Genomic DNA, 43797 nt, shown 5'->3' on the forward strand with positions numbered 1-43797 from the left:
GGGGCAGGACCGGCGGGAGTTGCGGGGCCTTCTCGGGCCTGCCCTGCAGAGCCGCCCGGATTACGGCGGCGAGACCCGGGACTGGTACTTGGAGCATGGCCTGGTGCTGACGTTCGACGCCGCCGACCGGCTGGTCTCACTGGTCGTTCATTACGCGATTCGCGGTGGTACCGCGTGGTTTCGCGGGGTGCAGCTTCTCGACCGGCCCTACGCCGAGGTGGTCGCCGAGCTCGAAGCGCAGGGCGTACGGGTGGAACCGGCCGAACTGGGCGGCCGGGTGCCGGACCACGGCTTCGCTCTTTATCTGAGGGGGCTGCAGAACCCGTCCATGCCGATCGCCGCTGTCGCCTTCACCGATCCCCTGGTCGCGGTCTGAGCTCCGCTCGTGCCCTTCGACCGGCTGAACGGCGCGGCTCAGGACGGAGCGCGGGTCATGAGCTGATAGCGGACGCCGTGGTCACGGGGATGTGGATAGAACTGGTCGACGGTTGTGAACCCCAGGCGTTCGTACAGGCGCCGGGCTCGATCGTTGCCGTCGACGACCCACAGCCTCACCCCGCGACCACCGCCGTGCTTGTCCGCCCAGGCGATCACCTCGCGTACGAGCTCGGCGGCGACCCCGGTGCCACGGGCGGCGGGCGAGACCCACATCCCGAACAGCTCGATCGCGCCCTCGACCTCTTCGGAGGCATACCCGCCGGCGACACCGACCGGCGTGCCGCCGGCGAACGCGACGACCTTGAGTCCCTGTGCCGGCTGCACCATGTCCCGCCATCTGGCCTCGTCATAGGCCTGCTCGCGCTCAAGGGTGGAGTAGAACGCCTCGGGCGCGTCACGGAGGGCGGTAAGGCGGACGTCACGCCACACCTGCCAGTCGTGCCGGGTGAGATGACGCATTTCGAACTGACGCATCCGGTCCTTCCCCTCACGTGCCGGGCGAGATCTGGACCTTATGCGCAGGTGACAGAGGTCGGCCAACGATTTTCGAGGTCACGGCGAGCCGTGTCGTCCACCCGCTGAGTCAAGGGAACGCCGTGAGCGCCGGGTGGTCGGCTAAAGCTGACGAATCTTTGTCGGATTCGGTTGATTCGGCTGGCTCGTGCGGCCCGATGAACCGTACTGTCGAATCGTGATCCGCGGGGTCCGTGCCGCCGCCGACCTCGGCGAATGCGCGTCCTGGCTCCGCCTCGTCCGGGGGGAAGAGCGATGGCCCGTGTCGCCGAGTTGATCACCTACCCCGTCAAGGGGTGTGCCGGCATCTCGATGACCGAGACCCTGGTCGCCGAGACCGGCCTTGCCCACGACCGCAGCTTCATGGTCGTCAGCGAGAAGGGCGTGTTCCGCAGCCAGCGGCGGGATCCGCGGCTCGCGCTCATTCGTCCGGAGGTCAGCGCGGATGGTGAGCGGCTCACGCTGACCGCGCCGGGCGCCGATGCGCTGGTCGTCGAGGTCGATCTGGTGGCTGCGAGACGCGACGTGGACCTGTTCGGCAGGCCGTTCAAGGGCATCGACCAGGGGCAGGCCGCAGCCGAGTGGCTGTCCGACGTGCTCGGTGTGGCCGGCAGGCTGGTGCGCGTGCCGCCGGAGCATGACCGGGTGACCGATGGGCGGATCCCCGGCAGGTGCGGCTACGCTGACAGCGGCTCGGTGCATCTGCTCTCACAGGCCACGTTGGATGCGCTGAACCGGCGGCTCGCCGAAGGGGGCGGCCGGCCTCTGCCGATGAGCCGCTTCCGTCCCAACATCGTGATCGACGGATGGGAGGAACCGCATCGGGAGGATCGGGCTCGCGATCTCGGCATCGGCAACGCCGAGTTGGGCTATGCCAAGCTCGCCATCCGATGCGCCGTGACCATGGTCGACCAGCGTCATGCCGTGAAGGCTGGTCCCGAACCACTGCGCACGCTCGCGACGTACCGCCGCGCGTCCGCGGGCGGTGTCGCGTTCGGCGTCAAGCTCTCCGTCACACAGCCCGGCAAGCTGACAGTGGGCGACGAGCTGAAGGTCGGTTCCTGGAGCGAGTCGGAGCTCTGACCGAGATCCGGCTCCTCGCCCCCGCTCAACCGGTGAGCACGCGTCTGAAGGCCAGGAGCGAGACCCCGGGCACGGGCGACCAGTCGCGATCGGGCATCCGGGTGAAGCCCTCGGCGGCGTACAGCCGCTGGGCGGCCGTCATCGCCGGTCGCGTCGACAGCACCACCTGACGCGCTCCACGCGCGACGGCCCGGTCGACGGCCGCGCGCACCAGGGTGCCGCCGACCCCGCGGCCCTGCGCCTGCGGTGCCACGGCGAGTCCTCGGATCTCGGCCTCATCGCCGCCACGGGCGACCTCGCTGGCCGGATGCCAGGATTCCACCATGATCGTCCCCAGAATCCGGGACTCCTCGACGGCGACCAGCACCTCGCCTTGGCCATCGGCACCGAGGACCCGCAGGGTGTCGGCGTAGAGCGGATTCTCGGCCAGCAGGTTCTGGGCCCGATACGCCTCCAGCCGCAGGTCACCGACCGCGCCCATCTCGCCGGCAGTGGCCTCACGTACGAACATGGCTGTATCCAACCAGCACCCGTCGATGCCTCGGCGCGCGGCCACCGGACGGGCCGGCCGGGCTCTTCGATCCGTACGGTCGTCACCGCTCGAAGCGGCTGCGGCGCAGCTCCGCCAGCCGGGCCGCGAGGTCGCGAGGCTGCTCGAAGTCGACGAGGGCGAGCCAGCCGAGCCGGTCGATCTCGGCGGGCACACGGGCGCCCAGGATGCCGCCGACCATGGCGGCGACCGTGTCGGTGTCGCCGCCGAGCGATACGGCCAGGGGCAGTGCGGCGGCGAGGTCGGGCGCGGTGCGCACGACGTGCACGATCGCGGCGACGGTCTCGGCGGCGTCGAGGGTGACGCCTGCGGTGGGCGATCGCCAGGTGCCGGTCAGGGCCTCGCGTACGGCGGGCAGGTCGGCGTGGTGGCCCGTGACCCATTCGACCTCGGCCGCCGCTGCGGCCAGTACGGCGTCGATGTCGCACCCTTCGATCGCACTGGAGCCCATGGCCGTCACCACGCACGCGGCACCGATCGCCTGTGGCGCCTGGTGGGTGCCGATCGCCAGCGCATGGGTCAGCTCGCGCCGCAGCGCGGGATCGGTGGCCGGGGTGGTCCAGCCGACCGGCAGCATGCGCATCGCGGCGCCGTTGGTGGACCGCTGCCCCGGGTCGGGCTCGGGCAGGGATCCGGTCTCGCGGTAGTGCGCGAGCGCACGCCTTGTGGTCGGCCCGATGCCCTTGATCTCGTCGGCGGCGCCGGCGAGCCGGCTCATGAACTGCTCCGCCGTCGGGTCGCCGCCGGTGTCGGCCAGCAGCTCGGCGACCAGCAGCATCTGCGCGGTGTCGTCTGAGGTCGCGCCACGCGGCCAGCCTCTGCGCGTTGCGGGCAGCTCGGGTACCTGCGCCGCATCGACGGCGCCTGGTTCGAGGCCCTCCCAAGGGACGCCGAGCGCGTCCCCCGCCGCGAACGCGCGCATCGCCGCGGCGATCCGAGCGGCCATCGGGAGGTGGACCTCTGGACTCTGTGGGCCGGAGCGGAGATCGTCGTGGGACACCGCCAGATCGTAGTGCGGAAGATCGAGATCCGTCAGCGACCCGACCCCGTGGTTGGCGGTAATACGAATTGGCGGGTACGGATGAGAGCCAATAACCTGCGCAGGCGGTTCGCCGGCGTCTGATGCCGGTGATCGCCACCCGTGTCATAGGAGGGCTGTTCGTGGCAGAGATCGCGGTCACCGGCGTCACCGGGAACCTCGGGCGCATCGTCATCGAGGATCTGTTCACCCGGGTCGGCCCCGCCCACCTGATCGCGGTCGCGCGTACGCCGGGCAAGGCCGCCGACCTGACCGAGCGCGGGCTCGAGGTACGGCACGGCGACTACGATGACGCCGGCTCACTGGACAGGGCGCTCGCCGGGGTGCGGACACTGCTCCTTGTATCGAGCCCCGACCTGGCTCCCGGCGTACGGGTCGCACAGCACCGAACCGTGATCGCCGCCGCCGCCAGGGCGGGTGTACGGCGCCTCGTCTACACCAGCGGCATCGGTGCCGGTGACGGCCAGGCCTTCGCAGGAGATCACACTGCCACCGAGCGGGCGCTCGGCGAGTCCGGGCTCAGCTACACGGTGTTGCGCAACGCCCTGTACTCCGAGGCCTTCATCGGTACGGCGCTGGCCCAGGCGAGCCGGACCGGTGAGGTCACCTCCGCCACTGAGGGCCGGACTCTCAACACCGCCAGGCTCCGCGATCTCGCGTTGGCGGCGAGCGCCGCGCTCACCGGCGCCGAACATGACAACGCCACCTACGAACTCCGCGGGCCGTCGTGGACCTACGCCGACCTCACCGAGACCCTGGCCGATGTCCTCGGCAGGCCCGTGGCCCACCGGGAGGTCACCGACGCCGAGGCCGGCTGGCTCGGCGCCGTGTTCCCACTGGTGCGCGCCGGCGCCCTCACCGGCACCGGCCCGGACCTGGAACGACTGCTCGGACGGCCGGCCACCGGCCTTCACGACACCGTCACCGCGCTCATCGAGCGACAGGCAGGCTGAGCCCCGCCAGACGGCCGTCACCGGGTGTGGGGGCGCCGGTTTTAGACCGACGCGTTCAGGCCGACGCGTTCAGGCCAGCCCGTTCAGGGCCACGAGCGCGAGGACCATGACGTCCAGCGAGATCATCGTGATCGGATCCCGCACCTTCAGCCGGCTGATGATCGCGCCGATCACGAGAGCGGCCAGGCCGAGAGAGCACGATGGTCACGTTGTTCATCGGCGTCCTTCAGTTGTCGACGGATTCATGAGCAGGCGGGCTCAGCGTGCCACATCCGAGAATGTCAGTGCCGCTCACTACGCTGTCGAAGACACCACATGTTGTACCCGGAGCTATTGAACAGCCCCACAGATTGTGGGCGTTATGGAGGCGAAGATGGCGGAGACGGCGATCCCACAGCAGCTGTCCCAGCGGCGCGACGGCCACACCACCTCCGTCACCATCGGCGGCGAACGCTTCCACCTGACCACCAACGGACGCGACGACGACGGCCTCGGCGAGGTGTCCATCCAGTGGGGCGAACACGAGACCGCCGGCGCCCACCTGATGGACGTCTACGCCGCCGCGCTGTCGCTCGGTCTGCGGCACGGTGTGCCGCTCACCGACCTCGTCGGCCACGGCATCGACCTGTACTTCGCACCGAACGGCCACACCGACGACCCCGAGATCCCTCGTGTCCGGTCCGTCGCCGATTGGATGGCCCGCCGCCTGGCCATCGACTGGCTTTCGCACGAGGAGCGCGCCGACCTGGGGATCTACACGCTCGATGAGCGTGTCGAGCAGGCCGCGGACTGGTTGACCGTGGAGGACGCCTCGGTTCCGGCCCCTCGGGCCGGGCTGCCGACGTGACCGCGTTCGCCGAAGACGCGCCCTCGGCCGGTACGCCTCAGGCCTCCGGGAACATGTAGTCGGTCGTGATGCGGTCGTCCTCGTCGAGGACCAGGAACTCCAGACCGCCGCCCGCCGCTTCGCCGCCGTCGATGGTCACCATCTCCCAGTTGAACTTGACGACGTCCTTCAGGCGCGCGGCGTCGCCCCGCGCCCGGCTCGGTCCAGAGCGCGATGTAGCGGCCGACCAGGTCGCGCGGGTCGGTGTTCGTCATGGTCTCTCCTCGGAGGGTGCGCTCAGGTCGCCTGCACATCGTGCGAGCCGGCACGTCGCGGAACAATCCCCGGAGGGAATCGCGGGTCTCGCCGAGGGGCGGCCATGGTCGGCCGGCCCGCCCTGGACGCCTCGGGCACGGTACAGCGCGCAGGACGTGCTCAGGACGTGCTCAGCCGGGCCTTCGGCTGTTGCGCGGCGAACTGCGCGGCGACCCTGTCGGCGGTGTGCCTCGCCCGCGGGCCGGTGGTGAGGAGGCCGAGGGCGAACACGGCGACGCCGCAGCCGCTCATGATCCACCAGGCCAGATGGCTGGCGGAGGCGAAGCCCGTGGCGAGTGGGCCGGTGATGCGCGAGGTGACCACCGATCCGAGGACGGCCACGCCGAGTGCGGCGCCGATCTGGCGGCTGGTGGACGCGGTCGCAGCCGCGACACCTGCCTGTGACCTGGGCATGCCCGACATAGCGGTGTTGGTGATCGGGGCGTTGAGCAGCCCGAATCCGATGCCGAAGATCACGTATATCCCGATCAGCAGCCCGATCGAGGTGTCATCGGTCATCCTCGCGAGGAGCGCCCCACTGACCGCGATGCCCGTACCGGCCCCCAGGAGCGACGGTCGCGCACCGCGGGCCGCGACGATCCGCCCCGACAGCGGGGCGAACAGGGCTGTCATGGCCGCCATCGGCAGGGTCAGCAACCCGGCGTCCAGGGGCGACAGCCGCCGGACCTCCTGCAAGTAGATCGAGTTGAGGAACACGAAACCGGCCAGCGCCGAGAACCCGATGATCGCGATCAGCACCGCTCCCGAGAAGGGCACGCTCGTGAAGAACCGGAGGTCGATCAGTGGTTCGGCACGCCGCCGTTCGTAGAACGCGATGCCGGCCAGGGCGCCGACGGCGACGATGAAGCATCCGGCGATCCGCGGCGACGCCCAACCCGCGGCCGGGCCCTCGATGATCCCGTACGTCAGGCCGCCCAGCAGGAGCATCACCAGCACCTGGCCGGCCGGGTCGATCCGGCGTGCCAGCGACGCCCGCGACTCCGGTACGTACAGCGCGACCAAGGCCACCGCGGCGATGCAGATGGGAACGTTGATCCAGAAGATCGACCGCCAGCCGATCGAGTGGACGAGCGCGCCCCCGATCACCGGGCCCAGCGCCATGCTCAGACCGACGACGCCGCCCCAGATCCCGATCGCCCGAGCCCGTTCCTTCGGGGCGGTGAAGGTGTTGGTGATGATCGACATGGCCACCGGATTCAGCATCGACCCGCCGATCGCCTGCACCGCCCGAAAGACGATCAGTAGCTCGATGTTCGGCGCCAGGCTGCACAGCAGTGAGCCCAGACCGAACAGCACCAGGCCGGTCTGAAAGACACGGCGCCGGCCGATCCGGTCGGCGGTCGACCCGGAGAGCATCAGCAGGCCCGCCACGACGAGCGTGTAGGCGTCGATCGTCCACTGCAGACCGGCCACCGACGCGTCCAGGTCGCGCCGGATCGACGGCAGCGCCAGGTTCACGATCGTGTTGTCCAGCCCGACGACGAACAGGCTGATGCAGCAGATCGTGAGTACGAGCAACCTGCGTCGGTGGCTTAGTTCGATCACGCAGCTCCCCAAAGCCGTAGTTAGCGGCCTTTTGCCACGTTATAACCGGCTTGCCGTAATCCATGGCCATGGTGGCGGTGAGCCCGCTCACTCAGGCCGGGACGGTCACCGGCCGCTGTCGGGCCGCGCCAATGACCCGCAGGGCCCACAGGACCTGCCGAAGGAACTCCCGGAGCCGGCGCTCGCGGTCCTCCTCGCCAGATTCCGCTTAGAAAGAGGGGAATGGCCCGGCCGAATGCGCGCCGGTCCAGGCCGTTGTCCCAGTCGTTTCCGATGTCCTTGGTGGACTCGTCCCAGATGGCCTTGACGGTATCGACAGGATTGGTGGTGACGAGACTGCCCCACCCTGCCCAGGTCTCGTTGAACCGCGCCTGCCCACAGCGGATATAGCCGTGCACGCCAGCTGATCCACCCCATCGACGACGCCGTTGTAGGCGTCGACACCGCGGCAGCATAATCAAATTCCAATTGACCGCGTAGGGCTTAAAGGCCCAAAATTGACGCATAACACGGAGTGATCAATGCCGGACTTTCGGTTACGGGAGCGAGCATCCCAATTGAAGACCGACTCATCTCCCGCCGGCTCCCACCCGTGGGAATGACGTGGGAGCCGGGATGTCCAGATCGAGATCCGGTGGGAACGCCGGCGGGGCGGGTGAGCCGACCGGATGGAAGGTCAGCGCCCGTACCCGAACTCGATGATGCGTCTGGCCGCCTGCGTGTACATCTCCTGGCCGCCGGGTACCAGCGTGCCGAGGCCGTCGACGTACCGGTTGTACATGGAGAAGGCCGCCGCGATCAGCACGGTGTCGTGAATCTCGACGTCGGTGGCGCCCTCGGCACGGGCCGCCGAGACGAGTTCGATAGTGACCTTGCGCCCGTCGTCGCGTACGACGGCGGCGATGCGCAGCAGCGCGCGCAGCTTCGCCGAGACGGGCGCGGAGTCGAGATCGCCGACCACCTGGTCGACCAGGGTCGGGTCGGAGTCGAGTTGCGCGGTGGCCGAGGCCGAGTGCGAGGCGTAGCAGAAGTCGCACTCGTTCAGCCCGGAGACATATGCGGCGATCAGCTCACGCTCGCCCGGGGTCAGCGAATGAGGCCCGCGCAGCAGCACCTCGGCCAGCTCCATGAGCGGCCTGGCGGTCTCAGGCCGGAATTTCAGCAGACCGGTGATGCCAGGATTCATCTGTTCGTTCACACCGAGGTTGATATGCGCCATGTCCCCATCCTTCCGTGAATCGCCAGCCGTCGGTCACGGTATCGCTCCGTGAATCGGAAGGCCCTAAGGCTTTCTCGCGACTCCGCAGAAGGTCATGACCTCGGCGGGCGTACCCCAGGGGTTGGGTTCGGGCCGCCAATGCGGGCAGGACACGACGCCGGGCTCGACCAGTTCCAGTCCGTCGAAGAACTTCGCGATCTCGCTCTGGCTGCGGCCCTTTATCGGGGTGGGGATCCCGCTGTCGTTGTAGGCGCGCACCGCCGTCCGCGTCGGCTCGGCGTCGATGCAGGCGTGCGCCAGCACCAGATGGCTGCCGGACGGCAGGGCGGCCAGTAGCCGCCGTACGATCTCGTAGGCCTCCTCGTCGTCGGTGACGAGATGCATGACGGCGAGCAGCATGAGCGCGACCGGTTCGGAGAAGTCCAACGTCCTGGCGGCGGCGTCCAGGATCTTCTCGGGGTCGCGCAGATCAGCGTCGAGGTAGTCGGTCGCACCCTCGGGCGTGCTCCTGAGCAGGGCGCGGGCATGGGCCAGCACCAGGGGATCGTTATCGACGTACACGACCCGTGACTCCGGGGCGACGCGCTGCGCCACTTCGTGGGTGTTGTCCATGGTGGGCAGCCCGGTGCCGATGTCGAGGTACTGGCGAATGCCCTCCTGCCCACCCACGTATCGCACGGCGCGGCTGAGGAACGCCCGGTCCGCGCGCGCGGAGTCGACGATCCCGGGCACCAGCGCCGCCACCTTGTCCCCGAGCATCCGATCGGCCTTGTAGCAGTCCTTGCCACCGAGCCAGTAGTTCCATACGCGCGCGGAGTGCGGTCTGCCGGTGTCGAGGCCGCGGATCGGCGAGGAGTCGGAAGGGTCGATGCCGTGGTGCTCCATGAAGAGCATCTTGCATGATCATTCGGGCTGCGCCGGCCAATGTGACGGGGGTCTCAACAAGGACTCAGCCTCGAGCCTGGGTTCGGGTGAGGGCGATCTCGGCGCGGACGACTTCGAGCAGCCGCCCGATCCAGTTGTGGCCGTGCTCCCCGTAGCGTTCCCAGTAGCGGGTCCCGACGCCGGTGAAGCAGATGAGCACGGCGTCGCCGGTCTCCAGAAGTCGGTCGGCGAGTTCGGGGTGCTGGGCGAATTTGGCCCGAAGAAGGTCGGCCATGACCGCCGGCCGAACGGCCGACCAGTCCTCGCGCCGGGGTGCGTCCTCGGCGAGCCGTTGAGCATCGTGGACACGGCCGGCCTCCCGGATGCGCGTCGCGAGATCGGCGTCGATGGTCGACCGCGCCCAGTAGGCGTGCATCGCCGTCGGATAGGTCAGCCCTTCGATGTCCACGGGGTGCGGGCTGGCGGGTGAGAGCCACTGCAACTCGTCGGCGTTGCCGAACATGACGGTGCGGCGTTCACCCGGCGGCCGTTCGGGGTCGTCCCAACGGCGCCGCACCTCGGGCGACCTTGCGCGCCTGTTCTCCTGTACGTACTCCCGGGCCCATGCGCGATCCTCCGCCGTCACCGGATCGGCGTCGCCGCCGTAAAGCGACTCCCCTTCGGGGGTCATCAGCGTCAGCAGGGGAATGTCCCGATTGTCCATGTCGCCGAGAAAGATGCGCAGATGCTCGGGTACGGCGTCGTACGCAGCACGCAGTGCGGTGCGGTTCCGTTCGGTGGGCTCGTCCACGAACGTCTCGGCCGCGGCGAGACAACGGTCCTCCGAGGTGGGCCGGTCGTTCAACCGCTCGATGTCGTCGGCTACCTCGGCGATCAGGTCGTCCGCTTCGACCCAGCCTCGGGGGCTGGTCATGGTCCAGCCGGCGACTCCGTGCGCGCTCGCGTCGGCGCCGTCCTCGAACTCGGTGGCGACCCAGCCGGAACGCACCTTGTGCGCGAACTCCTCGAAGGGCACCAGCCCCCAGCAGTCCACCATCCCGTCCGCGTAGATCTTCAGATCGGTGAAGAAGTAGCGGCCTCCGTTGCGGATGAACGCGTGCCGCCAGCAACCCTCGACCCGGACGCCGTCAACGTCCCGCCAGGTGCGATCCCACGATGCCATGCGGATCATTCTGACGAACTCGGGCAGGCGGCGGATGTGATCAACAAGGAACGGGGCGGCGCCTTAGTCTTGGGCGCCATGGCGACCGAAGCGGTGAGCGCTGATGACCGTGAACTCGACCGCGACACCTGCACGTGCTTTGACCCGGGCAGGGTGATCAGGCGACGGCGGGTGCGTTTCCACACCGAGCGCCAGGACACGACGGCCCCGGGCTGGCGGCACCTACTGGAACTGGTCGACGAGGCGGCCGCCGATGGCCGGGAGGTGTTCCGGCCGCTCCGGGACCTCAGCCCGAGTGAACGGCGGCAGATCGTCACGCTGCCGCCGTCCATCGCCAGGCTGACCGCGGTCAGGGAGCTCCATCTGTACGGCAGCAATCTCGTGCGGATCCCCCCGGAGATCGGCGCCATGACCGCCCTGGAGGAGTTCACCCCGTACACCTCGTATCGCCTGCACTGGTTCCCGTACGAGCTGACCAGGTGCACGAGGCTGAGGAGGAGCACCGTGAGCACCCGGGCGCTGTACGGCAACCACAAGATGAGGCCGCCGTTCCCTCGTCTTCAGCCCGCACGGGCCGCCGCCGCGATCCGCACGTGCAGCGTCTGCGATCGGCCCATGGAGGAAGCCAAGCTCCGCCAGGTGTGGATCTCACTGCGGGTCGCCGCCGATGTCCTGCCGCTCCTGGTCAACGCGTGCTCGGCGGCCTGCGTCGAGGCGCTACCGGATCCCGCGGAGGGCTACGTGCCGGTGCCGCACACGGGCGGCCGCAAAGTCCGTCAGCCTTCCGCCGATTGAGCCTCACCCGCCGGCTGAGGGGGACCGGGCCGCGACGGGCACTGAGAGGGCCACGATCACCGGCGGCACGAGGCAGTACGGGGGCCGTACGCTGGATCCGTGACTGACAACGAGCTCGGCTTGTTCCTGCGCGGCCGTCGCGAAGCCGTCACGCCCGCCGACGTGGGGCTTCCGAGCGGCACCCGCCGTCGTACGCCCGGTCTGCGCCGGGCCGAGCTGGCCACTCTCGCCGGGGTCAGCGTCGAATACCTGGCGCGGCTCGAACAGGGCCGCGACCGCCACCCGTCCGTTCAGGTCCTCGGCGCGCTCGCCGACGCGCTGCGGCTGTCTGCGGACGAACGCCTCTACCTGCGCCGCCTCTCCAAGGGGACCGGCGGCAATCTCCTCTGCCCGGGCGCCGCACCGCCGGCCCGCTCGGTGCGTCCCACCGTACGGGCGCTGCTCGACCGGCTGGAGCCGGCCCCCGCCATCCTGCTCAACCGGCTGAGCGATGTCCTCGCCTTCACCACGGGCTACGAGCGGCTCGCCGGGCCCAGCGGCCTCCTGGACGCCGATCCGCCCAATCTCATCCGGTTCGTGTTCACCGACCCCCGCGCGCGGGCGAGGTATCCGGACTGGGACCGCGTCGCCGACGAGCAGGTCGCCAGCCTCAGGAGCGAGGCCTACCGCGCCGACCCGCATGTCGCCGAGCTCGCCGACGAGCTCACCGTGACCGCGGGCGCACCGTTCACCGACCGGCTGCAGGCCGCTCCGCTCAGCGTCCCCCGACGCACAGGTGTCGAGCGGCTGCTGCATCCGGACGTGGGCGAGCTCCGGCTGGCCTACGAGACGCTCGGGGTCGGGCTGCCCGACGCCGACGAGCGGCGGCTCATCGTCTACCTTCCCGCCGACGAGGCGACGTCGGCCGCGCTCGACCACCTCAACGGGCGTCAACCCGGCGCGCTCCGCGCCGTGACCGGCTGACCGCGGGTGCTGCTGGAGATCGAACCCGACAACCACCCCAGCGCCGCGGTGGCTCGAGCCGCGGGCTTCGATCTCACGGACGCGCTGCCCGAGGTGGTGGAGGACAAGGGGCGGAGCTACGCCCTGCTCACCTGGGCGCATCACCGGGCGGTCGACGCGGGCCGGGCGCCAGGCTCTTTTCGTAGATGACGAAATCGCAGGGTGTCGCAAGGAGCGGTGCGAGCGCCGGATAGGTCTCTTCGATGGTTCCGGTACGCATGATCCGATAGCCGATGCGCGTGTACCAGCCCGCCAGGAACTCCTTCGACGGATGGGACCAGTTTCGCGGAACGAGCACTTCGAGCTGCATGGTGGAGAGCCCGTCCCGACGGCTCTGCCGCTCGGCGAAGCGGACCAGTTCCCGGCCGATGCCGGCGCCGCGGTGGCCGGAGTCGGCGGCCAGCATCCCGAACTCGCCCTTGCCGCCGTCAAGACGTTGGACGCGGACACAACCGACGATCCGCCCGTTCAGGCGGGCTACGGCGATCTGCCCGGCGCGGGTCAGGTCGGCGACCTCGTCCACCGTCGTACGGGCGGCGCCGTCGATCCACAGCCCGTCCTCGGCCACCGCGTAGACCTGGTTGATCAGGTCGGTGACCCGTTCCATGATCGTCACGTCGACGCTCGCGGTGACGGGCAACGGCTCGATCTCGATCGGCTGAACCGGCTGCGCGTCAGTTTCGGACATACAGGTACGTTACCGACCGGCATTCCCGGGGTGACGAAGGCCCACCGACCTGGCCGGCCGGCCTGCTCAGCCGGTCAGCCGCAGGGGGTACCGGCGCCTGAGAGGATCGGCGGATGCTGACCCTCAAGACGATGGTTCTGGGCGCCACGGACGTGCGGCGCGCCGTGGATTTCTGGGTTCGAGCGCTCGGGCGCGTTCAGTGCGGGGATCACCGAAGCGTGCGCGTAGAGGGGTATATCCCTGCTTGTACGTGAAAAGGGCGGATCACCGCCGAGAGCCGGAAAGCCGAGGGAGGAACCGCCATGCCGTCCACTGATCTGCCGCCGTCCGAGGACGCTCCACAGCACCTGCGGTCGCTGATCCGTCATTTCGTCGACCTGCGCGACGGAATCCACGGCGGCGAGACGAGCCGGCAGGGAAAGGAGGCCCGCTTCGCCGAGGCGGTCGAGCATCTGGACCCGTACGCGCGGCAGGCGCTCAGCGAGATGAACCGCACCCTGCTGCTGGACACCGGCACCGTGACCGCGACCGGGCTCGTCCGCGCGCCCGACGGAGGACTCGAAGCGGCGTGGACCCTCACCTGGGCCGAACAACGGGACGCCCAGGTCGAGCCGGTGACCATCAAGGCCTTCTACGGCAGGTCCTTCCACCACCCCCACCTCGGCGGCGGCACCGTGGGCGTGTGGCCCCTCAACGTGTTCAACGAGCAGGACGCCGCGGCGGAGCTGCCGACACTGAGGAGCATCGCGGCCGCCGATCTGCACAACCTCGTCTTCCAGCGCGACTACCGCATAGTCCCCGCCATCACGGCCGGAGCGACCTCATGACCTTCGCGGCGCGTGCCGCTCAGCCCCTGCAATCGCTGTAGTTGCCGTACTTGGCCTCGAAACCCCACAGAATGTAGAGATCGCGGGGCACCTTGGAGCACGGGGCCAGACCCGTGTCGCCCACGTAGGCCCAGGCGGCATCGCCTTCTTTGCGCCAGACATGGGGCCCGCCCTGCCGGCTCAGCTGATTGCCGGCGAACCCGGTGCTGCCGACCGCGTAGTAGGTACTGGGCTGGCTGTCGACACCCCAGACCACGCCATAACTGACGTCGAGGGGACCTACGACGTCGACGCGGCGCTCATTGGGGAAGGCGTACCGCTGGCTGGAGAAGTAGGCATCGGCGAGTTGCTTGCGGATGGCCGCTGTGAACGGGAGCCTGGCCGCCGGTCCCGACGGCAGGGCCGTGGCCCCACGCGGAGCGTCGGCTGAGACGTCGCGGATGCGGGGAGCGCCTTCGGCCCCGTTGCAGGCCGCGATGCCGAGGGCCGTCACCACGCACCCGAAGGCCAGGGCCGCTCTCGCGGACGGGGATCGCGCCGGGGATTTCATGCCCGCACGCCTCGCTGTCGTCATCTTGGCCGTCCGCGCATTGGCGCTCACGTCGGTTCCTCGGTGTGACTCACGTCGGTTCCTCTGTATGAAGGGTGCCGCAGTGTGCTCGGCAGAGGTCGGGTGTCCGCTCGCCCCCTCTCGGACATCGCACGTGCCTTTGTCCACCGAGAATGATTCCCACCCCGTACGGTGCGGATTCCCGGCGCGGGAGGGCTCGCGGCAGAATTGGGGAAACGCGTGCCACTGCCTGAGGGACCGGTGACCTCCGCCGTCGCCGGGTACGCGAAGTGCGTCCGGAGCCTGTTCAGCGGCCCCGGTCGGCGCCGGTCCAGAGCTGGTCGCGCAGGGCACGGCGCAGGATCTTGCCGACCGGGCTCTTCGGAATGGCGTCGACGAACTCCACGCGTTTGGGCACCTTGTAGCCGGCCAGCCGGGGGCGTACGTGGGCGGTGAGCTCCTCGGCCGTGACCTCGGCTCCGGGCCTGCGGTGCACGAACGCGACCACCGCCTCGACCCAGCGCTCGTCCGGGGCGCCGACCACCGCGCACTCGGCGACCGCGGGATGCGAGTGCAGCGCGTCCTCGACCTCACGGGGGTAGACGTTGTAACCGCCGCTGACGATCATGTCCGACGTACGGTCGACGAGATGCATGAAGCCGCGGTCGTCGAAGCGTGCGACGTCGCGGGTCCGTACCCACCCGTCACCGAGGAAGGTGGCCGCGTTCAGCTCGGGAGCGTTCAGGTAACCGGCCATCGTGAACGGCGCGCGCACCGCCACCTCACCCGGTGCGCCGGGCACGACGTCGGCACCGTGTTCGTCGATCAGCCGTAGCTCGACGTCGACGCCGGGCTGTCCGCAGGACCCGAGGGGCGCGTCGGCGCCGACATGGTCCTCGGGCGACAGCACGGAGATGCACAGCGGCGCCTCGGTCTGGCCGTAGTACTGCGTGAAGATCGGCCCCCAGGCGGCCATCGCCTCCTCGATGACCGGACGCGGCATCGGCGAGGCCCCGTAGACCACCGACCGCAGGGTGCCGACGTCGGCGGCCGCCCCGCCCGTCGCCAGCAGCATCTGCAGCATGGTCGGCACCAGGTTGACGTGCGTCACGCCGAGGCGGGGGATCGCCGCGAGGTAGGACTGCGGGTCGAAACCGTCGAGGATCGCGGCGCGCGCACCGCGCAGCCAGAACGGCAGCACGAACGTGCCGCTCGCGTGGATCAGCGGGGCGGCATGCAGCATGACGTCGTCGCGTGCCGGGCTCGTGAGGTTCGCCAGGATGTTGACGACGATCGCCGCGTAACTCGCCTGGGTGTGCTGCGCGGCCTTGAGCCTGCCGGTGGTGCCCGAGGTGTAGAGCGCGAGGATCACGTCATCGGGCCGTACGGGGAGATCGGGGTCCGTGGCCGACGCCCGATGCATCTCGGCCAGCAGATCGAGGTCGCCGGGCCGGCCGGCGCCCAGGCTCAGGGTGCGCAGCCCGTCCATCCGGTCGGCCAGTTCGCCGGCGCGTTCGGTCAGCCGGGATTCGTGCACCAGCGTGCGCACTCCCGCGTCGGCGAGCATGCGCTCATGCTCGGCCACCGACAGCCGGGTGTTCAGCGGCACCCGGCACACCCTGGCCTTGAGGCAGGCGAAGTCGAGCGGCACCGTCCACAGTCCGTTGCCGAGCAGCAGGCCGACCCGCTCTCCCGCCTCGATGCCCGCGCCGATCAGCACGTTGGCCAGGCGGTTGGCCGCCTGATCGGTCTCGCGGAAGGTCAGTGCCGCGTCGCCGTACCGGATGGCCACGCGGTCGCGGTGCCGGCGAGCCCCGGCCCTGACCATGTCCACCGTCAACATCAGGCCTCCTGAGAGTCATGCAGCCGCGTAACCATGCGGAGTCGATCAGTTCCAAGATCACTACTATCCCCAGTCGAAGGCATATTTTCCACAGGCTGTGGACAACGGCGTATGGGCGATCGGCCTGGAGGCCCGAGCCGACCGAGCCGCCGTTCCGCCGAGCCTCTCAGTTGGAGGGCCTTCTGAGCTGGACTGACGTCCCTGCGGCAGCAGGATCGCATTCCTCGGCATGGGCACGGCAGCGATCCGGCAGACCGGACGGTGATGATTCCGACCAGCGCCAGGGCCGATCCCGGTCAGGTGGTCACCTCTCAGTGATCTCTCGCCGGCCCCCGCTGTGCCCAGGGCGCGCACATACCTGACCCGCATGACGACGAACCCCGGCGCGACCGGAGGCCCCAAGGGGCCGAGGCGCCGGTGACGATAGAAAGGTGCAGTTCGACCATGTCGACCCACGATTCCAACGGGACCGCCACCCCCATGGCGCCCGCGTCCACTCCCACGGGCTCCGCGGGGTTCACCGGGCCCGGCGGACCCGCCGCCCGCCCCCACCGACGCGCCACCAGCGGTATGGCGATCGCGACGCTCATTCTCGGGGTCGCGGGATTCCTGGTGATCACGATCCCGGTGAGCCTGGTCCTCGGGGTGCTCTCCCTCGTGCGCACCGGACGCCAGGGTCAGAAGGGCAAGGGCCTGGCCACGACCGGCATGGTGCTGGCGGTCGCGTGGGCCGTGGGCCTCGCCGTCGTCGTCGCCAAGGCGGCCGATTCGCCGGAGCCCGCGCGAGACGCGAAGGGTCAGATCAGCGAGGCCACGCAGGCGGCGCCGGAGAAGCTCAAGGTCGGGGACTGCGTGGCGCAGATCAACGACACGGAGGTCTCTGACGTACGGGCGCAGCCGTGCAGCCGGCCGGGCAGCGGCAAGGTGTTCGCGATCTTCCAGCTCACCCATCGCGCGTGGCCGGGCGAGGCGGCCGCCAACAAGCGGGCCGGTGACGACTGCGTCAAGCGCTACGAGCGGTCACGCCAGCAGGCCAAAAAGCAGTCCGAGATCCAGTTCCTCCGTCCCACGGAGGCCAGCTGGCGGCTGGGCGACCGGAGGGTCGTGTGCCTGGTGGTCCCCAAGGCCTGACAGACGGGAGGCGGTGACGGCCGCCTCGTCATGACCCGGGGGCGGGCGGCGTCGGCTTGTGCCGGCGCCGCCCCTGTTTCACCCCCGCGTACGAGTGGACCCTGGACATCCAGGACCTGACGCCCCTCGTCCGCAAGATCCATAAATTGATCCGTGCCGGCGAAGCGGCCAAGGCCAAGGATCTGCTGCCGCGCGAACGCGTCTATCCCCTCGCCCTCGAACTCGCCAGGCGAGTCGGCGTGGACGTCTAGGACCGTCCGTGGCCCGGCGGCGTCCCGACCGGCCGTGCTCGGTGGCAGGGCGGCTACGTCGCCGCGCGCCGGGGTTGGAGGAGATCCCAGCGGTTGCCGTACAGGTCTTCGAACACGGCGACCTTCCCGTAGTCCTCCTCGCGCGGGGTCTCCAGGAACGCGACTCCCGCCGCGCGCATCCGGGCGTGATCGCGGTCGAAGTCCTCGGTGTAGAGGAACATGCCGACCCGGCCGCCGGTCTGCTCGCCCACCCGCGACTCTTGGTGAGGGGTCGCCGCCCGGGCCAGCAGCACCGCGGTCTCGCTCGCGCCGCGAGGAGCGACCACCACCCAGCGCTTGTGCTCGTCCAGGCGGGTGTCCTCGCGCAACTCGAAGCCGAGGGCGTCGACATAGAAGGAGATGGCCTCGTCATAGTCGCGTACGACGACGGTCACGAGTCCGAGGTACGGCATCCGCCGATTATGCCAAGGGCCATGGGGCGTGCCCTGTGGGGGATGCCGAGAGCGGCGACCGGGGGTGCTTCACTGGAACGCGAGAGTCCTTCCATGCAACAGGGAGAGATCCGTACATGACCGAAAAGACCTCGGTGGCAGTCCTCGGTACCGGCATCATGGGCGCGGCGATGGCCCGCAACCTCGTCATGGCCGGTCATGACGTCCGCGTCTGGAACCGCACCAGGGCCAAGGCCGAGCCGCTCGCGGGTGACGGCGCCCGGGTCGCCGGCACCCCGGCCGAGGCCGTCGACGGTGCCGACGTCGTCCTGACGATGCTGCACGACGGCCCCTCGGTCGGCGACGTGATGCGGGAGGCGGCTCCGGCATTGCGCCGCGGCGCCGTCTGGGCGCAGTGCTCCACCGTCGGGCTGGCGGCGCTCCCGGAGCTCGCGGCCTTCGCCGGCGAACACGGCCTCGTCTTCGTCGACGCGCCGGTGCTCGGCACCCGGCAGCCGGCGGAGAACGGGCAACTGCTGATCCTGGCCGCCGGCCCGGACGAGGCCCGCCCGGCCCTCGCCCCCGTCTTCGACGCGGTCGGCAGCCGTACGATCTGGGCCGGCGACGACGGCGCGGTGGGCGCGGCCACCCGCCTCAAACTCGTCGCCAACAGCTGGGTGCTCGCGATCACGAACGGCACCGCCGAGGCGCTGGCCCTCGCCAAGGGCCTCGACGTCGACCCGCGGGACTTCCTGGGCCTCATCGCCGGAGGCCCGCTCGACGTGGGGTATCTGCATGTGAAGGCGGCCGCGATCCTCGACGACGACCTCACCCCGAGCTTCTCGACCACCACGGCCGAAAAGGACGCCCGTCTGATCGTCGCGGCGGGGGAAGAGGCGGGCGTGCGGATGGACCTGGCCGCGGCGGGCGCCGAGCGCTTCCGCCGGGCGGTCGCTCAGGGCCACGGCGACGAGGACATGGCGGCCTCGTACTTCGCCAGTTTCGACGACTGATCGACCGCAGGTCCTCCGTCGCCACTTGACGTCTCTGGCTAACTAGATTAGCTTTTCGGCTATCTAGATGAACTTTTGCGCTATGGAGGCTGCGATGACTCTCTGCCGAGGTCGTCGTGGTCGTCCTGCCCCTCCTCAAGGAGAACGCCGTTGCCCAGAGCCGGGCTCTCACCCGACGCCGTCGTCGACATCGCCCTGCGGATCGTCGACGAAGGCGGCGCCGGGGCCCTGACCCTGGCCGCGGTGGCCGGCCGGGCCGGCGTGGCGACGCCCTCGCTCTACAAGCACGTACGCAACCTCACCGAACTGCGGGCACTGGTCTCGATACGGGTCATGGACGAGCTCGCCGCCCGGGCGAGCGAGGCCGCACTCGGCCGATCCGGCGACGATGCGTTGCGTGCCCTGATGCAGGCCTATCGCTCATACGTCGTGGATCATCCCGGTCGCTACTCGGCCATGATCCAGGAGGCCGATCCCGCGCTCGCCGAAGCCGGGCAGCGGCTGGTCGACATCGTTCTCGCCGCACTCCGGGCGTACGGGCTCGCGGGGGCGGACGCGATCCACGCGGCCCGTGGCCTCCGCTCGGCCGCGCACGGCTTCGCCGTTCTCGAGGCGGCCGGGGGCTTCGGGCTCCCCGAGAATCTCGATGCGAGCTATGACCTGCTCATTCACATGGTCATCTCGGGGCTGCGCACTCTCGCCTGAACCGTAGTGGCGGTGGTCAGGTGGCGCGCTTGCGGGCACGCCGCTTGACCTCTTCGGGCAGGGCGTCGGCGGCCAGCAGTCTCGGCAACAGGTCGGGCTCCAGGGTGAGCGCACGGAACACGAGCGAGACGGTCACGTCGTGCGACGGGCGGTCGATGACGGTGACCTCGTCCCCTTGCTGGATGTCGCCGGGTTCGATCACTCGGAGATAGGCCCCCGGCACGGCCCGCCGGGTGAATCGCTTGATCCACCCGGCCTGCTCCATCCAGCCCTGGAAGGTGCCGCACGGGATGCGCGGGTCCGCCACCTCGAGTACGACCTGTGCGCCGATCCGCCAGCGTTCGCCGATCAGAGCGCCGTTCACGTCGAGGCCCGAGGTGGTCAGGTTCTCGCCGAAGACGCCGTCCGGCAGGTCGCGTCCGAGTTCCGCCGCCCAGTTGTCCAGATCCTCACGCGCGTAGGCGTAGACGGCCTGGTCGGTGCCCCCGTGGTGCTTGACGTCATAGACCCGGTCGCCCGCCAGGCCGACCTCGCCGGTGCCCTTCGGCCCGGGTGCGCTCACCGCGACCGGCCCCGCGACCGGTCGCTTGTCGATACCGGTCGTGCCGGTGTCCTTCCACGGGTTGGTGCGCGGTCTGCCGATGTTCACCGAGATGAGAACTGCCATACCTGAACGGTAAGGCAGTGCCGGCACCGCGCCGCGACCTCATTTCGCTGCGACGGAGCCTGCTCAGCGGAGGCCGGCGAAGACGTCGTCCTCATGATCGGGGGCCGGGACCTTGCTGATGGCGCGGACGAAGGCCTCGGCACCGAACGCCCGGCGCAGGGCCTCGTCGGGCATCCGCAGGAAGAAGATGTTGTCGCCCTGGCTGGCGTGGGCCTCCAGCGCCTTGCGCTTGCGCTCGGTGTACGCGGCCACGTCCACCACCGTGGTGATCAGTTCGTCCGGGGTGCCGAAGTCCTCCGGCAGTTCCGAGACGTCGCCGAGATCGGCGCCGATGCTCCGCAGGTACTCGAACAGCTCTCTCATCGCCTTGCGGGGGACGGCGGTGTGGTAGAGCTTGCGCGGGATCCCGGTCGCCTCGGCGGCCGCGACGGCGATCCGGTGGGCCTGGATGTGGTCGGGGTGACCGTAGTTGCCGTTCTCGTCGTAGGTGACGACGACCTGGGGCCGGTATCGCTCCATCAGCGCGGCCAGCCGGGCGGCCGACTCGTCGATCGGGACGTTGTAGAAGGCCTCCGGCGCCTCGTTGGCGGCCCACCCGACCATCCCGGAGTCGCGGTAGCCGAGCAGTTCGAGATCGGTGATGCCCAGATGGGCCACGGAGGCACGGAGCTCATCGAGACGCAGGGCGCTCACCTGGCTCTCGTCGTGCCCGGGCTGACCCGGCTTGATCCCTCCTGGGGCGTCGCCCTGTTCGCCGTTGGTGCAGGTGACCAGTACGGTGCGGATCCCCTCGTCGGCGCAGCGGGCGAAGAGCCCGCCGGTTCCCAGCACTTCGTCGTCGGGGTGGGCGTGGACGGCCATCAGCGTGAGTTCAGGATCCATGGGCTCCAGGATGCCCGAGCGGGCGAGCACCCGAACCGCCTGTGCCGGCCCGAAACCGGATCCGCCGGGCCCGAGGGCGGGTCCGCCGGTTCGAAAGCGGGTCCGCCCGCTGGAACCCGATCCCTCGGTGACTCCGGCGCCTGTGGCGAGTCTCACGTCGCGATTAACATCGCGTTCATATAGGGGCAACAGATGTGAAATGTCCGATTGCCAGTCTCGGCGTGTCCGAAACCCCCGTCTACCTGCGAAGAGGGGCTGACGTTGACGTACAAGGCCGAGTACATCTGGATCGACGGTACGGAGCCGACCGCTCGCCTCCGTTCGAAGACCAAGATCCTGCCCGACGGCGCGGATCTTCCGGTGTGGGGTTTCGACGGGTCCAGCACCAACCAGGCTCCTGGGGGCGCGTCGGACTGTGTGCTGAAGCCGGTCTTCTCCTGCCCCGACCCGGTACGCGGCGGTGATGATCAGCTCGTCCTGTGCGAGGTGCTGACCACCGACATGGAGCCGCACCCGAGCAACACCCGGGCGCTGCTCAGCCCGATCGCCGAGCGGTTCGCCGCGCAGGAATCCTGGTTCGGGATCGAGCAGGAGTACACGTTCTTCGAGGACGGCCGGCCGCTCGGCTTCCCGTCCGGCGGCTTCCCCGCCCCGCAGGGCTTCTACTACTGCGGCGTCGGCGCCGACGAGGTCTTCGGACGCGAGATCGTCGAAGCGCATCTGGACGCCTGCCTCACGGCGGGTCTGGAGATCTCCGGCATCAACGCCGAGGTCATGCCGGGTCAGTGGGAGTTCCAGGTCGGCCCTGGTGGCCCGCTCGAGGTCGCCGACCACCTGTGGGTCGCGCGCTGGCTGCTCTACCGCATCGCCGAGGACTTCGGCGTCGGCGCCACGCTCAACCCCAAGCCGGTGGAGGGCGACTGGAACGGCGCCGGAGCGCACACCAACTTCTCCACCAAGGCGATGCGCGACGGCTACGAGCCGATCATCACCGCGTGCGAGGCGCTCGGGGAGCAGGCCCAAGAGCACGTCAAGGGCTATGGCGCGGGCATCGAGCACCGGCTCACCGGCCTGCACGAGACCGCCCCGTGGAGCGAGTACAGCTACGGCGTGTCCGACCGGGGCGCCTCGGTTCGCATCCCGTGGCAGGTCGAGGCCGACAAGAAGGGCTACATCGAGGACCGGCGTCCCAACGCCAACTGCGACCCGTACGTGGTCACCCGCCTGATCGTCGAGACCTGCTGCTCCGCGCTGGAGAAGGCCGGCCAGGTCTGACCGGCCCGAAGACCGCGGCATCGCCTTGCCGCCGGGTCGGCGATGTGGACGTACGTCCATGTCGCCGGCCCTTTGTCCTTCGGGCCCGTCATCAGAGCGATCGGCCGGCCGCGTCGCCGGACACGGCGGTGAGGTTGCCCACCGGGTCGAAGGCCGCGGCCACCACCGCACCGCTCGGATGCCGGCCGGCGATCTGATCCGGCGTCTCGTTGCTCGCCATGTTGAAGTGCCGGAACATGCCTCGTACGACGGCGCGCTGCTCCCTCGGCCAGACCTGGGCCGCCCTCGCCAGGAGCGCGGGCGCTGCGGCCGGGTCGAACTGCGCGACCGGCAGCTGCGGATCGTCGAGGTGGACGTACGTGGATCCCTTGCCGTCATTGATCCGGCACGACCAGATCCCCTGGCCGCCGAGGACGTACGCCGACGCGATGGCCAGCGTCGTCGCGGCGCCGTGGGGGTTCGGGAAACCGGCCAGGTCGAGATGACCCGTGGTCAGCTCGGGAATGCCCTGTCGTTCACCAAAGCGGTAGATCATCCGTACCGGCGCCACCGCGGGATGCTCCCAGTCGAAGCCCGGGTTGTCCCACATCCACAGCCAGGTCTGGCTCAGATGGGAGAAACTGCCGAGGCCCGTCACGCCGCCGATGACCAGTCCGTTCCCCGTCAGAGTGCGGGCGGTGAGGTCGAGGTTCCGGTGGTGCGTGCCGAGGAACGCGTTGACCAGGTCCTGTTGCTGGATGGCGCCCGCAGTGCAGTCCGCGGCGAATGCCTGGAAGATCGGGCTGAAATCGCTTGGTGCTGACATATCCGGTCAGCCTATGTTTCGTCGGTCGGCGGCGGGAGGCTCCGTGCCGGTTTCCACCCGCCGGTTCCTTCGGACATCGCCGTACGGCCACCCCGGCGATTCGGTCTCCATGGCGAGCACTTAGAGTCATGGAGAAACGCGGAGCGTAATCGAGAGGGCGGTGACCTGCGATGCCAGAGATGAGCATCGACATCCCGGCGTTGAAGCGGCGGATGGGCCGTGTGGGGGTGTGGACCTGGACGCTGGGCGCGGACTCGGTGGCCGCCGAACGTGAGGCCGCCGCCGAGATCGATGGCCTCGGCTATGGGACGTTGTGGATCGGGGAAAGCCCACGGGGCAAGGAGGCGCTGACTCACGCGGCGATTCTGCTGGGCACGACCCGGCGGCTGATGGTCGCGACCGGTATCGCCAATGTCTGGGCCCGTGACGCGACGGCGGCCGCGAACGGGGCGAACACCCTGGCGGAGGCGTTCGACGGACGTTTCGTGCTGGGCCTGGGCGTGAGCCACGCTCCTCTAGTGCAACCGAGAGGGCACGACTATGGCAAGCCACTGGATGTGATGCGCTCCTACCTCGACGCGATGGACGCGACGGAGTACGAAGGTCACGTGCCCGAGCCGCCGCCGCGGATGCTCGCCGCGCTGCGGACGAAGATGCTCGAACTCTCGGCCGAGCGTGCCGAGGGCGCGCACACCTATTTCGTCACTCCCCTGCACACCTCGCGCGCTCGTGCGGTCCTCGGGGACGGGCCGGTGCTGGCGCCGGAGCAGGCCTTCGTGCTCGAGACCGACCCGACGCGGGCACGTGAGGTCGCGCGTCGCTACATGTCGTTCTACCTGGTCCTGCCGAATTATCTGAACAACCTCAGGGAGCTCGGCTGGGAGGAGGACGATCTCGCCGACGGGGGCAGTGACGCGCTCGTCGACGCCATCGTGGTGTGGGGCGACGAGGACGCGGTCGCCGCTCGCGTCCGGGAGCACCATGAGGCCGGGGCCGACCACGTATGCGTCCAGCCGCTCGCCGACGACAACCGGCAGGTGGTGGACCACCTGCGCAGACTGGCCCCGGTGCTGGTCGGGAGCTGACTCGGCACCGGCTTGCCCGGAGACCGACCCGGCACGGCCGTGGCCGCAGAACCGATCCGGCACCGGCGTGTCAGGACAGCCGACCCGGCGCCGGCGTGCCCGCCGCCGCGACGCCTACCCGCCGAACGGCTGAACGCCGAGGATCTGGGCGTAGTGGTCCACGAACATGCTCTGGCCCTTCACCTGAGAGACCACCTCAGGAGGCAGGACCCCGGGCTGACCGGTGAACTGCCCCGCGCCGCCGACCGGGCCGAGCGGCACGATGATGCTGGGCGGCACCGGCTCGTATTCCGCGAGCACGTCGTCGCCCTCGATGAGCCTGCGGATGTTGGCGGCGGCGAGCTCGGCCTGGATGCCGGCCAACCTCGCCATGTTGCCGTCGATCGCGGCGATGTCTCCGACGGCGAACACCGTGTCCTGGTCGAACACGCGCAGGTCCGAGGTGACCTCCAGGTAGCCACCGGACGTGAGGGCGTCGGCGAGCTCCTCGTCCAGATAGTCGGTCACGGGGGTGATCCCGTGGCAGCGGAACCACAGGTCCGCGGTGAGGTCTCGGCCCGCCTCCGTCGTGACGGTGAAGGTCTGCAGGGTGCCCGGGGGCGTCGGCGGCGCGGCGCGCAGGGGGCTGCCCAGCGCGAACTCGACGCCGAGTTCGGTGAGCTGCCGACGCAGCTCGGTCCGCAGAGCGGGGTTGTAACCACCGGGCAGGATGTCGCTGGAGCCGTTCGTTATGGTGACCTGCTTGTCCGGCCAGACGGACAGGATCTCGCCGGCCAGCTCAAGGCCCACCGCTCCGGCGCCGAGCAGCAGCACCCGCGTGGCGTCGGTGAGCGCCTTGTGCGTCGACTGGTACCGCTCCCAGCTCTTTTCGGCGGCGTTCAGCTCGGTCTTGGCCGGGAACGGATAGCGCGAACCGGTGGCGAGCACGATGTAGTCCGCCGCAAGCTCCGCGCCCGACGCCAGCACGACCCGACTGGCCTCGACCCTGGCGGCACGGTCGCGTACGACCCTGCCGTTGGTCAGCAGGCGGTCGTAGGGCAGGAAGATGCGCGGCAGCCAGTCCGGGTCGACGAGCGCGCGCATCGCGGCGACGTTGTGCACGAAGGCGTCCTTCGGCTCGACCAGCACGACGTCGGCGATGTCGTCGAGCGACTTGGCGACGCTGATGCCGGCATAGCCGCCGCCGACGACCACGACGGTCGGGCGGGTGGAGCTCGGGAAACGGGGGGCGTCGGTCATGGAGGGCTCCAGATCTTGTGATCGCGTTGTTCAACGTACGGGTTTTGGTGATCCGTTACAGCCCGTTTGTGCGGTTCGAGGGGGGAGCTCTGTCATGGGTGGTACGTCCTGCGGTTCCTTGGAGCCTCTTCCGCACGGTGTCGGTTAGTGTTGGGGGGTGACCGTTGACGAGCGGAGCGGCAGGCGGCAGGCCACCGACCGCCTCGGCTTGGTCCTCGCCAAGTCCGGTCATATCGCGAGCGTGCGCATCCGCAAGGCGCTCGCGGTGACCGGCCTGAAACCGGGCCACGGCCACGTGCTGCTCTGGCTGTCGGACAGCGGCCCCATGAGCCAGCAGGCCCTCATCGAGGCGCTCGGTGTCGATCCCAGTGTGCTGGTCGCGATCCTCAACGATCTCGAACGCGACGGCATCGCCGTGCGGCGTCGCGACCCGGCGGATCGGCGGCGCCACATCGTCGAGATGTCCGAACGCGGTGCGGCACTGGTCGACGAGGTCGACGCCGCCCTCACCGCCGTCGAGCAGGAGTTGTTCGTCGATCTCGACGACGGCGAGATCGACCTGTTGCGCAGGCTCCTCGCCCGGGTGCGCGCGAATGCGGACGAGGACGCCTGCGCCGGCGAGGCGTGAACGCCCGCCGCGCCGACGAACTTGATTTTCACGCAGTGATTACTGAGATCGGCTAGAGTCCCGCACATGCATGAGGGACAAGAGGCCTGGGACGTTCTCGCCGGTGCGGGTTTCCTGCACGCGCTGCGCGACGCCCACGAGGCCGCGACCAGGATCGTGTTCGGCCGGCTGAGCCGGTCGGCGGGATTCAAGGACCGGTCCTTCGGCTACACCTCGTTCGACGTGCTGGAGTCACAGCTCGATCGCGTCTTCCAGGTCGGCGCCTTCGGCCCGGCCGGCGCCGATGACCCGCTGCAGGGGGCGGTCGTACGCGCCAACCTCAACGGCTCGCCGGGCTGGCGGTACGGGCAGTACCGTATTCTGCTCAAGCGCTACGACTTCGGCGCCGTCGACGGCATCCGGTGGGACCAGGCCAGCCCCACCAAGCAGGCCGTGTCCAAGCAGGACTATGCCGACGACCCGCAGCTCGCCCTCGATCTCGGCGACCACGACGCCCCCGTACTTCCCGGTCAGGCGCCCGCGCCGATCACTCTGGTGCTGGCGCACAGCGCGAGCGAGGAGCCCCTGGAGATGGAGCTCTACCTCGGCCGGCCGCGGTTCAACGCCGACGGCGGGTCGCCGTGGTGGTGGCGGCGCGTCCTGACCCGCGAGTCCCTCGGTGCCGACCCGCGCCCGGCGCGCGTCGAGCCGACGATGCCGATCTGGAGCGAGGACGAGGTCGACGTACCGCTGCGGCTCCGCACCGCGACCGGCCGGACCGCGACGGACGAGACGAGCTCTGAACCGGCGCGATGAATCCCGACGGCGGCCCGCCCGCGCGGCGGCCCGGCGGTCGGCGGCTGGCCGAGGCGCGTCTGCTGTTCGAGCCCGAGCGGCTGACCCTGGCTCGGCGGCTGCGCGGACTCCGTAAGAACCAGCTCGCCGCGGCGGTCGACACGACGCCGACCGCGATCGGTCACTACGAGTCCGGGGTGCATCGGCCGTCGGAGCGGGTTCTGTCGCGGTTGGCGATGTCCCTAGGGGTCCCGGTCGAGTTCTTCCAGGCCGGTCAGGGCTCGGCGGTGCTCGACGCGGGTCACGCGCACTTCCGCTCGTTGCGCTCGACCACGCAGGTCGAGCGCGACCAGGCCCTCGCCCACGGCCGGATCGTCGCCGACATCGTCGCCGCACTCGAGGACTTCGTGGAGTTCCCGCCGGTGACGGCTCCGGAATGGCCGGTCACGCCGGACGAGATCGCCGGCCCCGGCCCCGTCGAGGCCGCCCGCCGGGCCCGCGAGCTCCTGGTCGGGCGGCCGGGACCGGTGCACAGCGTCGTACGGCTGCTCGAGTCCGCCGGCATCGTCGCGATCGTGCTGCCGCCCACCACCGAGCGGGTCGACGCCTTCAGCGTCACCGCCTATCCCCGGCCGCTCGTGATGTTCAACCCGGCCAAGGGCGACTACTGGCGCAACCGGTTCGACGGGGCCCATGAGCTCGGGCATCTGGTCATGCACGCCGACGCCGAGCCCGGCAGCCGGGTCGTCGAGGACCAGGCGAACCGGTTCGCCGCCGAGTTCCTGATGCCCGAGCAGGACATCACGGCCGACCTGCCGGCGACGGCCGACTGGGCGCGCCTCGCCGAGCTCAAGACCGAGTGGGGGGTGAGCATGGCCGCGCTGCTCTACCGCGCCCGCACGCTGCGCGTGATGAAGGAGGTGACCTACCGCAACGCGATGAGCGCCATGAGCACCCGCGGCTGGCGCCGCCGAGAGCCCGGCCCTGAGCGTCCCCTCGAACGCCCCACCATGCTGACCAAGGCGCTGGAGCTGCTCGCCGCCACCGGCGTCGACCGCGACCGCCTCGCCGACACCGCCCGTGTGACGCGAGCCGATCTCGACCTGCTCATCCCGACCCGCCCGGTGGCCCGGTGACCGTGGTCAGAGGGTGGCGAGCCGGGCCAGCAGGAGGGTCTCGGCCAGGCAGGCGCTTTCGAAGTCGCGGAGGTCCACGCTCTCGTCCGGGCCGTGCGCGCGGCTGTCCGGGTCGCCGCCCGCGCTGGTGACCAGGATCGCCGCGTCCGGGAACGCGTCGGCGAACTCCGCGATGAACGGGATGGTGCCGCCGATGCCGATGTCCACGGACTCGTTGCCGTACGCCTCGCGGAACGCGTCGCGCGCCGCGTCGAACGCCGGCCCCTCGGCGTCGATGGACACCGGCCGGGCGGCCTCGCCGTCCCGGACGTCGACCCGTACGCCCCATGGCGCGTGTTCGCGCACGTGCCGCTCCAGCGCTTCGAGCGCCCGGTTCGCGTCCTCGCCCGGTGCGATCCGTACGCCTATCTTGGCGGTGGCCACCGGGATGAGGGTGTTGGACGCGTCGGCCACCCGGGTCGCGTCGAGCGCGAGCACCGAGGCCGACGGCTTGGCCCAGATCCGTTCCGCCACGCTGCCGGTGCCGATGAGCCGCACACCGTCGAGCATGGCCGCCTCGGCACGGAACCGCTGCTCGGGGTAGTCCAGCTCCGGTGGCTTCGCGGTGACCAACCCGTCGATGGCGACATCGCCCTCGTCGTCGTGCAGCGTCGCCAGCAGCCGGCACAGCGCGGTCAGCGCGTCCGGCACGGCGCCGCCGTAGAGGCCGGAGTGCACGCCGTGCTCGAGCGCCCGCACCTCGACGACGCACTCGACCATGCCCCGCAGGACGGTGGTGAGGGCGGGCGTGCCCACCTCGAAGTTCGCTCCGTCGGCGAGCACGATGACGTCCGCGGCGAGCCTGTCCCGGTAACGCTCGATGAACGCGCCGAGTGTGGGGGAGCCGATCTCCTCCTCTCCCTCCACGAAGACCGTCACGCCGACCGGCGGCCGTCCGTCGAAGGCCCGCAACGCCGCCAGGTGCGCCGCGATCCCGGCCTTGTCGTCGGCCGACCCCCGGCCGAAGAGCCGCCCGTCACGCTCGGCCGGCTCGAAGGGCCGGCTGGTCCACTCGGCGGCCACGCCCGTGGGCTGCACATCGTGGTGCGCGTACAGCAAAACCGTTGGCCGGCCGGGTGGTGCCGGATAGCGGGCGAGCACCGCCGGCTGACCGCCCTCGATCTCGTCAAGGATCTCCACCTCGGGCGCTCCGACCGAGCGGAACAGCGCGGCCGTCGCCTCGGCCGATCGGCGTACCTCGGCCGCGGCCGCCGGATCGGCGCTGACCGAGGGAATCCGGATCAATGCCTCCAAGTCGGCCCGCACGCCCGGCAGCACCTGCCGGAGAGTGTCCCGAAGTTCGTCGCCCATGATCGCTGCTCGCCCTTCTCACCTGTGCTTATCGCGCTCTGAGAGAGAAAGCCTATGCGGCTCCCCGCGGGCCGTGCCAGGCGGGCACGGTCCGCGGGGAGGGGCTTGACGATGCGATCAGCGCAGGCTGAGGCCGTGGCCGTACGGGTAGAGCGTCTGGTCCGGCTGGCCGGCCACCGGGATGCGGACCGGCAGCCGGCCCTGCGGCCGCTTCTCTCCGTACAGCACGCGGGCGACCGACTCCAGCGCGTGCCCGGTATAGGAGAACGTGGCGAGGAAGGTCGATGCCTCGGTGAAGTAGCCGATGTCGTACGGGTCGCGGGCGGCGACCACGATGACCGGCTTGCCGGTGGCGACGAGGGCCTTGGTCAGGTTCATCTGTCCCGGCCCGTTGTGCGGCTCGCCGGGCTTGCTCTCGGCGATGTCCCAGGCCCGGTTGGTGACCACGACGACGAGGTCATTCGCTCCCGCGCGCGTCACCGCCTGGCCGATCGTCGCCTGCGAGGGGCTGATGCCGGTCTCGTACACACTGGTCTGCGGCCCGCGCTTGGCGATCGCACCGGCGAGCGTCTGCGTCGTGGAGACGCCCCAGCCGGTCACGAGCACCTTGCGGCCGTCCTTCGCGAGCGGGAGCAGCCCGGCGTCGCTTTTGACGAGCGTGGTGGTGGCGTCGGTGATGCGCTGTGCCGTGGCGAGGTGCTGCGGGCTCCCGACCACCTTGGGGACCTTGGTCTCGTCGACGTACGGGTTCTTGAACAGGCCGCGCTTCATCTTGAGCCGCAGCACGCGGTAGACCGACTCGTCGATGCGCTTCTCGGTCAGCTCACCGCTGCGCACCGCGTTGAGCACGGCGTTGTACTGCAGGTCGAAGGCGCCGTCCGGCGATTTGAGCAGCTGGTCGACCCCGGCCTTGAGCGCGAGCACCGGCACTCGTTCGTCGCCGTACTTGTCGCGGACGCCCTGCATTCCGAGGGCGTCGGTGATGACCACGCCGTCGTAGCGCAGCCGCTCGCGCAGGATGCCGGTCAGGATCGGCCGGGACAGCGTCGCGGGGTCCTCGGCCGGGTCGAGCGAGGGCACGATGATGTGCGCCGTCATGATCGAGTCGATGCCGCTCTTGATCGCGGACTGGAACGGCGGCATGTCGAGCCGCTCCCACTCCTCCCGGGTGTGGTCGATCCGCGGTACGCCGGTATGGCTGTCGGTCGCGGTGTCGCCGTGCCCGGGGAAGTGCTTGGCGGTCGAGCTCACGCCCGCGTTCTGGTAGCCGCGCACGGCGGCGCCGGTCAGCCTGGCGGCCATCTGCGGGTCGGAGCTGAACGACCTGACCCCGATCACGGGATTGGCCGGGTCGACGTTGACGTCGGCGACCGGCGCGAAGTCCTGGTTGACGCCCATGGCGTGCAGCTCGGTGCCGCTCACCCGCGCGGCCGTGTAGGCGTCGCCCACCCTGCGGCCGGCGCCGAGCGCCATGTTGCCGGGCAGCTGGGTGGCCGGCGCGAGAATCCGCGCGACGACGCTGCCGCCCTCCTGGTCGGTCGAGATCAGCATCGGGATCTTCGCGCGCTGACGCATCGCCGCCCGCTGGATGCCGTTGGACAGCCCGGCTATCTGCTGGGGGTCCTTGGTGTTGTTCGACCAGGCGAAGTAGATGATGCCGCCGAGGTGGTACTTGTCGACCAACTGCGAGGCGTTGTCGACCCCGTAGAACTGGCGGTTGAGCGCGACGTCGCCCGGATCGGTCGTATCGGCCCGGTCGCCGTAGGCATAGGTGACGAAGAGCTGACCGACCTTCTCCTCGAGGGTCATCCCCTTCATCATCTTGGTGATGCGGGGATCCTTGCCCCGCTTGGCGGCTTGGGCGCTGCCGGTCCCCAACCCGGTCAGGATCAGGCCGGTGGCGGTCATGAGCGCTATCAGACGACGGGGACGAGCCACGGGCACTCCCTTCGCCCCCGGCGCCGGCCGGAGACTGACCAACCGCAGACAATCGATCATCAGTCAGGCGGTGTCAGGCGTCAATAGGCGGGGGGTGTCCGGTGGTGCGGCCCGCCGTCAGCGCGCTGCGATCAGCTCGGCGATCTGGACGGCGTTGAGCGCCGCGCCCTTGCGGAGGTTGTCGCTGGAGCAGAACAGCGCGAGCCCGTGCTCGACGGTCTCGTCGGCGCGGATCCGGCCGACGTATGTGGGGTCCTGCCCGGCCGCCTGGAGCGGGGTCGGTACGTCGGAGAGCGCGACGCCGGGTGCGGCGCCGAGGATCTCGTGCGCGCGGTGCGGGCTGATCGGCCTGGCGAACCGCGCGTTGATCTGCAGTGAGTGGCCGGTGAAGACCGGGACCCGCACGCAGGTGCCCGAGACCTTGAGCCCGGGAATTCCGAGGATCTTGCGGCTCTCGTTGCGCAGCTTCTGTTCCTCGTCGGTCTCGTCGCTGCCGTCGTCCACGATGGAACCGGCCAGCGGAAGCACGTTGAACGCGATCGGTCGGCTGAAGACACTGGGCGCCGGGAACGGTACGGCCGCTCCGTCGAAGGTCAGTCCGCTCGCGTCCTCGACGACCTTGCGGGCCTGCTCGTCGAGTTCGGCGACGCCGGCCAGACCGCTTCCGGACACCGCCTGATAGGTCGCCACGACCAGGCTGAGCAACTCGGCCTCGTCGTGCAGCGGCCGCAGCACCGGCATGGCCGCCATCGTCGTGCAGTTGGGGTTGGCGATGATCCCCTTGGGCCTCCGGTCGGCCGCCTGCGGGTTGACCTCCGACACCACCAGCGGCACGTCCGGGTCCATCCGCCAGGCCGACGAGTTGTCGATGACCACGGCACCCGCGGCGGCGACGCGCGGTGCGAGCTCCTTGGCGGTGCCCTTCCCGGCGGAGAAGAGCGCGATGTCCAGACCGGAGTAGTCGGCCGTGGCGGCGTCTTCGACCGTCACCTCGGTGTCACGCCACGGGAGCGTCCGCCCGGCCGAGCGGGCCGAGGCGTACAGCCGTAGCTCGTCGGCGGGGAATTCATGCTCGGCCAGGATCTGCCGCATGACCCCGCCGACCTGTCCCGTCGCTCCGATGATGCCGATTCTCATGGCTCGAGGTTACCCATCGCGGCTCGGGCGGCGCTTCCCGATATCCGGCCCGGAGCGGTGTCGAGGGCCAGGCCGAACGGAGCGTCGAGCGGGGTGATCGGCGCGGTGTCGAGCACGGTGTGCGGTGCCCCGCTCATCGCGCCGGTCACCGCGCCGCCCGCCTGACCTCCGGCGCCTCCCACGATTCCCGGCCATCGCGCGCGTCCCGGCCGCGTGCTTCGCGCACGTCCCGTACATCACGTACGTCCCGTACGGCCGTGACCTCGGCCGCACCGCACCCCGCGCCGTTTCCCGCCGCGTGAGCCGCGACGGTGTGGGCGGTGGCGGTGTGAGCGGTGGCGCTGGCGGATCGCCTCTGGTGCAGCAGGCTCGGTGCGCGCCCGGCCGGGCCCGGTGGGATGTGCACGTAGCCGCGGGTGACGAACTCGTCCTCCGCCACCTCGATGGGGCGGTAGTCGGCCGGGTCGACCAGGCCGGACGTGTGCCGGATCACGTCGTCGTAGAGGTGTTCCGAGGTCACCAGCCCGATCTCGGCGGCGGTGTCGCGGAACTCGGCCTTGAAGGCCGGAGCGTCCAGCAGGGTGAAGAGCCGGGTCAGGGCGTGTCCGACGACGCCGTTCCCGTCGAAGAAGACGCTTCCGGCGTGCAGGGCGACGCGGAGCCTGATCTGCGCGGGCTCGCTGGACATCTTGTTGTGGAAGCGCAGCTCGGCTCGCAGCAGGTCGATGAGCGGGTCGAGGAACAACATGGCGGACACCGCGGACGGCACCACGACGAGCACGCCGTCGCCGCGGTCCTGCCGGAACCACTCGTGCCACCCCACGCCGGCCCGGTCGAAGGAGTTCCGGATCGCCCGGTACATCGCCTTCCGTATGTACCGCTGGATCTCGTCGTCGCGGCGCCGGTCAGTGAAGGACACGATGTCGACCGCGAAGAGGGTGCAGTGCACCGGGTGATCGTCTGTGTGGTGCGCCGGTGCGGGCTCGGGCGCCGGTCGGGTGCTCGTGACCGCTCTGCTCGCGCGGGTGTTGCTCAGCCGGTGGGGTTGATAGGTGACGTGTGGGCCTGCCTGCCTCTCGCTCACCGGCCCCCCGCGCGGTGCGGGGATCTCGGTCTGCAGCCTGTGGGCTGTCATGGCTCACCCTCCCCCGGGACGGTGGCCGCGCCTTGTGGGGCGGCCATTTTTCTACGGTCGAGACCAGATCGGGTTTTCTGAGAAGTTCCGATGCGTTAACGGATTGGAAGGGCTAGCCTTAGGCCCATGTCACCTGCCATCCCGCTCATACCAACCACTGGTCTCATATGGAGGTATTACCTTCATAGCTATGGGGTAAACCCTATGATGCGGGAGATCCTGACTGTACTTCCTGGCAGACTGAGTCATGTGATACAGGTCGTAAGAGCCGTCCAGGTGGTTGGTATGTCTGAGAGGAGCCGACGGCATGGCTGATCCGAAGTACCGGCAGATCGCTGCTGACCTGCAGCGCAGGATCAAGTCGGAAGAGTGGCCGGCCGGCACCCAACTGCCCCCCGAGCCCAGGCTCGAAGAGGAGTACAAGGCATCCCGGAACACGATCCGCGACGCCGTGAAGTGGCTGACCGTTCGTGGCCTCGTGTCCACACAGCCCGGACGGGGCACGTTCGTCAACGAACAGATCAAGCCCTTCATCACCACGCTGTCCGCCGACCAGGAGACAGGGCTCGGCGGTGGTGAGGGCGTGGCGTTCACCCGCGAGGCGAACCTGCAGCTCATGGCGCCGGTGACCAGCATCCCGCGGGTTGAGATCCAGCAGGCCGACGAGGAGAAGGCGCAGGAACTCGGGGTCGAGGTGGGCGTCTCCCTGGTGAGCCGGCACCAGCAGCGCTTCATCGACGATCGGCCGTACTCCCTGCAGACCTCCTTCTACCCGATGAGCCTGGTGGAGCGGGGCGGCCTGCAACTCATCCAGGCCATCTCGATCGAGCCGGGCACGGTGACCTATCTGAGAGAGACCCTCGGCATCAAGCAGGTCGGCTACCGCGACATGATCCGGGTGCGGCCCCCGAACGACACCGAGACCACGTTCTTCGTGCTGCCCGACGACGGCAGCGTCGCGATCCTCGAGACCCGCCGGACGGCGTACGACTCCGACGGCAATCCGTTCCGGCTCACGGTCAGCGTGTTCCCCGCCGACCGCAACAGGTTCACGATCAACGTGGGCGAGGTACCGGACGAGGTCATCAATCCCGCCCAGGGGTCCGGATAGGCCGCCGCGGCGGCCGCCCCGCGCGACGGAGCACTGGAGCGGAACCGCATTCCCTGAGTTCACCGACCACGGCCGACACCATCATTCCGGCGTTCCATCGCAGATCCCATCTGAAGGCGCCGGAGACCGTACCCCAACCACGGAGCCATGCAGACGACACTCGATCCTGCTCCGACCGCAGTGGGCGACACCGACGTCACCCGCACCGCGGCAGAGCACCGCCCTGCCAGATCATCCTCGTGGCGGGCCCTTCGCCATTCCGATTTCCGCCGGTACTTCGTCGGCACCGTCTTCTCCAACTTCGGCACCTGGCTGCAGAACACCGCCCAGATGCTCCTGGCCTACAAGCTGACCGGCTCGGTCATGGCCGTCGGCATCGTCACCTGCGCACAGTTCTCCAGCGTGCTGGTGCTCGGCCCATGGGCCGGCATGCTCGCCGACCGCGCCAAGGACCGCAGGCGCCTGTTGATCTGGACCCAGACGGGTTCGGCGCTCGTCGCCTTCGGCCTCGCGATCTTCAACGCCGTCGGCTGGCTCGATCAGCGGACGCTGATCGTCGGCGCGCTCTTGATCGGCCTCTCCTACACGTTCAGCCTGCCGATGTTCAACGCCATCATCCCGACGCTCGTGCCCGAGGAGGACACCAAGGCCGCCATGGCCATGAACACGGTGTCCTACAACCTCGGACGCGCCGTGGCGCCGGTGATCGGCGTGGGCGTGGTGGTCGTCATCGGGTTCACCTGGGCGTTTCTGCTGAACGGCGTGTCGTTCGTCATTCTCGCGATGGTGCTGTGGATGATCCGGCCCGGCCACGTCGAGCGGCCGCAGCGGCCCTCGCGCCTGATGGACGGGTTCCGGCTGGCACGGCGTGACCGGAAGATCCTCCTGCTCCTGGCGATGGTGTCCTCCTGCACCGTGGCCACCGACCCGCCCAACGTGCTCGGCCCCGCACTCGCCGCCGAGGAATTCGGTCATTCTCCCGGCTGGGCGGGCTTTTTCATCGCCGCGCTCGGGCTCGGCAACGTGCTCGGAGCGTTCGTACCGACCAGGAGCATCTCGCTCCAGAGCGCCGGGTGGTACGTCGGCGGGCTCGGGATCGCGATGGTGGTCTTCTCGGTGTCGCCGTGGCTGGGGCTGAGCATCGCCGCCGGAGTGGCGGGCGGCGTCGCCGCGCTGCTCGCCGGTGCTGCCACCCAGACCATGCTGCTCCAGCGGGCCGGCCCCTTTCACGCGGGTCAGGTGATGGCCGTATGGGCGATCGCGTTCGCAGGGAGCAGGCCCATCGCGTCCGTGATCGACGCCCTGCTGGCGAGCGCCACCAGCATCAGGTTCGCCGGGGTCGCCTTCGCGTTCCCCGCTCTGCTCATCGGCGTCGCCGCGGTCTGCATGCGGCTGCTGCCGGCCCTGACCATTCCCGTTCGACGGATTCTCACCGGACCCCAGGAGGCGATAGCAACATCTAACCCCAGAGTTACATAGCGGTGTAAAGCCCAACGCTGTTTCAGGCATTCGCCCAGCTCTGAACGGACGAGACTGATCAGCTCTACAGGTGTGCGCCCGCACTCCGTTGTCCGAAAGTCAGCCTGCGCGGTGTCAACAAAACGGATGATCAACATCGTTCGTGCATAATCGCACCAAGCGCAGAAGGGACAACGTAGTGAACGAAAGCAACATCCCAATGCCGCATCCGGACCCGTGGGTGGATCTGCTTCGCGACTACATCACAGGCTCTGTGCAGTCCCTCGTGGGACACGACCTCCACGTGGAGCGCAGCTGGCTCGATCCGGCCGGACCGCGAGACGCGACGATCCTCTACGTCCCGGCGAACGGATCGACCGGCGACCTCCATGCCCTGGTCTGGGATGAGGAGACCGGCTGGCGGACCGGCGTTTATGCGTCCGGCGAGCAGGGCGTGCGCACTCGACTGGACGACACCGCCTTCCTCGGTGGCGGCGTCCTACCGAACCCGGACGAACTCGCCGCACGAGTGATCGGTGAGGTACGGGCATCGCGCCGTGCGCACCGCTCGCACACGGCACTGAGAGACGGTCTCGACGACGCGCTTCGCGATCGGGGTTCTGTGCGCTGACGCACCGACCCGACGACGGAACCGACTGACGATCAAGTATCGGGGCGACCATGACCGCCCCCATCCTTGATCGGCAAGTTGCCTGCGCGCGTCACATGCCGACCCACCACAGGGCCATGATGAGCCCCGAGACCACGAGGCCGGCGATGGCAAGGGGAACCTGACCGATCAGGAACAGGAACGCGCAGCCGATCGGCACGGCCACGGCCATCACCGCCACGGCGCGATGACCTGAGCCGACCTCGGGCTCGTCGAACTCGCGCTCCCACTGGCCGAAGTCGTCCTTAGAGCCCATCGTGACTCCCTCTGGAAGTCGTGCCCCCGATTATGCGCCGGTTCATGCCGACCGCCCGAAACGGCGGCGCTGCGGACCATCCCTTGCCCCGCCTGTTGCCCGGTGCGGCAAGCCGGATTCAAAGGGGGTAAGCGGTGCGGGGTCGCGTGTGACGATTGCTAGGCTGCGAGAAGCCTGGGGGAGGTAGCTCGTACCGAGTAAGGCCTCAGGTACTGACTTCATAGTCGAAGTGAAGGGTTCCAAATCGTGAAGAAGCTGCTTGTTCTCGTAGTCGTTGCCATCGGCGGCTTCGCTGTGTGGCGCCGGCTGCAGCAGGACCGTGCCGAGCTCGACCTCTGGACCGAAGCCACGTCCTCCGACAACTGACATCCCGGCATCAGCGCGGGGGAGCAGAACGGGTTGCAGGCGGCGGCGCCTGTATCGGCGCCGGCCAGGAGCGAGGGGTCCGGCGTGAATGAAGCGGCGCGGATCACCCTCGTCTGCCTGGATCTCGCAGGAACGACCGTGGCCGGCGACAAGCTGGTCGAGACGGCCTTCGTCGAGGCGCTCGCGACACTCGGCATCGTGCCCGGCACCACCGCGTACGAGCGGGCGATTGCGGACGTACGGCAATCGCGCGGCCAACCGAAAATCGAGATCTTTCGCAACCTGTTCCCTGAGGACGAGGCCCGCGCCCAGGCGGTCAACCTGTCGTTCGAGCGGTCGTACGACTCGCTGATCGATCGCATGGGCCTCGCCCCGGTGCCCGGTGCCGAGAGCGCGATCGACAAACTCATCGGCGCCGGTGTGCGGGTATGCCTGACGACGGGTTTCAGCCGAGCCACTCTTGGACGGGTGCTCGACACGCTCGGCTGGTGGAGCCGCGTTGATCTGGCCCTGTGCCCGGCCGACGTGGGCCGGGGCCGCCCCTCGCCCGACCTCGTGCTGTCCGCCGCCCTGCGGCTGCGAGTCGACGACGTACGGCATATCGCCGTGTGCGGTGACACCGAGAGCGACATGCTGTGCGGGCGAAGGGCGGGCGCCTCCGTCGTCGCCGGCGTGCTCACCGGCGCTCACGACAAGGAACGGCTGCTGCGGGCCGGCGCGACCCACGTCATCGACAGCATCGCCGACCTGCCCGCCATCGTTCTCGGCGAGAGCGACCGGGAGCAGGACGTGGTAGGTGCGGAGCACCGGTAGGCTTGTCCCGCCGATCCCAGGGGCCTTAGCTCAGTTGGCAGAGCACCGGCTTTGCAAGCCGGGTGTCAGGGGTTCGAATCCCCTAGGCTCCACCAGCCAAAACGCCCTCATCCCGATCATGGATGAGGGCGTTCGTGCCATTAACGTGCCATTAGGCCACCGGGACCAGCACGCCAGACGCGCCGTCGTCATCCTTGCCCTGGTCGTCCTCGCCGGACCCCACAGCAGCCGCGATCCGATCGTTCAGCGAGTCTGCGATGGCCTTGCCCGCCTCAGAGGTGCCGTGCTGGTAGATCATCGCCGCGCGTACGGAGTCGTGGCCCATGCGGTCCATCAGATCCCGCAGACTTGCCCCGCTCTGCGCGGCGATCGTGTTGCCGGTGTGGCGAAGATCGTGGAAGTGTAGACCCGGCACACCGAGTGCCTCCACTACCTCGGCCCACCGCGAGGCGCGCCGGAAGTTTCCCCGCCGGAGGATCCCACCATTCGCGCCCGTGAAGACCAGGGCCGCCGGGTCGGATTCGACGTACCGATCCAGATGGACCCGGATTGCCGAAACGATCGCTGCAGGGATCACGACCGTACGAGAACCTGCCCGTGACTTGGTTGGACCGATCACCAGGTCACCGGAGTCCATCTCCAGATACTGACGACGAACGGTCACCGTTCTCGCATCGGTGTCGATGTCGCGTCGATGGAGAGCGATTACCTCACCCCATCGAAGACTCGCGAAGGTGGCCAGCAGAACCAGCGCCCGCAAGCGATCATCTCGGCTCATGTCCGCATGCCCGTCACATGCCATTGTCCAAAGCACCCGTTCTGCCGCTTCCTTGCTCGGGAAGTTCTGCGGGAAGGTCCGCATCTCTCCATCACGAGGTCGGTACCGGAGCCGGTATTCGCTGGCGGAAAGCTTGCGGATATTGCCGATGGGCCGCCGGCCGACTCGGTCTGCCAGTTCGAAGACCTGGGCGATAGTCAGAATCGGTCGCTCATCCGGCTTCTCGTCACCGGCGCCACGGATTCGGCACGGGTTACGCGGGATGATCCGATCGTCTTCAGCCGCCGTCATGAGGATGGCCCGTAGCAGCCGATATGCCTTAGCAGCCACCGACGCCGATACGCCCTCAGCCAGCAGCGCCATACGCCAATCTCTGATCATTGGGGTATCGAGCTTGCCCAGCGGAACCCCGCCCAGATGTGGCGCGATGTGCTTACGGAGAAGGCGTACGTACAGCTCGACTGTACGAGGACGCAGGCCCGGACGTTGCTCGATCCACTTCGCGGCATAGTCTCCGAGCGTCACCTTGGCCCGCTCAGGGTCGGTCCAATCGCCATTGATGATCTGCGCCTCGACGAGCGTAAGATAACGGTCTGCTGCGCTCTTGTTGGCGTAGGTCTCTGGAGCAGTTCGGATCCTGCCGTCAGGCCCGGGATACCGAATCTGAAACCGCCCGGACGGTAGCTTGCGGATACTGCCGAAACGTCGGTGTCCGTCTCTATTGGCCACTAGGCAGCCCTCCAGACTTCGGATGCGGTCAGCGGCTCGACAAGCCCAGCGGCGATAAACTCCCGTAGTGCAGATTCGGGTATGCGGACGAACCGGCCAACCCGCACGAAACGAATGCGCCGCTCGGCGATGAGCCGACGAGGGAAGCGAGGTTTCGTGTTGAGAAGCTCGGCCGCCTCCTCGACGGTCAACAGCCGCTCTCCAGCCAGCACGGCGTGAAGGTCCTTGCGCTTCGTGGTCACGCTGCCTCCGGTGTTGCCGAAAGTTCGGTGAAGGTCTGGGCTTGGTCGAGCTGGGCGCGTCTGCGTTGGCGTTCGTCGATGAGGAGTAGTAGGCGGTGTTCGAATGGCTTGACGTCCCGGTCGCCAGGCCCGGCCCGCTCCCATGCGTGGTGTTGTGAGTTGTCGTCGGTTCGGGTTGCCGAGATTCCGGCTTCGGCGAGTCGGGCGAGGACCCAGGCTTTGCGGTCGTTCTTGTGGTCGGCGAGGGTCTTGCCGGACCATTTCCGGGAGACCAGGACCCGCCGGCCGCCGTAGCCGAGATGCTCGCGCCGGTGCGCTTTGCCCTTGCAGTAGCCGGGAGTGAGACCGGCCCGTGGGTTCTTCGGTTGGATTCCGTACCGCAGCCAGTTCGCGCACGTCGGCGAGCACGGTTCGTACCGGAGCGTTTCGGCCATCCGCTCGACGTGGTCACGCTGAGCCGTTGTCTCGGGGTTATGGCATTCGGTGGTGTTCTTCACCAGGTATTTCGTCAGGTAGCCGATGCACCGCCGCGAATCCGGAGAGTCCGCCATCACCCCTTGGGCGTCGACCTGCCGCCCGAACCGGACCACGTGCAGGGGTTCGGCATCCTCGTCCTGGCCCACGTCGTCGAGTGCGTCATCCCAGGTCGGCAGCACCTCCCCCGTTGAAGGGTCGAGATACCCGCTGTCCTCTCCCGCTGCCGGGTCCCACACCGGCAGGTTGCCGCCCGCGTACTTCACCTCATCGATCGGTGGCCACCACACCTGGTGATAGGTCGCGGCCACGACCTGGCGGAGTTCAGCCCGTGAGATCGTGCCCCGCATCGCCAGATGCAGATGCAGATGCAGATGAGGAGCCAGCCGCCGTTGCGGTTCGATCGTGGCGAAGTACTGGACATCGAAGCCGACGAACCGGCGGAGGTTCTGTATGAACCGGTCGATGAGCTTGGAGAAGTGCAGCGCGTTCCGGGCAGCCCGCCGGTAGTCATAGGTTGCCGGGTCGACCGGGGTGCCGTCCTTTTTGACCTTGCCGTAGGAGTCCAGGGTGAGGGTCAGGAACAGCGACGGCCGGAACGTCTTGCCGTCCGGTGCGGTGTAGGTCTTCCCGACCGTCCTGGCTTCCACCGGCCGCCGGGGCAGATCCGGGGTGTCCTGGCGCCGCCGGGTCGACCGGGTCCGCCGCTGGAGCTGCTCACCGGTCTTGAGCTGACCACGTATCCCGGAGCGTTCGATCTCCACATCAAGTTCACGGATCAGCGCGGCCAGGTCTTCGGTGTCGTCCCCGGCTTGCTCGGCGGTGTCGTGTTTCGCTTGAGCTTCAGCGCGTAGCTCGATCCAGAGCTGTTGCATCTCATCGGGGTCGGCCCGCTCGATCACGGGTTCGTCTTCCAGGTGCCAGCCCTGACGGCATTGCGTCGCCCGCAGACTCCGCTTACGTTCCGCGCAGGACGGACAGACCGAGGCGAGTGTGTGCCCGCATGGCACGTAGACGATCTCGGATTGGCCGGTGTGCAGGTTGACCCGCCGCATGGGGACCGGGCGGACACACACCCCGTGCTGCACCGCGATGGCCTTGACGACCTCCCGCGCCAGCGGAGGCAACACCTTCACCGGCCCCGGACTGGTGGTGTCGGTCACGCGACCTCCCCAGGACCGACGACCAGCGACGTTTGACCGCACTCGGCGCACTCCACCGCCGTACCGTCGACAGCCAGCCAGGAGGCGTTGAGCGCCTTGCACGTCGGGCAGCGCAGCCCATCCAGGAAATGCGCCAGGTCTCCCGCGGCTTGGGTGGTGTTCAGTACGGGCGGAAGGGTGTCAGGGGCGCCGGCTGACTTACGTTGTTCGCCCCTTCGGGATGGCCTTTGGTCATCGACCGGCCCCGGAACTGTCCGGCGAGACCTCGCCCCGGCCATCAGGCTGCCCCCCGCTCACCGTCGACCAGGCGGACCCGCAGGCATGCGGTGTTCATGTGGTCGATGTCGATATCGGTGACGAACGCCGCCCGCACCCGGACTGGATCAGGGGAGGTGTCCAGCCGCACGTATCTGAACCGCCCCGGGTTCTATGGAGACCTCAGTGGTTGGCTCCAACCGCCTCATGGGGTTGGTGTTGAGCGTAATAGAGGGCTTCGTGTTCGGTTGGCGGGATGTTCCCGATGGCGGTGTGGAGCCGGCGGTTGTTGTACCAGTCGATGTACTCGGTGGTGGCCAGTTCGACTTGCGACAGGGTCTTCCACGGGCCATGGCGCTTGATCAGTTCGGTTTTGTACAGGCCGATCGTTGATTCCATCAGCGTTGTCCAGAGCGTCCCCGACGGTACCGACCGAGGCGGCGATTCCGGCCTCCAGCAGGTGGGCGGTGAACGCGAACGAGGTGTACTGCTTGGGTTCAAGGAGTCGTCGCAACACTGCTTGTCGGTGAGCATAGATGCTTGTTGAAGGTTTCGGCGGGTGTCTTCCAGTCGAGGGTTTTTCGGGGGCGGCTGTTGAGTGCGGCGGCGACGGCGTCGAGGTCGTCTTGGCTATGCCTGCTCAGGTCTGTTCCCTTGGGGAAGCGTCGGCGGCCTGGCCGGCGACCTCTCTTCGCCACAGGCCCATATCGAGGGCGACCAGGACGAGCTTGGCCCGCTTGTGGGTGGCCGCCGACCAGCCCACGATCGCCCGCGAGTACACATCGAGGACGAACGCCACGTAGACCACTCCGGCCCAGGTGGACACGTGGGTGAAGTCCGCGACCCACCGCTGGTTGGGGCGGGTGGCGGTGAAGTCCCGCTTGAGCAGGTCCGCGGCCCGCTCATGGCCGTCGTCGCGGATCGTGGTGCGGACCTTCTTACCGCGGCGGGCGCCGCTGATGCCCAACTCGCGCATAAGGCGTTCCACGGTGCATCGGGCCACGAGGATGCCTTGCCGGTTCAGCTCCCGCCACATCTTGTACGCGCCGTAGACCTGGTAGTTACCATCCCAGATCCTGCGGAGTTCGCCTTTGAGCCGCTCATCGCGCACCGCCCGCGCCGACGCCGGGCGGGCCTTGGCCGCGTAATAGGTGCTCGTTGCGATCTTCCAGCCGTGACCGGACAGCACACGGCAGATCGGCTCGACCCCGAACACCTGCTTGTACTCGTCGATGAACGCTACGAGTACCGGTGTGGCCGGTCGAGCTCGGCCGCAAAGAAACCCGCTGCCGCCTTGAGAATCTCATTCGCCCGCTTCAGCTCGGCGTTCTCCCGACGAAGCCGCTTCAGCTCCGCCGACTCCTCGGTCGTGGTGCCCAGCCGAGTACCAGCCTCGACCTGCGCCTGACGCACCCACTTACGCACAGACTCGGCCGACCCGATCCCAAGCTTGGCCACCACCGCCTTGATCGCCGCGAACTCCGTGTCATAGTTCGGCCGCACCTCAGCGACCATCCGCACCGCACGCTCACGGAGTTCCAGGGGGTAAGGGGACCTACGTGACATGACTCGACATCCTCTCAGTCGAGCCTCCACCAAACCCGGGGCGATTCACCCTCAGGGGCGGAGCCGCAGCCTATAACTAG

Annotated in this window: 49 protein-coding genes, 1 tRNA gene and 1 pseudogene (1 of these 51 only partly in view); 22 read left to right on the forward strand and 29 right to left on the reverse strand. The window is 69.0% G+C overall.

All coding sequences use genetic code 11. From position 1 onward, the window contains the following. Positions 1-376, forward strand: partial view of a hypothetical protein gene (locus HKK72_RS01940; protein WP_187232430.1) — the final stretch only. 551 nt of this gene lie to the left of the window's left edge; the window shows 376 of its 927 coding nt (coding positions 552-927); its start codon lies off the left edge, out of view; its stop codon occupies positions 374-376. 38 nt (positions 377-414) lie between these two features. On the opposite strand, the gene HKK72_RS01945 is transcribed toward HKK72_RS01940, so the two are convergent. After that, positions 415-912, reverse strand: coding sequence for a GNAT family N-acetyltransferase (locus tag HKK72_RS01945; RefSeq protein ID WP_222720187.1), 498 nt, complete (start codon positions 910-912; stop codon positions 415-417). A gap of 294 nt (positions 913-1206) precedes the next feature. On the opposite strand from HKK72_RS01945, the gene HKK72_RS01950 reads away from it, so the two are divergent. After that, complete coding sequence (locus HKK72_RS01950; protein ID WP_187232431.1) at positions 1207-2034, forward strand: MOSC domain-containing protein; 828 nt, start codon at positions 1207-1209, stop codon at positions 2032-2034. 25 nt (positions 2035-2059) lie between these two features. Here the strand turns inward: HKK72_RS01950 and HKK72_RS01955 are convergent, their stop codons facing one another. Next, positions 2060-2545 carry a GNAT family N-acetyltransferase gene (locus HKK72_RS01955; protein ID WP_261986422.1) on the reverse strand — a complete coding sequence of 162 codons (486 nt, stop codon included), beginning with the start codon at positions 2543-2545 and terminating at the stop codon, positions 2060-2062. Between the two features lie 82 nt (positions 2546-2627). Next, entirely contained in the window at positions 2628-3584 is a 957-nt protein-coding gene (locus HKK72_RS01960; protein WP_187232432.1) for an ADP-ribosylglycohydrolase family protein, read from the reverse strand. 161 nt (positions 3585-3745) lie between these two features. On the opposite strand from HKK72_RS01960, the gene HKK72_RS01965 reads away from it, so the two are divergent. Beyond that, the gene (locus HKK72_RS01965) at positions 3746-4576 is read left to right on the forward strand and encodes an NAD(P)H-binding protein (RefSeq protein WP_315987016.1); all 831 of its coding nucleotides are present in this window, start codon (positions 3746-3748) and stop codon (positions 4574-4576) included. A 373-nt stretch (positions 4577-4949) separates the two neighbouring features. Then, positions 4950-5423 carry a hypothetical protein gene (locus HKK72_RS01970; protein ID WP_187232434.1) on the forward strand — a complete coding sequence of 158 codons (474 nt, stop codon included), beginning with the start codon at positions 4950-4952 and terminating at the stop codon, positions 5421-5423. Positions 5424-5837: 414 nt separating this feature from the next. Here HKK72_RS01970 and HKK72_RS01975 read toward each other — a convergent pair whose 3' ends face one another. The 4 genes from HKK72_RS01975 to HKK72_RS01990 all read right to left on the reverse strand — a co-directional run bounded on the left by HKK72_RS01975 (position 5838) and on the right by HKK72_RS01990 (position 10549). Then, complete coding sequence (locus HKK72_RS01975; protein WP_187232435.1) at positions 5838-7283, reverse strand: MFS transporter; 1446 nt, start codon at positions 7281-7283, stop codon at positions 5838-5840. Between the two features lie 676 nt (positions 7284-7959). Beyond that, positions 7960-8502 (reverse strand): carboxymuconolactone decarboxylase family protein, encoded by a 543-nt coding sequence (locus HKK72_RS01980; RefSeq protein ID WP_187232436.1) that lies wholly within the window; start codon positions 8500-8502, stop codon positions 7960-7962. 63 nt (positions 8503-8565) lie between these two features. Further along, positions 8566-9396 (reverse strand): SAM-dependent methyltransferase, encoded by an 831-nt coding sequence (locus HKK72_RS01985; protein ID WP_410050273.1) that lies wholly within the window; start codon positions 9394-9396, stop codon positions 8566-8568. A gap of 55 nt (positions 9397-9451) precedes the next feature. Next, entirely contained in the window at positions 9452-10549 is a 1098-nt protein-coding gene (locus HKK72_RS01990; protein WP_187232437.1) for an NADAR family protein, read from the reverse strand. Between the two features lie 78 nt (positions 10550-10627). Between HKK72_RS01990 and HKK72_RS01995 the strand changes: the two genes are divergently transcribed. Beyond that, a complete protein-coding gene (locus HKK72_RS01995) occupies positions 10628-11344 on the forward strand; it encodes a hypothetical protein (RefSeq protein WP_222720189.1) in 717 nt (238 codons plus the stop codon). 99 nt (positions 11345-11443) lie between these two features. Beyond that, positions 11444-12307, forward strand: a complete 864-nt coding sequence (locus HKK72_RS02000) for a helix-turn-helix domain-containing protein (protein WP_187232438.1) — start codon at positions 11444-11446, stop codon at positions 12305-12307. Positions 12308-12434: 127 nt separating this feature from the next. Here HKK72_RS02000 and HKK72_RS02005 read toward each other — a convergent pair whose 3' ends face one another. After that, positions 12435-13034 (reverse strand): GNAT family N-acetyltransferase, encoded by a 600-nt coding sequence (locus HKK72_RS02005; RefSeq protein ID WP_187232439.1) that lies wholly within the window; start codon positions 13032-13034, stop codon positions 12435-12437. A 302-nt stretch (positions 13035-13336) separates the two neighbouring features. Between HKK72_RS02005 and HKK72_RS02010 the strand changes: the two genes are divergently transcribed. Further along, positions 13337-13861 carry a hypothetical protein gene (locus tag HKK72_RS02010; RefSeq protein ID WP_187232440.1) on the forward strand — a complete coding sequence of 175 codons (525 nt, stop codon included), beginning with the start codon at positions 13337-13339 and terminating at the stop codon, positions 13859-13861. A gap of 19 nt (positions 13862-13880) precedes the next feature. Here HKK72_RS02010 and HKK72_RS02015 read toward each other — a convergent pair whose 3' ends face one another. Then, positions 13881-14462: a hypothetical protein gene (locus HKK72_RS02015; protein WP_187232441.1), complete on the reverse strand. Its 582-nt coding sequence runs from the start codon at positions 14460-14462 to the stop codon at positions 13881-13883. 256 nt (positions 14463-14718) lie between these two features. Continuing rightward, the gene (locus tag HKK72_RS02020; protein WP_187232442.1) at positions 14719-16254 is read right to left on the reverse strand and encodes a class I adenylate-forming enzyme family protein; all 1536 of its coding nucleotides are present in this window, start codon (positions 16252-16254) and stop codon (positions 14719-14721) included. Between the two features lie 444 nt (positions 16255-16698). Between HKK72_RS02020 and HKK72_RS02025 the strand changes: the two genes are divergently transcribed. Both HKK72_RS02025 and HKK72_RS02030 read left to right on the forward strand, forming a co-directional pair. Further along, on the forward strand, positions 16699-17385 hold the full coding sequence (locus HKK72_RS02025; protein ID WP_187232443.1) for a DUF4190 domain-containing protein: 687 nt from the start codon (positions 16699-16701) through the stop codon (positions 17383-17385). A gap of 56 nt (positions 17386-17441) precedes the next feature. Further along, positions 17442-17636, forward strand: coding sequence for a DUF4291 family protein (locus HKK72_RS02030; RefSeq protein WP_187232444.1), 195 nt, complete (start codon positions 17442-17444; stop codon positions 17634-17636). A gap of 53 nt (positions 17637-17689) precedes the next feature. Here the strand turns inward: HKK72_RS02030 and HKK72_RS02035 are convergent, their stop codons facing one another. Continuing rightward, positions 17690-18088 (reverse strand): VOC family protein, encoded by a 399-nt coding sequence (locus HKK72_RS02035; protein ID WP_187232445.1) that lies wholly within the window; start codon positions 18086-18088, stop codon positions 17690-17692. A gap of 116 nt (positions 18089-18204) precedes the next feature. On the opposite strand from HKK72_RS02035, the gene HKK72_RS02040 reads away from it, so the two are divergent. Continuing rightward, complete coding sequence (locus tag HKK72_RS02040; protein WP_187232446.1) at positions 18205-19080, forward strand: NAD(P)-dependent oxidoreductase; 876 nt, start codon at positions 18205-18207, stop codon at positions 19078-19080. Between the two features lie 150 nt (positions 19081-19230). Next, a complete protein-coding gene (locus HKK72_RS02045; RefSeq protein WP_187232447.1) occupies positions 19231-19785 on the forward strand; it encodes a TetR/AcrR family transcriptional regulator in 555 nt (184 codons plus the stop codon). A gap of 16 nt (positions 19786-19801) precedes the next feature. Here the strand turns inward: HKK72_RS02045 and HKK72_RS02050 are convergent, their stop codons facing one another. After that, complete coding sequence (locus tag HKK72_RS02050) at positions 19802-20452, reverse strand: MOSC domain-containing protein (protein ID WP_187232448.1); 651 nt, start codon at positions 20450-20452, stop codon at positions 19802-19804. 63 nt (positions 20453-20515) lie between these two features. After that, on the reverse strand, positions 20516-21334 hold the full coding sequence (locus tag HKK72_RS02055; protein WP_187232449.1) for a PIG-L family deacetylase: 819 nt from the start codon (positions 21332-21334) through the stop codon (positions 20516-20518). Between the two features lie 261 nt (positions 21335-21595). Here HKK72_RS02055 and glnII point away from each other — a divergent pair, with 261 nt between their 5' ends. Beyond that, complete coding sequence (gene glnII / locus HKK72_RS02060) at positions 21596-22609, forward strand: glutamine synthetase (RefSeq protein WP_187232450.1); 1014 nt, start codon at positions 21596-21598, stop codon at positions 22607-22609. A 91-nt stretch (positions 22610-22700) separates the two neighbouring features. Here glnII and HKK72_RS02065 read toward each other — a convergent pair whose 3' ends face one another. Then, positions 22701-23414, reverse strand: coding sequence for a DUF6882 domain-containing protein (locus HKK72_RS02065; RefSeq protein ID WP_187232451.1), 714 nt, complete (start codon positions 23412-23414; stop codon positions 22701-22703). A gap of 179 nt (positions 23415-23593) precedes the next feature. On the opposite strand from HKK72_RS02065, the gene HKK72_RS02070 reads away from it, so the two are divergent. Further along, positions 23594-24499, forward strand: a complete 906-nt coding sequence (locus HKK72_RS02070; RefSeq protein ID WP_222720190.1) for an LLM class F420-dependent oxidoreductase — start codon at positions 23594-23596, stop codon at positions 24497-24499. A 114-nt stretch (positions 24500-24613) separates the two neighbouring features. Here the strand turns inward: HKK72_RS02070 and HKK72_RS02075 are convergent, their stop codons facing one another. Beyond that, the gene (locus HKK72_RS02075) at positions 24614-25738 is read right to left on the reverse strand and encodes an FAD-dependent oxidoreductase (protein ID WP_187232453.1); all 1125 of its coding nucleotides are present in this window, start codon (positions 25736-25738) and stop codon (positions 24614-24616) included. A 157-nt stretch (positions 25739-25895) separates the two neighbouring features. On the opposite strand from HKK72_RS02075, the gene HKK72_RS02080 reads away from it, so the two are divergent. The 3 genes from HKK72_RS02080 to HKK72_RS02090 all read left to right on the forward strand — a co-directional run bounded on the left by HKK72_RS02080 (position 25896) and on the right by HKK72_RS02090 (position 28276). Beyond that, positions 25896-26366, forward strand: a complete 471-nt coding sequence (locus HKK72_RS02080; protein ID WP_187232454.1) for a MarR family winged helix-turn-helix transcriptional regulator — start codon at positions 25896-25898, stop codon at positions 26364-26366. 66 nt (positions 26367-26432) lie between these two features. Next, positions 26433-27161, forward strand: coding sequence for a hypothetical protein (locus tag HKK72_RS02085; protein ID WP_187232455.1), 729 nt, complete (start codon positions 26433-26435; stop codon positions 27159-27161). Further along, a complete protein-coding gene (locus HKK72_RS02090) occupies positions 27158-28276 on the forward strand; it encodes an XRE family transcriptional regulator (RefSeq protein WP_187232456.1) in 1119 nt (372 codons plus the stop codon). The genes HKK72_RS02085 and HKK72_RS02090 overlap by 4 nt, the downstream gene beginning before the upstream one ends. A 6-nt stretch (positions 28277-28282) precedes the next feature. On the opposite strand, the gene HKK72_RS02095 is transcribed toward HKK72_RS02090, so the two are convergent. From HKK72_RS02095 to HKK72_RS02115, 5 genes are all read right to left on the reverse strand, one after another. Then, positions 28283-29626 (reverse strand): dipeptidase, encoded by a 1344-nt coding sequence (locus HKK72_RS02095; RefSeq protein WP_187232457.1) that lies wholly within the window; start codon positions 29624-29626, stop codon positions 28283-28285. Positions 29627-29743: 117 nt separating this feature from the next. Continuing rightward, positions 29744-31534 carry a glycoside hydrolase family 3 protein gene (locus tag HKK72_RS02100; RefSeq protein ID WP_187232458.1) on the reverse strand — a complete coding sequence of 597 codons (1791 nt, stop codon included), beginning with the start codon at positions 31532-31534 and terminating at the stop codon, positions 29744-29746. Between the two features lie 147 nt (positions 31535-31681). After that, the gene (locus tag HKK72_RS02105) at positions 31682-32701 is read right to left on the reverse strand and encodes an aspartate-semialdehyde dehydrogenase (protein WP_187232459.1); all 1020 of its coding nucleotides are present in this window, start codon (positions 32699-32701) and stop codon (positions 31682-31684) included. After that, positions 32698-32838, reverse strand: coding sequence for a hypothetical protein (locus HKK72_RS02110; protein ID WP_187232460.1), 141 nt, complete (start codon positions 32836-32838; stop codon positions 32698-32700). The genes HKK72_RS02105 and HKK72_RS02110 overlap by 4 nt, the downstream gene beginning before the upstream one ends. Positions 32839-32846: 8 nt before the next feature. Further along, complete coding sequence (locus tag HKK72_RS02115) at positions 32847-33836, reverse strand: hypothetical protein (RefSeq protein WP_187232461.1); 990 nt, start codon at positions 33834-33836, stop codon at positions 32847-32849. 307 nt (positions 33837-34143) lie between these two features. Between HKK72_RS02115 and HKK72_RS02120 the strand changes: the two genes are divergently transcribed. The 3 genes from HKK72_RS02120 (at position 34144) to HKK72_RS02130 (ending at position 37036) form a co-directional block, all read left to right on the forward strand. Then, positions 34144-34947: a GntR family transcriptional regulator gene (locus HKK72_RS02120; protein ID WP_187232462.1), complete on the forward strand. Its 804-nt coding sequence runs from the start codon at positions 34144-34146 to the stop codon at positions 34945-34947. A 147-nt stretch (positions 34948-35094) separates the two neighbouring features. After that, entirely contained in the window at positions 35095-36426 is a 1332-nt protein-coding gene (locus HKK72_RS02125) for an MFS transporter (protein WP_187232463.1), read from the forward strand. A 178-nt stretch (positions 36427-36604) separates the two neighbouring features. Then, positions 36605-37036: a DUF6292 family protein gene (locus tag HKK72_RS02130; RefSeq protein ID WP_187232464.1), complete on the forward strand. Its 432-nt coding sequence runs from the start codon at positions 36605-36607 to the stop codon at positions 37034-37036. Positions 37037-37127: 91 nt separating this feature from the next. On the opposite strand, the gene HKK72_RS02135 is transcribed toward HKK72_RS02130, so the two are convergent. After that, on the reverse strand, positions 37128-37331 hold the full coding sequence (locus HKK72_RS02135) for a hypothetical protein (RefSeq protein ID WP_187232465.1): 204 nt from the start codon (positions 37329-37331) through the stop codon (positions 37128-37130). 246 nt (positions 37332-37577) lie between these two features. Between HKK72_RS02135 and HKK72_RS39630 the strand changes: the two genes are divergently transcribed. The 3 genes from HKK72_RS39630 (at position 37578) to HKK72_RS02145 (ending at position 38605) form a co-directional block, all read left to right on the forward strand. Continuing rightward, positions 37578-37697, forward strand: coding sequence for a DLW-39 family protein (locus tag HKK72_RS39630; RefSeq protein WP_315987017.1), 120 nt, complete (start codon positions 37578-37580; stop codon positions 37695-37697). 84 nt (positions 37698-37781) lie between these two features. After that, positions 37782-38510, forward strand: coding sequence for an HAD-IA family hydrolase (locus HKK72_RS02140; RefSeq protein WP_187232466.1), 729 nt, complete (start codon positions 37782-37784; stop codon positions 38508-38510). Between the two features lie 19 nt (positions 38511-38529). Beyond that, positions 38530-38605, forward strand: a tRNA-Ala gene (locus HKK72_RS02145). Between the two features lie 56 nt (positions 38606-38661). Here HKK72_RS02145 and HKK72_RS39635 read toward each other — a convergent pair. From HKK72_RS39635 to HKK72_RS39640, 8 genes and pseudogenes are all read right to left on the reverse strand, one after another. Continuing rightward, entirely contained in the window at positions 38662-40017 is a 1356-nt protein-coding gene (locus tag HKK72_RS39635) for a tyrosine-type recombinase/integrase (RefSeq protein ID WP_222720192.1), read from the reverse strand. After that, entirely contained in the window at positions 40017-40259 is a 243-nt protein-coding gene (locus HKK72_RS02160) for an excisionase family DNA-binding protein (RefSeq protein ID WP_315987018.1), read from the reverse strand. The genes HKK72_RS39635 and HKK72_RS02160 overlap by 1 nt, the downstream gene beginning before the upstream one ends. Next, complete coding sequence (locus tag HKK72_RS02165) at positions 40256-41896, reverse strand: replication initiator (protein WP_315987019.1); 1641 nt, start codon at positions 41894-41896, stop codon at positions 40256-40258. Before HKK72_RS02165 ends, HKK72_RS02160 begins: the two co-directional genes overlap by 4 nt. Before the next feature lie 277 nt (positions 41897-42173). After that, positions 42174-42302, reverse strand: a complete 129-nt coding sequence (locus HKK72_RS40515) for a hypothetical protein (RefSeq protein ID WP_261986423.1) — start codon at positions 42300-42302, stop codon at positions 42174-42176. A gap of 32 nt (positions 42303-42334) precedes the next feature. After that, positions 42335-42550 carry an integrase core domain-containing protein gene (locus HKK72_RS02170; RefSeq protein WP_187232467.1) on the reverse strand — a complete coding sequence of 72 codons (216 nt, stop codon included), beginning with the start codon at positions 42548-42550 and terminating at the stop codon, positions 42335-42337. A 98-nt stretch (positions 42551-42648) separates the two neighbouring features. After that, positions 42649-42822: pseudogene (locus tag HKK72_RS02175) on the reverse strand (IS30 family transposase); the annotation flags it as partial. Further along, the gene (locus tag HKK72_RS02180; protein WP_187232468.1) at positions 42792-43367 is read right to left on the reverse strand and encodes an IS3 family transposase; all 576 of its coding nucleotides are present in this window, start codon (positions 43365-43367) and stop codon (positions 42792-42794) included. The gene HKK72_RS02180 and the pseudogene HKK72_RS02175, both read right to left, overlap by 31 nt. Positions 43368-43390: 23 nt before the next feature. Beyond that, the gene (locus tag HKK72_RS39640; RefSeq protein WP_222720193.1) at positions 43391-43717 is read right to left on the reverse strand and encodes a hypothetical protein; all 327 of its coding nucleotides are present in this window, start codon (positions 43715-43717) and stop codon (positions 43391-43393) included. Between the last annotated feature and the right edge of the window lie 80 nt (positions 43718-43797).

Origin of the sequence: Actinomadura sp. HBU206391 (assembly GCF_014323665.1) — a bacterium.
In the GTDB taxonomy this organism is placed as follows: domain Bacteria; phylum Actinomycetota; class Actinomycetes; order Streptosporangiales; family Streptosporangiaceae; genus Actinomadura_C.

Excerpts from the sequence above, each read along its gene's own strand:
- HKK72_RS01945 (WP_222720187.1), bottom strand. The coding sequence starts at position 912 with ATGCGTCAGTTCGAAATGCGTCATCTCACCCGGCACGACTGGCAGGTG.
- HKK72_RS01950 (WP_187232431.1), top strand. The coding sequence starts at position 1,207 with ATGGCCCGTGTCGCCGAGTTGATCACCTACCCCGTCAAGGGGTGTGCC.
- HKK72_RS01955 (WP_261986422.1), bottom strand. The coding sequence starts at position 2,545 with ATGTTCGTACGTGAGGCCACTGCCGGCGAGATGGGCGCGGTCGGTGAC.
- HKK72_RS01970 (WP_187232434.1), top strand. The coding sequence starts at position 4,950 with ATGGCGGAGACGGCGATCCCACAGCAGCTGTCCCAGCGGCGCGACGGC.
- HKK72_RS01980 (WP_187232436.1), bottom strand. The coding sequence starts at position 8,502 with ATGGCGCATATCAACCTCGGTGTGAACGAACAGATGAATCCTGGCATC.
- HKK72_RS01985 (WP_410050273.1), bottom strand. The coding sequence starts at position 9,396 with ATGCTCTTCATGGAGCACCACGGCATCGACCCTTCCGACTCCTCGCCG.
- HKK72_RS01990 (WP_187232437.1), bottom strand. The coding sequence starts at position 10,549 with ATGGCATCGTGGGATCGCACCTGGCGGGACGTTGACGGCGTCCGGGTC.
- HKK72_RS01995 (WP_222720189.1), top strand. The coding sequence starts at position 10,628 with ATGGCGACCGAAGCGGTGAGCGCTGATGACCGTGAACTCGACCGCGAC.
- HKK72_RS02005 (WP_187232439.1), bottom strand. The coding sequence starts at position 13,034 with ATGTCCGAAACTGACGCGCAGCCGGTTCAGCCGATCGAGATCGAGCCG.
- HKK72_RS02010 (WP_187232440.1), top strand. The coding sequence starts at position 13,337 with ATGCCGTCCACTGATCTGCCGCCGTCCGAGGACGCTCCACAGCACCTG.
- HKK72_RS02020 (WP_187232442.1), bottom strand. The coding sequence starts at position 16,254 with ATGTTGACGGTGGACATGGTCAGGGCCGGGGCTCGCCGGCACCGCGAC.
- HKK72_RS02025 (WP_187232443.1), top strand. The coding sequence starts at position 16,699 with ATGTCGACCCACGATTCCAACGGGACCGCCACCCCCATGGCGCCCGCG.
- HKK72_RS02035 (WP_187232445.1), bottom strand. The coding sequence starts at position 18,088 with ATGCCGTACCTCGGACTCGTGACCGTCGTCGTACGCGACTATGACGAG.
- HKK72_RS02040 (WP_187232446.1), top strand. The coding sequence starts at position 18,205 with ATGACCGAAAAGACCTCGGTGGCAGTCCTCGGTACCGGCATCATGGGC.
- HKK72_RS02050 (WP_187232448.1), bottom strand. The coding sequence starts at position 20,452 with ATGGCAGTTCTCATCTCGGTGAACATCGGCAGACCGCGCACCAACCCG.
- HKK72_RS02055 (WP_187232449.1), bottom strand. The coding sequence starts at position 21,334 with ATGGATCCTGAACTCACGCTGATGGCCGTCCACGCCCACCCCGACGAC.
- HKK72_RS02065 (WP_187232451.1), bottom strand. The coding sequence starts at position 23,414 with ATGTCAGCACCAAGCGATTTCAGCCCGATCTTCCAGGCATTCGCCGCG.
- HKK72_RS02070 (WP_222720190.1), top strand. The coding sequence starts at position 23,594 with ATGAGCATCGACATCCCGGCGTTGAAGCGGCGGATGGGCCGTGTGGGG.
- HKK72_RS02075 (WP_187232453.1), bottom strand. The coding sequence starts at position 25,738 with ATGACCGACGCCCCCCGTTTCCCGAGCTCCACCCGCCCGACCGTCGTG.
- HKK72_RS02085 (WP_187232455.1), top strand. The coding sequence starts at position 26,433 with ATGCATGAGGGACAAGAGGCCTGGGACGTTCTCGCCGGTGCGGGTTTC.
- HKK72_RS02090 (WP_187232456.1), top strand. The coding sequence starts at position 27,158 with ATGAATCCCGACGGCGGCCCGCCCGCGCGGCGGCCCGGCGGTCGGCGG.
- HKK72_RS02095 (WP_187232457.1), bottom strand. The coding sequence starts at position 29,626 with ATGGGCGACGAACTTCGGGACACTCTCCGGCAGGTGCTGCCGGGCGTG.
- HKK72_RS02100 (WP_187232458.1), bottom strand. The coding sequence starts at position 31,534 with ATGACCGCCACCGGCCTGATCCTGACCGGGTTGGGGACCGGCAGCGCC.
- HKK72_RS02105 (WP_187232459.1), bottom strand. The coding sequence starts at position 32,701 with ATGAGAATCGGCATCATCGGAGCGACGGGACAGGTCGGCGGGGTCATG.
- HKK72_RS02110 (WP_187232460.1), bottom strand. The coding sequence starts at position 32,838 with ATGAGCGGGGCACCGCACACCGTGCTCGACACCGCGCCGATCACCCCG.
- HKK72_RS02115 (WP_187232461.1), bottom strand. The coding sequence starts at position 33,836 with ATGACAGCCCACAGGCTGCAGACCGAGATCCCCGCACCGCGCGGGGGG.
- HKK72_RS02120 (WP_187232462.1), top strand. The coding sequence starts at position 34,144 with ATGGCTGATCCGAAGTACCGGCAGATCGCTGCTGACCTGCAGCGCAGG.
- HKK72_RS02125 (WP_187232463.1), top strand. The coding sequence starts at position 35,095 with ATGCAGACGACACTCGATCCTGCTCCGACCGCAGTGGGCGACACCGAC.
- HKK72_RS02135 (WP_187232465.1), bottom strand. The coding sequence starts at position 37,331 with ATGGGCTCTAAGGACGACTTCGGCCAGTGGGAGCGCGAGTTCGACGAG.
- HKK72_RS02170 (WP_187232467.1), bottom strand. The coding sequence starts at position 42,550 with ATGGAATCAACGATCGGCCTGTACAAAACCGAACTGATCAAGCGCCAT.
- HKK72_RS39640 (WP_222720193.1), bottom strand. The coding sequence starts at position 43,717 with ATGTCACGTAGGTCCCCTTACCCCCTGGAACTCCGTGAGCGTGCGGTG.